Source organism: Plantibacter sp. Leaf314 (genome assembly GCF_001423185.1).
Lineage (GTDB): Bacteria > Actinomycetota > Actinomycetes > Actinomycetales > Microbacteriaceae > Plantibacter.
Map to the genome: position 1 here is coordinate 912,231 of NZ_LMOB01000001.1, position 56,959 is coordinate 969,189.

Genomic DNA, 56,959 nt, shown 5'->3' on the forward strand with positions numbered 1-56,959 from the left:
CGCGGACCCGGTCCTCGGTCGTGGACCGACCCTCGTCGCCGTCCACACGACGGCCCCGCTGCCGAGCCGGCTCGACGACTGGCGCGCGGAGCTCGCCGACCTCGCCGGACGTTGCGTCGCCGGCACCGACGTCATCATGGCGGGCGACTTCAACGCGACGCTCGACCACCTGGCCGGTCTGCGAGGCGACGGCGACCTGGGCGACTGCGACGACGCCGCGGCTGCGGACGCCGCCGCAGGGCTCGGCACCTGGCCGACGGAGCTGCCCGCCGTCCTCGGTGCGCCGATCGACCACGTCATGGCCAGCCCGACGTGGGTGTCCGTGTCGGCCCATGTGTTGACCGACGTCGACGGCACGGGCAGCGACCACCGACCGGTTGTCGCGACCCTGCTCCCCCGGACCCCACGCTGACCGTCGGGCCGGCGCATCGGTCCCGGTGCGACAATGGAACCATGGCGACTTCCGCAGACACATCCAGTTCGAACACCGTCCAGACCGAGGCGACCTCCAACCGGGCGGCCGCCTGGTCGGAAGGCTTCCGCGCGTTCATCGGCACCGGCTGGGCAGACCGCCCCGAGGTGCTCCCCGAGCCACGCGAGACGGCGAGCCTCGCCGCGGCCCGTCGCGACCGGCTGTCGGCGCTGTTCCCCGGCCAGCGCCTCGTCCTCCCCGCGGGTGGGATGAAGCAGCGCTCGAACGACACCGACTACCTCTACCGGGCGCACTCGGCCTTCTCGTACTACACCGGCTGGGCAGCGGATGCCGAGCCGGACAGCGTGCTCGTCCTCGACCCGGAGGAGTCCGGCCACACCGCGACGCTGTACTTCCGGGAGCGGGCAGGGCGCGACACCGACGAGTTCTACACGAACGCCGCCATCGGCGAGTTCTGGATCGGAGCCCGCCCGTCGCTGGCCCAGGTGGCCGCCGATCTCGCGATCGCGACCGCAGACCTCTCGGCGTTCCACGCGGACGCGACCGACCTGACGGTAGACGTCGACGCCGACCTCACCCGGGCGGTCTCCGAGATGCGCCTCGTGAAGGACCGATACGAGATCGCTCAGATGCGCCTCGCCGTCGATGCGACCGCGAGAGGGTTCGACGACGTCATCGCCGAGCTGCCCAAGGTGCTCGCGCACGAGCGTGGCGAGCGCATCGTCGAGGGCGTCTTCGCTGGTCGCGCCCGTGCCGACGGGAACGGCGTGGGCTACGAGACCATCGCTGCCGCCGGACCACACGCCTGCATCCTCCACTGGACGCGGAACGACGGACGGGTCCTCCCGGGCGACCTCATCCTGATCGACGCCGGCGTGGAACTCGACAGCTACTACACGGCGGACATCACGCGGACCATCCCGGTCTCGGGCACCTTCACGGAGGTGCAGCGTCGGGTGTACGAGGCGGTCCGTGAGGCCGCAGACGAAGCCTTCGCCATCGTCCGCCCCGGCATCCGGTTCCGCGAGGTGCACGCTGCGGCGATGGCCGTCATCGCCCGGAAGACCGCCGAGTGGGGGCTGCTCCCCGTGACCGCGGAGGAGGCGTTGCTCAAGGAGAACGAGCAGCACCGGCGGTACATGGTCCACGGCACGAGCCACCACCTCGGGACGGATGTGCACGACTGCGCCCAGGCGCGGCGCGAGATGTACGCCGACGCGGTCGTCGAACCGGGCATGGTGTTCACGATCGAGCCCGGGTTGTACTTCCAGGTCGACGACCTCACGGTCCCCGAGGAGTACCGCGGCATCGGCGTCCGGATCGAGGACGACATCCTCGTGACCGAGGACGGCGCGGAGAACCTGTCCGCCGGCATCCCGCGCACCGCCGACGAGGTCGAGGCCTGGCTCGCCCGCTGAGGCCCGCGCGCCGTTCCGCCGCTCGGCGTCCGACGCCGCGGGTCAGCCCGCGTCGGACGCCGGGCCGCGCTCGAGCAGGTTGCGCGCCCGGTTCGCGAGCTCGTCGCCCACGACGAGGTCGTACCGCGTGGCGATGACGAGCGTGGCCGAGGTGTACTCCTGACGCTTCCGCGTCACCGAGTAGGAGACGATGCCGAACAGCATGCCGAACGCGGCACCCATGAGCACCGCCGCGCCCAACAGCATGAGGTTCGTCTCCGGGTTGAAGATGACGAGGACGAGTCCGAGGAACAGACCGAGCCAGGCGCCGCTGACGGCACCGGCGCCCGCGGCACGCCCGTAACTGAGCCGCCCGGTCACGCGTTCGACGCTCTTCAGGTCACTGCCCACGATCGAGATCTCCTTCACCGGGAAGTCGGTGTGGGCGAGGGAGGAGATCGCGGCCTGCGCGGACTCGTAGCTGTCGTAGCTGGCCACCGTCTCGCCTCGCGGGATGACGCCGAGCGCCGGGGCGCACTTGCGGCCGAACTGTCGCGGATCACTCATGCCTCCATCCTCTCATCCCACCCCCAGGGGTCCGTCCTGGCAGGCCACCGGCGGGTAGGTTAGTAGGCGTGAGTGCAACCAGAGTGTTCGTCGCCAGGCTCGCCGGGTGCACCGTCTTCGACCCCGCGGGCGATCGTGTCGGCAAGGTCCGGGACGTGCTCGTCGTGTACCGCACCGGCAAATCCCCGCGCGTCGTCGGCCTGATCGTGGAGATCCCGGGCAAACGTCGCGTCTTCGTCTCCATCGGACGCGTCACGAGCATCGGTGCCGGGCAGATCATCACCACCGGCCTCATCAACGTCCGCAGGTTCGAACAGCGCGGCGGCGAGGTCCGCGTGATCGCCGAACTCTTCGGGCGGCGCGTCGTCTTCCGGGCGAACGGCGAGGAGGCGACGATCGAGGACGTCGCGATCGAGGAGCAGGGCCCTGGCGAGTGGCAGGTGTCGCAACTCTTCGTCCGACGCCCGAAGACCACCGCCTCGCCCTTCGTCAAGGGCCCGACGACCTTCGCCACCTGGAACGAACTGCGGGAGGAGCAGGAGCTCGGTGAGGCGCAGTCCGCCGAGCAGCTGATCGCGACGTACGCCGATCTGAAGCCGGCCGACCTCGCCAACACCCTCCTCGACCTCCCGCGCGATCGGATGATCGAGGTCGCCGAGGAGCTGTCCGACGACCGGCTCGCCGACGTGCTCGAGGAGATGCCCGAGACCGACCAGGTGCACATCCTCGCGCAGCTCGACGACGACCGCGCCGCCGACGTCCTCGACCAGATGCAACCCGACGACGCGGCCGACCTCATCGCCCAGCTCCCCGAGGATCGTGGTGAACACCTCCTCGAGCTCATGGAGCCGGAGGAGGCCGAAGACGTCCGCATGCTCCTCCGGTTCGATCCGGAGACCGCGGGTGGGCTCATGACGACCGAACCGATCATCCTCTCCGCCGACGCGACGGTCGCCGAGGCCCTCGCGTCGATCCGGCGCTCGGAGCTGGCCCCCGCACTGGCCGCCGGGGTCTGCATCACGCTTCCGCCGTACGAATCGCCCACGGGCCGGTTCCTCGGCATGGTGCACTTCCAGCGGATGCTCCGGTACCCGCCGCACGAGCGGCTCGGGACCCTGCTCGACCAGAGTCTCGATCCGGTGGGGGTCCGCACCTCGGCCGCCGAGGTCTCGCGTATCCTCGCGAGCTACAACCTCGTCCAGGTCCCCGTCGTGGACGAGCAGCATCGGCTGCTCGGGGTCGTGACGATCGACGACGTGCTCGACTACCTCCTCCCCGACGACTGGCGGAGCATCGACGAGAACGACGAACTCCCGGCTGCGGAACAGCGCATCGGATCGAACGGAAGGAGGGCAGGTCGTGGCACGAGCTCCCCGCAATGAAGTCCGACTCGACGCACCCAAGGGGCTGCGCAGCTCCGTCCGTTCCATCCGGCGCGCGCCCGCCTCGCGCGACCGCTTCGGACGGTTCACCGAGTGGATCGCCCGGGCGATGGGGACGCCCTGGTTCCTCGTCGGCCTGACCCTCTTCGTCATCCTCTGGATCGCCTGGAACACGTACGGCCCGATGTCCCTCCGGTTCGACTCCGTCGACATCGGCTTCGTCGCGCTGACCCTGGTGCTGTCGCTCCAGGCGTCCTACGCCGCGCCGCTCATCCTGCTGGCTCAGAACCGTCAGGACGACCGCGACCGCGTGCAGATCGAACAGGACCGTCAGCGGTCCGAGCGCAACCTCGCCGACACCGAGTACCTCGCCCGCGAGGTCGTCGCGCTCCGCCTGGCGCTCAAGGACATGGCGTCGAAGGACTTCATCCGCGCCGAGCTGCGTTCCCTGCTCGAGGAGCTGGACCGGGACCGCACCGATCAGCCCGAGCACGACGGGCCAGAGCGCCGGCGTGGCTGACGCGGAGCTCGCCGACCGGATCAGGACGGCGCTCGGACGGGTCATCGACCCCGAGATCCGCAAGCCGATCACCGAACTCGACATGGTCGGCCCGATCGACGTCGACGATCAGGGCGCGGCCGACATCACGATCAAGCTCACCATCGTCGGGTGCCCGGCGGCGACGAGCATCGAACGCGACGTACGGGAGGCCGCCGCATCCACGCCCGGGGTGACGCAGGTCGCGGTGGACGTCCAGGTGATGTCCACCGCGGAACGGCAGGCCCTGACCGACCGTCTCCGCGGGGGCCGCGGCGCGCGTGGCGTCCAGTTCGGTCCGGACTCGCTGACGCGGGTGTACACGGTCACGAGCGGCAAGGGTGGTGTCGGCAAGTCCACGGTGACCGCCAACCTGGCCGTCGCCCTCGCCGCCCGAGGCCTGCGGGTGGGGCTCGTCGACGCCGACGTCCACGGCTTCTCCATCCCAGGTCTGCTGGGCCTCGTCGAGAACGGCGTCGCCGTGAAACCGACCCAGGTCGGTGACATGATCCTGCCGCCCGTCGCGCACGGCGTGAAGGTCGTGTCGATCGGCATGTTCATCGACGCGCCGACCGACGGGACCACCGCCGTCGCCGTCGCCTGGCGCGGCCCGATGCTCCACCGCACGATCCAGCAGTTCCTCACGGACGTGTTCTTCGGCGATCTCGACGTCCTGCTGCTCGACCTCCCCCCGGGCACGGGTGACGTCGCGATCTCGATCGGTCAGTTGCTCCCGCACGCCGAGGTGCTCGTCGTCACGACGCCGCAGCCGGCCGCCGCCGAGGTCGCGGAGCGCAGCGGGGTGGTGGCACGGCAGACCGGCCAACGCGTGTACGGCGTCATCGAGAACATGGCGGGCCTTCCACAGCCCGACGGCAGCGTCCTGCCGTTGTTCGGCACCGGTGGCGGCGAGGCACTCGCGACGAGGCTCTCCGTCGGTCAGACCGAACCGGTACCGCTGCTCGCCTCCGTCCCGCTGAGCGTCACGCTCCGGCAGGGCGGCGACACCGGACGACCGGTCGTGCTCTCGGACCCGGCGGATCCTGCGGCCGCCGAGATCCTCCGTCTGGCGGGGCAGCTCGCGGGCCGTCCACGTGGCCTGGCCGGGAAGCGCCTGGGCGTCAGCACGAGCTGAAGCGGCCGGCGCGGAACGCGTCGCGCAGGACGCTCCGGACTCAGGTGGCTTCGAGGTCGAACGGCGGTGCCGCCGTCTCCCCGGCGGCCAGGCGGCGAAGACGCTCGTCGGTCGACGCCTGGATCGACTTCGGTTTCTCGAGGGACGGGGCGGTCGCTGCCGCCGCGGCTGCCGGCGCAGCAGCCAGGGGCGCGGTCGTCGGCGTCACCGGCGGCTCGTCGTCGAGCAAGGCTTCGCGGATGATGCGCCGGGGATCGTACTGTCGGGGATCGAGCTTCTTCCAGTCGACCTCGTCGAACTCCGGGCCCATCTCCTCGCGCATCCGGTCCTTCGCGCCGGAGGCCAGGTCGCGGAGGGTCCGGACGAGCCTCGCCAGCTGGGACGCGTAATACGGCAGACGCTCGGGACCGAGCAGGAACACGGCGATGACCCCGATGATGAGGAGTTTGTCGAACGTCAGACCGAACACGTGATCAGACTACCGCGCGAGCCTCAGCTCGCGGAGCCCTTGCAGGCCATACGCTGAGATCCGGAGGCAAGGTGTCAGAACACAATCTCAACTGGAAGTACGCGGGCGACGTGGTCGTCGAGAGTGCTGCGATGCACACCGCTCGTGCGCACGCGCACGAACTCGGCGTGGAGGCGATCTCCCCGGCGATCGGCGCACAGCTCGCAGTGGTCGCCGCGGCGACCCGCGCGGAGTCCATCGTCGAGGTGGGCACCGGGACGGGCGTCTCCGGACTCTGGCTCCTCCGCGGCGCCACGAACGCCGTGCTGACCTCCATCGACACGGAGATCGTCCACCAGCAGCAGGCTCGGGCGGCGTTCACGGAGGCCGGCATCACCACCAACCGCATCCGCCTCATCACCGGCAGCGCGCTCGACGTGCTGCCCCGCATGAACGAGAACTCCTACGACCTCGTCCTCGTCGACGGCGATCCGGGATCCGTGATCGAGTACGTCGAGCATGGCCTCCGACTCGTCCGGCCCGGCGGAACCGTCCTCGTGCCGCACGCACTCTGGCGCGGCAAGGTCGCCGACCCGACGCAGCGCGACGAGACCACCGGCCTCTTCCGATCGCTCGTCCAGGAGATCTCCGCGTCCGACGCGGTCGTCAGCGCTCTCTCCCCCGCCGGAGACGGTCTGCTCCAGATCACCAAGCCCGGCGTCTGAGTCCCGAGTACGACGAACCGGCCGCCACCCTCGCCCTGGGGCGATGATGACGGCCGGTCCTCAGCTCATGCGGCGTCGGTGACGGGGCTCAGCCCGCGCTCACCACACCCGCGAGTGCATCGTGCAGTTCTTGAGCCTCTGCGTCGTTGACCGACACGACGAGACGCCCTCCCCCTTCAAGAGGCACTCGCACGATGATGAGCCGACCCTCCTTCACGGCCTCCATTGGCCCGTCTCCGGTGCGTGGCTTCATTGCGGCCATGCGAGTCCCCTCTCGTTATTCGACTGACCCCTATTATCGCGTATCACGGGGGCTCGTGATAATCCTGAACGCGGCGAGGCGCGGGATGACGCCCGAACAGCGGCTACGGAATGGTCCAATAGGCGTTCGCGAGGCCGTACATGACGAAGATCCAGCACCACTGGAGCGCCAGGGAGAGGACGACGACGCCGCCGCGGTACCACCGGTTTCGCGGGACGGCGACGGCACCGAGGAACGGGAAGACCGGGACGAGCAGCCGGAAGACGCTCGTCTGCGGGAAGAAGACCGCGAAGAGGTACAGCAGGTACGACGCCACCCACAGCCGGAGGTCGACGCCGAGGCGACGGACCGCCGGGACGAACAGGAGGAGCGCGGAGCCCACGAAGACGGCGAGGACGACCACGAGGCCTGGCCCGTCCCCGAACCAGAACTGCCCGCCCTGGATCCACGCCGAGAACGGCACGAGCGGTTGCTCACCGATGAAGGCGGCGCGCCAGGCCAGCTCGGTCTGGAGGTATGCCTCGGGACGGCCCGTCACGAGGCCGGCGATGACCATCCAGGCGAAGCCCGCTACCGCCGCCAACGCTCCCCCGACGAGGATGAGGAGGACGTCGCGCCGGGCGAGCGGGTCGCGGCGTCGCGTGACCACCCGCACGACCAGGTGGAGTCCGAGCAGGAGCGCGAACGCCAGGACCCCGGGTCGGGTGAAGGCCATGACCGGGATGACCGCGAGCAACCACCCGTACCGGCGGGTCACGAGGAGCAAAAGCGCCAGCGTCAGCAGGAGGAGGAACATCGACTCCGCGTAGGCGAGCTGGAACACGGCGCTGAGCGGTGCGATGCAGAACAGGACGACGGCGAACATCGATTGGCCGGCGTCCAGACGCGTCCGCATCAGCCGGTGGAACAGCAGCGCACTGCCGAACCCGCAGCCCAGGGACACGAGCACCGCCATGACCGGCCACGGCAGGAACGTGACGACCGACAGCCCCTTCACCACACCGGGATAGACGGGCATGAAGGCCCAGGCGTTCTCGGCGACCCGTCCGGCGCTGTCGAGCGGCAGCTGGCTCGGGTAGCCGTACGTCGCGATCCACCAGTACCACTGGCCGTCCCACCCCGCGGCGAGGGTGCCGAGCGAGGGGAACGCACCGAACCGGGAGTCCGGAGCCGACAGGAGGCTCGCGAACGCGAACATCGCCGTCGTCACGAGCCGGGACAGCACGTAGACGATGCCGATGCGCCCCCACACGGGCAGGCGCACCCACCGCCGGAGCATCGAGGGCCGTTCGTCGACCGCTACCCGGACCTCCGCGTTAGCGGCCATCGGTACCCTGCAGCCAGGCTCGGAGGCCCCGCTCGCACTCCTCGATCTGGGCGAGCGGGACGCGTTCGTCGTCCGCGTGCGCGAGCAATGGGTCGCCAGGGCCGTAGTTGACCGCGGGCACACCCAACGCGGAGAAGCGGGCGACGTCGGTCCAGCCGTACTTCGGTGCCGGCGTCCCCCCGACCGCCGCCAGGAAGTCCTGGGCGATCGGCGCGTCGAGGCCGGGGCGGGCACCTTCCGCGACATCGGTCTGCACGACCTCGAAGCCGGAGAAGAGCTCCTCGAGGTGGGCGAGTGCCTCCGCTCCCGTCCGGCTGGGCGCGAACCGGTAGTTCACCTCGACGGTGACCAGATCCGGGATCACGTTCCCGGCGACGCCGCCGTGGATGGCGACGGCGTTGACGCCCTCCCGATAGACGAGCCCGTCGACCTCGACCTCGCGAGGGGTGTAGGCGGCGAGCGTCGCGAGGACCGGCGAGATCGCGTGGATGGCGTTGACGCCGACCCAGCTCCGCGCCGCGTGCGAGCGTTTGCCGAAGGCGCTGACCTCGACGCGGAGCGTTCCGTTGCACCCGCCCTCAACGCCCGCGTTGCTCGGCTCCCCGAGGATGGCGAAATCCCCGACGAACAGCTCCGGGTGGTGCTTCGCGAGCCGGCCCAGACCATTGCGGTCCGACGCGACCTCCTCGTTGTCGTACCACATCCAGGTGATGTCGACGATGGGGTCGGTGAGCTCGGCCGCGAGTTTCAACTGCACGGCGACACCCCCCTTCATGTCGACCGTTCCTCGCCCCCACAGCGTCGCCTCGCCCGCATGCTCCTCGAAGCGGGTCGGGACGTTGCCGTTGATCGGGACGGTGTCGAGGTGGCCGGCGATGATGACCCGCTGCGCGCGGCCGAGGGACGTCGACGCGACCACCGTGTCGCCGTCGCGCACGATCGTGAGGTGGTCGCACCCGCCGAGCGCCGCCTCCACCGCGTCGGCGATCCGCACCTCGTCCCCCGACACTGAGGCGATGTCACACAGCTGCCGGGTGAGTTCCACGGAGGAGACGGACAGGTCGAGTACGGGGACATCGGCTGGCATGGAACCAGTGTATTGGCCGCGACCCTGGGCGTCGGCCGTCTCTCCGGACGTTCGCCGCTACCCTGGAGCCATGACTGCCGCGACTGCCGAAACGCCCGTTCCGACCCACGCCTGGGGCTCCGGCCTCGCGACGATCGCCAGCGACGGAACCGTGCTCGACACCTGGTTCCCTGAGCCGACGCTCGGCCGGATCCCCGAGGGCCGCGACCGCTGGATCGCTCCGGCGGAGCTCGAGGCCCTCGCGACCGACGACGACCGGCGGGCCGTGCGGATCGACATCGTCACCGTCGAGATCGAGTTGCAGGCCGCCCCGGCGAACACGCCGGACGCCTACCTGCGCCTGCACCTGCTCAGCCACCTCCTCGTCCGTCCGAACACGATCTCGCTCGACGGCGTCTTCGCACACCTGCCCATCGTCGTGTGGACGAATGCAGGACCGGTGCACCCGGCCGACTTCGACCGACTCCGACCGTCGCTCCTCCGCGCGGGCATCCACGCGACCGGCATCGACAAGTTCCCGCGGCTCCTCGACTACGTGACTCCGGACAAGGTGCGGATCGCCGACGCCTCCCGTGTCCGGCTCGGTGCCCACCTCGCTCCGGGGACGACCGTCATGCACGAGGGCTTCGTCAACTTCAACGCGGGCACCCTCGGGTCGTCCATGGTCGAGGGCCGCATCTCCCAGGGAGTCGTCGTCGGTGACGGCAGCGACATCGGCGGCGGCGCGTCCATCATGGGCACCCTGTCCGGCGGGGGCACGCAGCGGGTGGCGATCGGCCAGCGCGCGCTCCTCGGGGCGAACTCCGGCATCGGCATCTCGATCGGCGACGACTCGGTCGTCGAGGCCGGCCTCTACGTGACGGCCGGCACCAAGGTCGTCCTCGCCGGAGCCGCCGCAACCACCGAGGGGGCTCCGCGCACCGTCAAGGCCGTCGAGCTCTCCGGGGTGCCGAACCTCCTGTTCCGGCGCAACTCACTCACGGGCGCTGTGGAGGTCCTCCCCCGCTCCGGCTCCGGCGTCGAGCTGAACGCGGCGTTGCACGCCTGAGCCCTTCGACAAGCTCAGGGACCGGACAACCGGCTCAGGGACCGGACGGCGGGCCCGGGTCCCCGATCACGGACACGGAACGGCCCCGCATCCTCGGATGCGGGGCCGTTCTCGTGATCGGCCGAGGCGCGACTACCGCGTCGGGAAGGACCGCTCGGGCGAACCCGTGTACAGCTGCTGCGGGCGACCGATCTTGGTCTGCGGGTCGAGGTTCATCTCACGCCAGTGCGCGATCCATCCGGGAAGTCGCCCGATGGCGAAGAGCACCGTGAACATCCGCGTCGGGAAGCCCATGGCCTTGTAGATGACGCCCGTGTAGAAGTCGACGTTCGGGTAGAGCTTCCGCTCCTTGAAGTAGTCGTCCTCGAGGGCGATCTGCTCGAGTTCCTGCGCCAGGTCGAGCAGCGGGTCGTTGATCCCGAGCGCACGGAGGACCTCGCCGGCGCTCTCCTTGACGAGCTTGGCCCGCGGGTCGTAGTTCTTGTAGACGCGGTGCCCGAAGCCCATGAGCTTCACGCCGTCTTCCTTGTTCTTGACCCGGTCGACGAAGCGCTGGACGCCCTCGCCGGACTCCTGGATGCGCCCGAGCATCTGCAGCACCGCCTCATTGGCACCGCCGTGCAGCGGCCCGGAGAGGGCGTTGATGCCAGCCGACACGGAGGCGTACAGGTTGGCGCCCGTCGACCCGACCAGACGGACCGTGGAGGTCGACGCGTTCTGCTCGTGGTCCTCGTGGAGGATCAGGAGCAGGTCGAGGGCCTTCGACAGGACCGGGTCGATCTCGTAGGGCTCGGCCAGGTTGCCGAAGTTCAACTTGAGGAAGTTGTCGACGAAACTCAAGGAGTTGTCCGGGTACAGGAACGCCTGGCCCACGGACTTCTTGTGCGCGTACGCCGCGATGACCGGGAGCTTCGCGAGCATACGGACCGTGGTGAGCTCGACGTGGTCGGGGTCGTGCGGGTTCGCGTCCGACTCGTAGTACGTGGACATCGCCTGCAGGGCACTGGACAGCACCGCCATGGGGTGCGCCGTGTGCGGGAGCGCCGAGAAGAACCGCTTGAGGTCCTCGTGCAGCAGCGTGTGACGACGGATCTTCTCGTCGAACCCGCCGAGCTCGTCGGCGGTCGGGAGCTCACCGTGGATCAGGAGCCAGGCGACCTCGAGGAACGTCGACTGCTTGGCGAGCTGCTCGATCGGGTACCCGCGGTAGCGGAGGATGCCCTGGTCGCCGTCGATGTACGTGATCGCCGACTTGGTGGCAGCCGTGTTGACGAACCCGTAGTCGAGCGTCGTCAGGCCGGTCTGCCGGGTGAGCGAGGAGACGTCGATACTCGACGCGCCTTGGGCTGACCGGTGGATCGGGAATTCGGCTGTTCCGCCGGGGTAGTTCAGGGTGACCTGCTGCGTCTCGGTGGAAGCCTGTTTCTCGACGTCGCCCACGGCGCCTCCTCGTATCTTCGTGCGATAGGGACTGGACATCGCCCTCCGATACGACGGCGTGTCACATACAGCCTAATCGGGTTCCGGGCCCACTGCTGTTTCCCACAGTGATCCGGCGACTTCCTTGGAGTTCACCCTGAAATCGGGCGCACGCCTCGGAGTCGCTCGGCGGCCGCGGCGATCCGCTCGTCGCTCGCCGTCAACGACAACCGCACGTGATCGGGGTGGGCGTCACCGTAGAACACGCCAGGGCCCCCGAGGATGCCGATGGACGCCAGGCGGTCGATGCTGGACCACGCGCCGCGACCCTCGGTGATCCACAGGTAGAGGCCGGCCTCGCTGTGGTCGACGCGGAAGCCCGCCTCGCGGACCGCCGGGAGCAGCACCTCGCGCCGGGCGCGATACCGCGCCTTCTGCTCGGCCACGTGCTCGTCGTCACCCAGGGCGGCGACCATGGCCGCCTGGAGCGGGGCCGGCAGCATGAGTCCCGCGTGCTTCCGCACGGTGACCAGGCGCTGCACGAGCCGTTCGTCTCCGGCGAGGAAGGCGGCACGGTACCCGGCCAGGTTCGACTGCTTGCTCAGCGAGTAGATCGCGAGGACGCCACTGTGGTCCCCATCGGTCACGCGCGGGTCGAGCACCGACGGGGTCGGGGTGTCGGACCACTCCCCCTCCCAGCCGAGTTCCGCGTAGCATTCGTCGCCCACGAGGACGGCACCGAGTTCGCGCGCCCGAGCAAACGCGGCGCGCAGTTCCTCGATCGAGAGCACCCGTCCGTCCGGGTTGCCCGGCGAGTTGAGCCAGACGAGGCGGGTGCTCTCGGGCCACTCGGCCGGATCGTCGGCCGCGACCGCGTCGGCACCGGCGATCGCCGCGCCGACGGCGTACGTCGGATAGGCGGCCACCGGGTGCACGACCGTGTCGCCTTCGCCGAGCCCGAGCAGGAAGGCGAGCAGTGCCACGAGCTCCTTGGAGCCGATCGTCGGCAGGACGGCGTCGGGTGACAGTCCGCCGACACCGCGGCGGCGGGCGAACCAGGCGGTGATCGCCTGACGGAGCTCGGGCGTACCGATCGTCGTCGGGTACGCGTGAGCGTCGGTGGCGTCACGCAGGGCGTCGCGGATGAGGTCCGGCGTCGCGTCGACCGGCGAGCCGATCGACAGGTCGACGATGCCGTCCGGGTGCCGACGCGCCCGTTCCGCGTACGGGGCCATGAGGTCCCAGGGGTAGTCGGGCAGCGGCTGCAGTGCCACGCGGCTACTCGTGGGCTTGCGGCGGCAGCGCGGCGATGAGCGGGTGATCCGATGGGATGACCCCGACCTTGGCGGCGCCGCCCGGCGACCCGACCTCGTCGAAGAACTCGACGTTGGCCTTGTAGTAGTCCGCCCACTCCTCGGGCAGGTCGTCCTCGTAATAGATGGCCTCCACCGGGCAGACCGGCTCGCACGCACCGCAGTCGACGCACTCGTCAGGGTGGATGTAGAGCGAGCGTTCACCCTCGTAGATGCAGTCGACGGGGCATTCGTCGATGCAGGCGCGGTCCTTCACATCGACGCACGGCAGGGCGATCACGTAGGTCACGGGCGGGTGGCTCCCTTCACGAGCACTGAGTGTCCAGTCTACGCCTGCGGCGAGCTGGCGAACGGCTCCGACGGCGGCCCGGCGGGACGTGCCATCGGGGTCTCGCGCTTGCGCTCGGGCAGCTTCGGCCAGGCCACGACCAGGACGGCGACGAGGCCGGGGGCGATGGTCCACACGAGGCCGGAGACACTCTGCGGGATGAGGACCGACCCGCCGGTGCTCTCGAGCAGCAGCACGCCGATCATGAGGATGACGCCGAAGGCGGCCGCAGCGGCCGCGAGCCGGTCGCCGAGGACGATGCGCAGGCCGAGCAGCAGCATGCCGACGCCGAGGATCCCGAGGATCAGCCCGACGGGGAGGGCGATGCCGAGCACCGACGGCGCCCAGGCGTGCGCGACCGTGCCGATGGCCCCGTAGGCGAGCCCCACGAGGAAGGCGAGGACGACCCCGATGACGCGGGACGCGGTGGTCTGCTCGCGCGGAGCGTCATCCGGTTCCGTCGGCGCCGGGAGCCAGCGGTCGGCAGCGGCGGGAGCGCTCGCGAAGCGGGGGTCGGAAGCCGGATCGGTCATCCGCCGATTGTATCTGGACAGTCTCGGCGTCTGCCGCTATGGTCGAGGGCGGATAAGGTTAGCCTTACCCAACCGCGTTCCGAAGTCGCAGCGCCCCGCCCGGACCACGGTCCTCGCCCGGCGCGCCCTCGGAAGCCTCCCACCCAGCAACGACGGCCTCCCCCGGGCGACCGCCTGCTCGACGCCCGAAAGTCCGGTCACGTGCTCGCGAACTACCTCATCGGCCTCCGCGAAGGCCTCGAAGCCGGCCTCATCGTCGGCATCCTCGTCGCCTACCTGAACAAGCTCGGCCGACGCGACGTCCTCCTCCGGCTCTGGCTCGGCGTCGCCGTCGCGATCGTCGTCTCGCTCGGCGTCGGCGCGATCCTCACCTGGGGGCCGTACGGGTTGAGCTTCCAGGCGCAGGAGATCCTCGGCGGCGGCCTCTCCATCCTGGCCGTCGGTCTCGTCACCTGGATGATCTTCTGGATGGGCCGCAACGCCCGAGAGCTGAAGCACGACCTCGAGTCCCGACTCGACGCGGCCGTCGCCGGTTCCGCCGTCGGCATCGTGGTCCTCGGCTTCATCAGCGTGGGACGCGAGGGGATCGAGACCGCGCTCTTCATCTGGGCCAGCGTCAACTCCGGCGAGAACGCCGTCGTCGGATCCATCGGGGCCCTCCTCGGCATCCTCACGGCCGTCGTCATCGCCTACCTCATCTACCGCGGCTTCGTCCGGATCAACCTCGGCACCTTCTTCACCTGGACCGGGCTCTTCCTCGTGGTCGTCGCCGCAGGCGTCCTGGCCTACGGGGTGGGCGACCTCCAGGAGGCCGGTGTCATCCCCGGCTGGGGCCAGGCCGCCTTCAACCTCAGCGCCGTCGTCCCGCCCACCAGTTGGTACGGCACCGTCCTCGGCGGCCTCTTCAACTTCACCCCCGCTCCGACCTGGGCACAGTTCATCGCGTGGCTGCTGTACCTGGTCGTCACACTCGTCTGCTTCGTCCGGGTCTCAGGGCTCGGGCGTCGCCGCCCGACCACGGTCACCAACCGCGTCGCGACGAGCGGCTGACGCGGCAGGGCCCACGTTCACACAGCACAGCACCAGCACCTTCCGACAGGAGTCTCCATGCAGCACCGCATCATGACCGGCCTCGCAGGCGCGGGCGTCCTCGCCCTCGCGCTCACGGGCTGCGTCCCGAACAACACGGGCACCGACGCGCTCACCGTCGACATCACGGACGACTCGTGCTCCGTGTCCGTCGCCAAGGCGACGGCGGGCGCCGTGACGTTCTCCATCACGAACAACGGCACCGACGTCAACGAGTTCGAGATCCTCGCCTCCGACAAGCTCCGCATCGTCGGCGAGAAGGAGAACGTCACCCCCGGGCAGACCGTCTCGTACGTGGCGCAGCTGAACCCGGGCACGTACTACACGGCCTGCAAGTTCCAGCTCGTCGGCGCTCCCGTCGGCCTCGCCGAGTTCACCGTCAGCGGTGAGAACGCCGCCGTGTCGAAGGACGAGCAGGAGCTCACCGACCAGGCTGTCACGAACTACGTCGCGTACATCAAGTCGCAGGTCGCCGAGCTCGTGCCGCAGGTCAAGGCGTTCACCGACGCCTACGCGGCCGGCGACGACGAGACCGCCCGCGCACTCTTCGCCTCGACCCGCGTCTCCTACGAGCGCATCGAGCCGACCGCCGAGGCCTTCGGCGACCTCGATCCGAAGATCGACTACCGCGAGGTCGACGCCGTCGCCGAGGGCCTCGACTGGACGGGCTTCCACCGGATCGAGAAGGACCTCTGGCCGCCGGCAGCAGACGCCCTCAACTCCGACGGGACGAGCGCCCTCATGGACTGGACCGCGTCCACGCCTGAGCAGCGTCAGCAGTTCGCCACCGGACTCGTCGACGACGTCCAGCAGCTCTTCGACCTCGTCTCCGAGAAGGACTTCACCGTGAGCCTCGGCGACATCTCGAACGGCGCCATCGGCCTCCTCGACGAGGTCGCCGTCGGCAAGATCTCCGGTGAGGAGGACTGGTGGTCGCACACCGACCTCTACGACTTCGCCGCGAACGTCCAGGGCGCCGAGGTGGCCTTCGGCAACGTGAAGGACATCGCCGCCGGCAAGGGCGACGCCGGCACGAAGCTCGTCGGCCAGATCGAGACGGAGTTCACGGCACTGCAGGACCTGCTCGCGAAGTACGGCAGCCTCGACAGCGGGTTCGTGAGCTACGACACCGTCACCGAGGACCAGCGCAAGGAACTCTCCGACCAGGTCAACGCCCTCTCCGAGCCGCTCTCGCAGCTCACCCACACGGTGCTCGGCGTCGCCGAGTAGACCGCACCGGGCCCGCCGCCGTCGCGGCACACCGGGCCGGAACGACTCAGAGCATTCTGGGGGTTCCGGCCCCGCGGTCTTCCAGCCACCCCTGAATAGCATGAGGTCCGATGACCGAGCAGACTCCCCCCACCAGTCCTGAACCCGAGGCACCGTCCTCTCCGACGGACGACACCCCACGGCGGGGTCTCTCGCGTCGGGCGCTCTTCGGCCTGGCCGGAGCCGGGGCCGCCGGACTCGCGGCAGGCGCCGGCGCGACGGTCGCGATCACCGCGGCCGCGACGGCCTCGGCGAGCAGCGCGGGCGTCACCACCGTGTACCCGTTCGCCGGAGCGCACCAGAGCGGGATCACGACGCCGGCTCAGGACCGGCTGCACTTCGCCGCCTACGACGTGTCGGCGGGCACCACCAGGGAGGAACTCATCGAGCTGCTCCAGGACTGGAGTGTCGCCGCGGCACGGATGACGCAGGGGCAGGAGGTCGCGGCGGGTGGCGCCGTCGACGGTTCCCCGCTCGCTCCCCCGGTCGACACCGGAGAGGCGCTCGGGCTCCCCGCGAGTGGACTCACGATCACCTTCGGGTTCGGTCCCACCCTCTTCGCCGCGGAGGACGGCACGGACCGCTTCGGCATCGCCGACCGTCGGCCACCCGAGCTGCAGAAACTGCCCCGGTTCACGGGCGACAACCTGCAGGCCGGCCTCACCGGCGGCGACCTCTGCATCCAGGCGTGCGCCGACGACCCACAGGTCGCCGTCCACGCGATCCGCAACCTGAGCCGCATCGCGTTCGGACGCGCCTCCATCCGCTGGTCGCAACTCGGCTTCGGTCGGACGTCCTCCACCTCCACGAGCCAGGTCACCCCGCGCAACCTGTTCGGCTTCAAGGACGGCACCGCCAACGTGAAGTCCGAGGAGACGAAGACGGTCGAAGCGCAGGTGTGGGTGCAGGACGGCGACACGGCCAGTTGGCTGAGCGGCGGCTCCTACCTCGTCGTCCGCAAGATCCGCATGATCATCGAGACCTGGGACCGCGCGCAGCTCCAGGAGCAGGAGCGCGTCATCGGCCGGAGCAAGGGCGAGGGCGCTCCGCTGTCGGGCGGCAAGGAGTTCACGGAACCCGACTTCGCCGCGGTCGGCGCGACGGACCAGCCGCTCATCGACAAGCACTCCCACGTGCGCCTGGCGCACCCGACCCAGCTCAAGGGCACGAAGCTCCTCCGGCGCGGGTACAACTTCGTCGACGGCAACGACGACCTCGGGCGGCTGAACGCCGGCCTGTTCTTCATGTCGTACCAGCGCTCACCGCAGCAGTTCATCGACGTGCAGCGTGCCCTCGCGACGGACGCGCTCAACGAGTACATCAAGCACGTCGGTTCCGCGATCTTCGCCGTGCCCCCGGGCGCGAGCACCGACGGCTGGGTGGGCGAGACGCTCTTCGCGTAGCGTCCGTCGGGCCAACCCCGGACACTGAGCCGGTCGACGTGCTACTTGACGGTCACGGTGTAGAGGATGCTGTCGGCCGAGGCCACGAGCTTCACGTCGTAGGCCGTCGTCGACAGGGTCACGATCGAACCGTCGCCGTTCGCGATCTCCCCGTCGATCGTGAAGCCGGCCGCGACGAGGGCGTCCTTCGCGGCCGTCGCGGCGTCCGTCGCCTGCACGGTGACGACGAAGGTGTCCTTGCCATCGACCGTGCCGCGACCGCCGTTGACCGTGCCCTCCACGACCGGGACGGCGTCCGTCGGATAGCCGTCCGGCAGGCCCTCATCGAGGTTGACGTCGAAGTCCCCGCCGGTCGCGTCTCGGATGCCCTGCTCGACCGAGTCCTTCACGGTCGATTCGATGACGCTGCACCCGGCGAGCGTGGGAGCGAGGACGAGGGCGGCCAGCAGGGCGAGGGAGGCGGGTCGGCGCATGCCATCAGCTTAACGAGCCGACGCCCGGTCTTCCTGGGAGGACCGGGCGTCGGCGATGCGAACGTGCTGCCTACTCGGACTGCTTCTTGAGACGCGAGTAGCTGCGCTGGCGGGCCTGAGCGTCGAGCTCGACCTTGCGGATGCGCACGTGCTCGGGCGTGACCTCGACGCACTCGTCCTCACGGGCGAACTCGAGGCTCTCCTCGAGGGTGAGGACGCGCGGCGGCGTCATCGACTCGAAGTTGTCCGCGGAGGACTGACGCATGTTGGTCAGCTTCTTCTCCTTGGTGATGTTCACGTCCATGTCGTCGTTGCGCGAGTTCTCGCCGATGACCATGCCCTCGTAGACCTCTTCGGTCGGCTGGACGAAGAACGACATGCGCTCCTGCAGGGCGATGATCGCGAACGGCGTGACCACACCGGAGCGGTCGGCGACGATCGAGCCGTTGTTGCGCGTCGTGATCGCACCGGCCCACTCGCCGTAGCCGTGTGCCAACGCGTTGGCGATACCCGTGCCGCGCGTGGCGGTGAGGAACTCGGAGCGGAAGCCGATGAGGCCGCGCGACGGGACGATGAACTCCATGCGCACCCAACCGGTGCCGTGGTTCGCCATGTTCTCCATGCGGCCCTTACGAGCGGCGAGGAGCTGGGTGATCGCGCCGAGGTGCTCCTCGGGTGCGTCGATGGTCAGGTGCTCGTACGGCTCGTGGACCTTGCCGTCGATGCGCTTGGTGACCACCTGCGGCTTGCCGACGGTGAGCTCGTAGCCCTCGCGACGCATCTGCTCGACGAGGATGGCGAGCGCGAGCTCTCCACGACCCTGGACCTCCCAGGCGTCGGGGCGGCCGATGTCGAGGACCTTGAGCGAGACGTTACCGATGAGCTCGCGGTCGAGGCGGTCCTTGACCATGCGTGCGGTGAGCTTGTGGCCCTTGACCTTGCCCATGAGCGGCGAGGTGTTGGTCCCGATGGTCATCGAGATGGCCGGGTCGTCGACCGTGATGGCCGGGAGGGCGCGGACGTCCTCGGGGTCGGCCAGCGTGTCGCCGATCATGATGTCGGCGAAACCGGCGACGGCGACGATGTCGCCGGGGCCGGCGCTCTCGGCCGGGTAGCGGTCGAGGGCCTTCGTGATCATGAGCTCGGTCACGCGCACGTTGTGGACGTCGCCGTCGTGGCGGACCCAGGCGACCGTCTGGCCCTTCTTCAGCGTGCCGTTGAAGATGCGCAGGAGCGCGAGGCGACCGAGGAACGGCGAGGCGTCGAGGTTGGTGACGTGCGCCTGCAGCGGGTGCTCGTCGTCGTACTGCGGAGCCGGGATGTGCTCGAGGATCGCTGCGAACAGCGGCTCGAGGTCTTCGCTGTCGGGCAGTTCGCCGTTGGCGGGCTTGTTGGACGACGCGCGGCCGGCCTTGCCCGAGGCGTAGACGACCGGGACGTCGAGGACGGCGTCGAGGTCGAGGTCGGGGACGTCGTCGACCATGTCGCTCGCGAGACCGATGAGGAGGTCCTGGCTCTCGACGACGACCTCGTCGATGCGGGCATCGGGACGGTCGGTCTTGTTGACGAGCAGGATGACGGGCAGCTTGGCCTCGAGCGCCTTGCGGAGCACGAAGCGGGTCTGCGGGAGGGGGCCCTCCGAGGCGTCGACCAGCAGCACGACGCCGTCGACCATGGAGAGGCCGCGCTCGACCTCACCACCGAAGTCGGCGTGGCCCGGGGTGTCGATGACGTTGATCGTGATCGGGCCGTCGGTGGCGTGTTCGCCCTTGTACGAGATCGCCGTGTTCTTGGCGAGGATGGTGATGCCCTTTTCGCGCTCGAGCTCATTCGAGTCCATGGCGCGTTCTTCGAGGTGGGCGTGTTCGGCGAAAGAGTTGGTCTGTCGCAGCATGGCGTCGACGAGGGTCGTCTTGCCGTGGTCAACGTGGGCCACGATCGCGACATTGCGCAGATCGGAACGAGTGGCGAGCGCCATAAAAGGGTGGCTTCCTTCAAGTGGATGGGATTCGGGCACGATGGTGCCGACGGACCATCATACCGCAGGCGACCTCTCCAGCGCCTGAACGCCGACGGGCACCGGCGGAGGACCGCCGATGCCCGTCGTTCCGAGGCTCAGGTGAGCCCCTTGTGTCGCCTAGTTCTTCCAGCCCACGTTCTTCCAGTCGATGGTCTCGAACTGGGTCGGGCCGTAGTTCACGAGACCGGTCTTGACGCCGTAGGTGTACGGCACCGGGAACAGCGGGATCGTCGTCGCAAGGGCGACGATCTTCTTGTCGATCTCCTTCGCGATCTCGAGACGCTTCTGCGGGTCGAGCTCGGCGTTCGCGCTCGCCCACAGCTCGCCGAGCGAGTCGTCGGTGACACCGGGGAAGTTCTGCCCGGAGTCAGCCGGGTAGAAGATCGACTCCGTGCTGGAGATCGGGAACGCGGTGCCCTGCCAGGCGAAGCTCACGGCGTCGAAGTCGCGGGTCTCGGTGGTGACGTACTTCGTGAAGAAGTCGTCGGCCGGGACCGTGTCGATCTGCAGGTCGAAACCGGCTTCCTTCACCTGGGCCTGCACCTGCTGCGAGGTCTCGGCCGAGACCGGGTTCTCGGAGTCGATGACGTAGCGGATGGTCAGCTTCTTGCCGTCCTTCTCACGGATGCCGTTGCTGCCCTCGGTCCAACCGGCGTCCTCGAGCTGCTTCTTGGCGGCGTCGATGTCGTAGCCGAGCACCTTCGAGGCGTCGTCCTCGTAGCCGTCCTGGCCGGGGAGGAAGATGAGGTTGTTCAGCAGGTCGGTCGGGGCGTCGATTGCCGCCAGGCGGGACTCGGCGATGGTCTTGCGGTTGATCGACTTCGCGAACGCCTGACGGACCTCGGGGTCACTCAGGACCTCGGACGTGCCGTTCAGCGTGATGTGGTTGTAGTTCGTGCCACGTGACCGCTGGATCTGGGCGTCGCTGCGCTTCTGAGCCGTCTGGTAGTTGTCGGCGTTCGAGCCGATGCTGAAGACGTCGATCTCGCTGTTCGAGAACGCCTGGGCGAGACCCGCACGGGAGACCTGCTTGAAGATGATGTTGTCGAGCTTCGGCTTGTCGCCCCACCACTTCGGGTTGGGCTCGAAGGTCACGACCGCACCGGTCTGGTCGATCTTGCTCACGATGTACGGACCGCCGGACACGTAGGTGGTGCCGTCGGCGGCGTAGGGACCGGTCGCCCAGAGGGTGTTGAAGGACTCGGGCGTCGCGCCGAGCCACTTCGGCCAGATGTTGCCGAGGATGGAGGGCCAGTCGGCGTTCTTGTTCTTGAACGTGATGAGGACGTCCTGCGGGCTGTCGCCGGCCGTGACGGACTCGATGTCCTTCCAGACGTTCGTCGCGGTGGGCGCGTACGCGGGGTCGACGCCGTTGAGCGACTTCCACGTCGCGGCGAAGTCGTCGACGCTCATCGCCGTACCGTCCGACCAGACGGCGTCGGGGTTGATCTTGACCTCGACGACCTGCGGGTCCTCGGTCTTCAACTCGACGGAGGTCGCGAAGTCGGGGTTCGCCTCCCAGGTGCCGTCTTCCTTGATGTTGATGAACGACGGCGTGTAGAGGTTGCTGAGGAACTGGTCGTCGACGGTGCCGCTGTCGAGGTTGTACAGGTTCCAGTTCGCGGGGATCGCGTCGACCGCGAGGTTGAGCGTGCCGCCCTGCGCGATCTGGTCGGCGTCCGCTCGCTCCCAACCGGTACCGGACAGCTCGATCGGCTTCGCGGTGGAGCCGCCTCCGCCTGAACCGCCGCCGGTGCAAGCCGTCAATGCGAGGGCGACGATCGAGACGCCGGCGAGGATCATCCCGCCGCGGCGCCGCGATCCCTGTGTTCTGGAACTCATCGAGATCCACCTTTCGTGACGTGTTACTGCACGAGCCCGCACCGATGCGGAGCGGAAGGCGCGCAGGCCAATGTGGACCATCTTGCACCCGCTCCGACGATCCCCCACAAGTGGGCACGAATTGTTACCGTTTCGATTTCTCGACGGCACGAGCCGGAAACATACGTTTCGTTTCCTGAGAACACGCGTCGTTTTCTGATTCCCCGCGGTTGGGGGTTACAGTGTCTCCACCCCACGAGGGGAGCACAGCTGACGGGACGACGCGGTCCCCGTCCACGACTTCGCAAGGCTGGTACATGATCGGGTTCATTGCACGGCGGTTGGTCAACTACCTGTTCCTCTCCGCGATCGCCACCATGCTCGGCTACGTCCTCGTGAGCATGACCCTCCAGCCCTCGGCCCGGTTCCTCGGCAAGAACCCGCCCATCCCCCAAGCCTCGATCGACGCCGCGCTGGACAAGATGGGCGTCAACCCGAAGGTGCCGTTGCTCGAGCGCCTCTGGGACTGGGTGACGCACCTCGTGACCACCGGCTCCCTCGGGGTGAGCACCCGCGGGACGCAAGTGACGGCGGACATCTTCGAGCGGTCGGGCACGAGCCTCCGGTTGCTCGTCATCGGCACGATCCTCGGCGCGGTCATCGGCGTCGCCCTCGGCGTCTGGGGCGCCGTCCGCCAGTACCGGGCCAGCGACCAGATCATCACCTACGCCTCGTTCACGATCCTGGCGATGCCGGTGTTCGTCATCGGCGTCGTGCTCATGATCCTGGCGACGACGCTCAACCAGACGGTTGGCACGAACATCATCAACTTCACCGGCGAGTACACCGCCGGCCTCCAAGGCGGCTTCTGGACCCAGCTCGGCGACCGGGCCATGCACCTGCTCCTCCCCACCATCACCCTGACCGTCGGCGCCGTCGCCTCCTACTCCCGGTACCAGCGGAGCGCGATGCTCGACGTGATGAGCGCCGACTACATCCGCACCGCCCGGTCGAAGGGTCGCACCCGCGGCTCGGCGATCATCCGACACGGCGTCCGCGTCGCCCTCATCCCGATGTCCACCTTCTTCGCCTACTCGTTCGGGCTCATCCTCACGGGTGCCAGCGTGACCGAGAACGTGTTCAGCTGGCACGGCATGGGCGAGTACCTCCTCACCAGCGTCTCGAACTCGGACATCAACGCCGCGGCCGGGACCATCCTCTTCACCTCCATCCTCGTCCTCATCGCCGGAACGCTCTCCGACGTGATCTATGCGGCGCTCGACCCGAGAGTGCGGGTGTAACGACATGGCACTGACCGACCCAACGACGCTGACCGTCGGTGAACCCGAGACGATGCGCGGCGCACCCAAGCGCCCGCAGTCACGTGGTCGCACGATCCTCCGGAAGGTGCTCGCCACGAAGCGCGCACGCATCGGTGGCGGCGTCCTGCTCTTCATCATCCTGTGGGCCTTCATCGGACCGCTGCTGTCCCCGTGGTCCTTCACCGACCAGGACGGCCTCGCCTTCAGCCAGCCGCCGTCGCTCGACCACTGGTTCGGCACGAACAACATCGGCCAGGACGTGTACGCGCAGACCCTCGTCGGGCTGCAGAAGTCGATCGTCATCGGACTCATCGTGGGACCGGGGGCGGCCATCATCGCCGGGCTCGTGGGCGCGATCGCCGGCTACGTCGGCGGCGTCTGGGACAAGGCGATCGTCTGGTTCATCGACCTCCTCCTCGTCATCCCCGGCTTCTTCCTCCTCGTCCTGCTGAGCCCCGCGTTCAAGTCGCTCTCCTGGCTCGCCCTCGTGGTGTTCCTCGTGCTCTTCGGATGGATGGTGCTCGCCCGGGTGATCCGCGGACAGACGATGTCCCTGCGGGAGCGCGAGTACGTCAAGGCTGCTCGGTTCATGGGCGTCCCCGGGTTCACCATCATCCGTCGGCACATCATCCCGAACGTCGCCAGCCTCCTCATCATCGACGCTACCCTCGGCATCGGAGCGGCGATCCTGTCCGAGACGACCCTGAGCTTCTTCGGCTTCGGCGTCCAGGCACCCGACGTCTCCCTCGGCACCCTGCTGGCCGCGGGCGCGAGTGCTGCCGTCACCCGCCCCTGGCTGTTCGTCTTCCCCGCAGCGATCCTCGTCATCACCGTGCTCGCGTCGAGCCTGCTCGGCGACGCCCTCCGCGATGCCATCGACCCGACCTCAGGAGCCAACCGTGACTGACCCCCAGGCGGCCGAGCCGCTCCTCCAGGTCCGCGACCTCAGCGTCACCTTCCCGAACGCCGGAACACCGGTGCACGCCGTCCGCGGCGTGTCCTACGACGTCCACCGGGGCGAGTTCCTCGGGATCGTCGGCGAGTCCGGCTCCGGCAAGAGCGTGTCGTCGATGGCCGTCATGGGCCTGTTGCCGACCAACGCGCAGGTCAGCGGCAGCATCCGGTACGACGGGGTCGAGCTGCTCGGGCAGTCCGACCGCGAACTGTCGCGGATCCGGGGCCGCGACATCGCGATGATCTTCCAGGACCCGCTCTCCGCGCTGACCCCGGTGTACACCATCGGCCAGCAGATCGCCGAGGGACTCCGACTGCACGACTCCGCACTCTCCCAGCGGGCCGCCGAGACGCGCGCGGTCGAACTCCTCAAGATCGTCGGGATCCCGAACGCCGAGCGCCGGGCGAAGTCCTTCCCCCACGAGTTCTCGGGCGGCATGCGGCAGCGGGCGATGATCGCGATCGCGATCGCGAACGACCCGCAGCTCATCATCGCCGACGAGCCCACCACCGCACTCGACGTGACCATCCAGGCGCAGATCCTCGAGGTGCTCCAGGAGGCGAAGGACATCACCGGCGCCGCCGTCGTCCTCATCACCCACGACCTCGGTGTCGTCGCCGGCAACGCCGACCGCGTCGCCGTCATGTACGCCGGCCGCATCGTCGAGACGGCACCGGTCGTGCCGCTGTTCCGCGAGCCACTCATGCCGTACACGATCGGCCTGCTCCGGTCGATGCCCAACATGGCGGCGAACCAGCAGGAGCGGCTCGTCCCCCTCGAGGGTCGTCCCCCGCTGCTGACGAAGGTCCCGACCGGTTGCCCGTTCGCCCCGCGCTGCCCGATCGCCGTGGCCGCGTGCCTCGAGGGCGAACCGGCACTCCTCCCCGTGCTCGACGGCCCGGCCACCGATCCAGCAACCTCCATCGAGCACACTGCCGCGTGCATCCGCGCCGGCGAGATCGCGGACGGATCGTTGCTCCGCCCCGACATCTTCCCCCGGCCGGACGAGGTGCCGGAGGAACTCGTCGCCGAGGTCGCCCCCGAGACCGTCCTCGACGTCAAGGACCTCACCCGCGCCTTCCCGCTCACGAAGGGCGTGGTCTTCCGTCGCAACATCGGCACCGTCCGCGCCGTCGACGGCGTCTCCTTCAGCGTCCAGCGCGGCCGCACGCTCGGCCTCGTCGGCGAGTCGGGTTGTGGGAAGACCACGACCATCATGGAGATCCTCGAGCTCGCCCGGACGCAGGGCGGCACCATCCACGTGAACGGCGTCGACACCGCCACCCTCTCGAAGCCCGACCGCAGGAAGTTGCGCAGCGACATCCAGGTGGTCTTCCAGGACCCGATGGCCTCGCTCGATCCGCGGATGACGATCGAGGACATCATCGGCGAACCGCTGACCGTGCACGGGGTCTCGTCCGCCGAGATCCGGAACCGGGTCGGTGCCATGCTCGAACTCGTCGGCCTCGAGCCGTCCTTCGCCGGCCGGTACCCGCACGAGTTCTCCGGTGGCCAACGGCAGCGCATCGGCATCGCCCGTGCGCTCGTCGTCGAGCCGAAGATCCTCGTCCTCGACGAGCCGGTGTCAGCACTCGACGTCTCCGTCCAGGCCGGCGTCATCAACCTCCTCGAGGACCTCAAGCAGCGACTCGGCCTGTCCTACCTCTTCGTCGCGCACGACCTCGCCGTCGTCCGCCACATCGCCGACGACGTCGCGGTCATGTACCTCGGCCGCATCGTCGAGTACGGGCCGAGTGCGACGATCTTCGCCGACCCCAAGCACCCGTACACCCAGGCGCTCCTCTCGGCCGTGCCGGTGCCCGACCCCGAGCTCGAACGCAGCCGGCAGCGGATCCTGCTGAACGGCGACCTCCCCTCCCCCAGCGACGACCGCGTGGGCTGCAGCTTCCGCAGCCGCTGCCCGCTGTACCAGCTCCTTCCGGCGGACAAGCAGTCGGTCTGTGAGCAGGATGATCCGCGTGAGCGTCCCGTCGACGGTCGCCTGGTCGCGTGCCACCACGCGGAGAGCGATCGACTCGTCACCGCCTGACGGACGCGGCCGACGACCACGGGTCGGCGGCCTGGAAGGATGGACGACGTGAACGACGCGACGAACGCCCGCAACCGGACCACCCTGAGGAGCACCAGCGGCTACTGGATCCTCGGGGTCACCGCCCTCCTCATGGTCTTCTTCATCATCGACGCCGTGGGCCGCGGCGCCTGGGGGTTCGCCCTCCTGGCGCTGCCCTGGGAGCTGCTCGTCGTCTGGCTGGTGTACCTGGTCCTCGTCCGCCCCTGCATCGTCATCGAGCCCGAGCGGCTGACGATCGTGAACGTCGGTCGGCTCCACGAGATCCCCTGGCCTCGCCTGGAGGAGGCGACGAGCCGGTACCAGCTCACCGTGCTCCTGCGCGACGGTCGGAAGATCACCAGCTGGGGTGCGCCGAGCGCCGGCCTCGACCGCCCCTCCCTGACCGGCGGTCGCGGACGACGGGACGTCGACCACCAGGAACGCGCCTCGGGCGTCCGCCGACCAGGACGGGCGGGCAACGAGGGCCCCTCGGCCGTCGACCTCATCGACCGGGCGCACGAGCGCTGGGGGAAGATCGACCCGGCCGACACGCGCCTGGCCGCCTCACGGTGGGACGTCGTCGCCCTCGGAGTCACCGCCGCGCTGGTGGTCTGGGGCGCCGCCTCGGCGCTCCTCGGCTGACCCTCCGGCCCATCCCGGGAACGACGAAGGGCGGTGCTGCGGATCGCTCCGCGGCACCGCCCTTCGGCGTGACGGCTCGTTACAGCGCGAGCTCGATCCCGGCGCCGGGGATGGCGTCGAGGAGTTCACGCGTGTACTGCTGCTTCGGGTTCTCGAAGACGTCGTCCGTGGTCGACGCCTCGACGATCTTCCCCTTCTGCATGACCGCCACGTTGTCGGCGATCACCCGCACGACCGCGAGGTCGTGGGTGATGAAGAGGTACGTCAGCTGCAGTTCCGACTGGAGGTCGGCGAGCAACTGCAGGATCTGCGCCTGCACGAGCACGTCGAGCGCGGACACGGCCTCGTCGAGGACCACGATCTCCGGCTTCAACGCGAGCGCCCGGGCGATCGCGATGCGCTGACGCTGACCACCCGAGAGCTCGTTCGGGTAGCGCGTCGCGACCGACTGCGGCAGCGACACCTGGTCGAGGAGCTCCAGGACGCGTGCGCGCCTGGAGGCCTTGTCGCCGACCTTGTGGGTCTGCAGCGGCTCCGAGATGGTGTTACCGATGTTGCGCAGGGGGTCGAGCGAACCGTAGGGGTCCTGGAAGACCGGCTGCATCGTCCGGCGCAGCGCGAGGAGACCCTTGCGGTCGAGTCCCTCCATCGCCTTCCCGCCGATGCGGATGCTGCCCGAGGTCGGTGTCTCGAGCTGCAGGAGGAGCTTCGCGACGGTGGACTTCCCCGAACCGGACTCCCCGACGAGCGCCATGGTGGTGCCCTTCGGGATCTGGAACGAGACGCCGTCCACGGCCTTCAGCTCACTCGCCTGGCCCTTCTGACCACGGATCTTGTAGACCTTCTCGAGGTCGTCCACGACGATCGCCGGCTCCACCTTCGCGAGGTCGAGCTGTGCCGCCGCACGATGCTCGGCGGCGACGATCAGGTCGATCCCCTCCGAGCCGACCGGAGCCTCGTGCTCGAGCGTCTCGAGTGGCCCGGTCGCGGACTGGATCCGCCGCGAGGCGAGGCTCGGCGCTGCGGCCACCAGGCGCTGCGTGTACGGGTGCACCGGGTTCTGCAGGATCTCGACCGAGGGACCGGCCTCGACGATCTGCCCCTTGTACATGACGATGAGCTTCTCGGCGCGTTCGGCCGCGAGGCCGAGGTCGTGCGTGATGAAGAGCAACGCCGTGCCGCTGTCGCGCGTCAGGCTCTCGAGGTGGTCGAGGATCTTCCGCTGCACGGTCACGTCGAGCGCCGAGGTGGGCTCGTCCGCGATCAGCAGCTTCGGGCTCGAGGAGAGACCGATGCCGATGAGCACGCGCTGCCGCATGCCGCCGGAGAACTGGTGCGGGAACTGCTTCAGGCGACGGTCGGCGTCGGAGAGACCGGCCTGCTGGAGGACCTCGATCGCCTTCGCCCGCACGGCCTGCTTGCCCTCGGCGATGCCGTTGGCGCGGATGGCCTCCTCGACCTGGAACCCGATGTTCCAGACCGGGTTGAGGTTCGACATCGGGTCCTGCGGCACGAAGCCGATCAGGCGACCGCGGACGTCCTCGATCTCCTTGCGCGGGAGCTTCGAGAGGTCGCGACCCTCGAAGAGGATCTCACCGCCCGTGATCTTGCCGGTCCCGGGGAGGAGGTTGATGATGGCGTGCGCCGTCGTCGACTTCCCGGATCCCGATTCGCCGACGATCGCGACCGTCTCGCCGGGCATCATCGTGAAGCTGGTCTTGCGGATGGCCTGCACGGTGCCGCTCTGCGTGCGGAACCCGACCTCGAGGTCCTTGACCTCGAGGAGCGGCTGCCCGGTGCGTGCACCGGCCTGGGGTGTGGGGGTGCTCAACGGAGTGCCCTCGCCTTCGGGTCGAGTGCATCACGCAGGACCTCGCCGAGCATGATGAAGCTGAGCACGGTGAGCGAGAGCGCGATGGACGGGTAGATGAGCACCTGCGGAGCGGTCCGCAGGTCGCGCTGCGCCTGGGAGATGTCCGCGCCCCACGAGATCGACTCGGATCCGAGTCCGACGCCGAGGAACGACAGGGTCGCCTCCGCGACGATCGCCGAAGCGAGCGACAGCGTGATGACGACGATCACCGGGGCGATCGAGTTCGGTAGGACGTGACGCACGAGGATGCGGAACCGCGAGACGCCGAGGGCGATCGAGGCCTGCACGTAGTCGGCGTTCTTGACCCGCAGGATCTCGGCACGCAGGACTCTCGCGACACTCGGCCAGACGAACAGACCGACCGCGAGCGAGATGGTCCAGACGCTCCGGTAGGCGGCGAGGGCCGACATGACGACGACGGCGGCGAGGATGTACGGGATCGAGAAGAAGATGTCGCCGATGCGGGAGAGCACCGAGTCGACCCAACCGCCGTAGAAGCCCGACAGCGCGCCGAAGCTGATACCGAGCACGCAGACGATCGCCGTGACGATGAGGCCGACCGCGAGCGACGTGTTCGCGCCGAAGATGACCCGCGAGTAGATGTCGCAGCCCTGCTTCGTGAACCCGAGCGGGTGCGCGAGCGACGGGTCGCCGAGGCTGTTGTCGAGGTTGCAGCTGCGCGGGTCGACCTGCGAGAACAGGCCGGGCAGGAGCGACACCACGACGACGAGGACGATGAGCACCGCCGAGATCCAGAACATCGGCTGACGGCGCATGTACGCCCAGGCGTCGGTCCAGAGGTTGCTCGGCTTCTCGTCGACCTTGACGGCGTCGATCACCGCGAGCGGCGTCTCCTCCAGCGGGGCGACGAAGTGCGTGGATGAACGCTTCATCTGTGGTTCCTGATCATGACTTGACATAGCGGATCCTCGGGTCGAGCACGGCGTACAGCAGGTCGACCAGCAGGTTGACGAGCAGGTAGACGAGCACCATCACGGTCACGAAGGACACGACGGTGGGTCCTTCGCCACGGATGATCGCCTGGTAGAGCGTCCGGCCGACGCCGGGCACGTTGAAGATGCCCTCCGTGACCGTCGCTCCGACGATGAGCACACCGAAGTCGACCGCCAGGTAGGTGACGACCGGGATCAGCGAGTTGCGGAGGATGTGCACCGGGATGATCCGGCGGCGGCTGAGGCCCTTCGAGGCCGCGGTGCGCACGAAGTCGAGCGACTGGGTCTCGATCACGGCACCGCGGGTCAGGCGGGTGATCTGCGCGAAGCTGATCGTCGCCAACACGAGTGCCGGGAGTAACAGGTCTTGTATCGGCGCACCGGCACCGACCGTGACCCGGAACCAGCCGAGCTGGATGCCGAAGACGAACTGGGCGATGAACGCGACCACGAAGACCGGCAGGGAGATGAGGATGAGGCTCACGACGAGGAACGACGCGTCGAAGATGCCGCCCTTGCGGAGGCCGGAGACGAGGCCGATCGTGATGCCGGCGACCATCTCGAAGAAGACGGCGAGGACGGCGAGACGCAGCGTGACCGGGAAGGTCTGCGCGAGGATCTCGGCGACCGGCTGACCGGAGAACGAGGTGCCGAGGTCGCCCGTGAGGATGCCGCCGAGGTACAGCAGATACTGCACGATGAACGGCTTGTCGAGGTTGTACTCCGCGCGGAGCTGCTCGAGGACGGCCGGGCTCGGCGTCCGGTCGCCGAAGAGCGCGAGGATGGGGTCGCCCGGGAGCGCGAACACCATGAAATAGATGAGGAACGTCGTACCGAGCAGGACCGGGATGGCCTGCAGGATGCGGCGGAGGATGTAATTGCCCAAAGCGGGACTCCTGAACTCGTGAAAACTGGGTGGGCCCGGAAGAACCGGACCCACCCAGTTGTGCCGTCTACAAGATTACTTGGTGATCTCGTAGTAGAGAGGCACGGAGTTCCAACCGAACTGGACGTTCTGGACGCCCTCGCCGAATCCACCGCTCACGTTCTGGTACCAAAGCGGGATGGCGGGCAGGTCCTTGAACAGGACCTCCTGAGCTTCCTGGAACTTCTTGTTCGCGGCGTCGAGGTCGGACTCGGCAGCACCCTCGGAGAGGAGCTTGTCGAACTCGGGGCTCGAGTAGTCACCGTCGTTCGAGGAGGCGCCGGTCGCGTACAGCGGGCCGAGGAAGTTGTACAGACCCGGGTAGTCGGCCTGCCAACCGCTGCGGAACGCGGTCTGGATCTGACGGCTCGTGATGCTCTCACGGAAGTCACCGAAGACCGCGACCGGAACACCGGAGGACTCGATGCCGAGGGTGTTCTTGATGTTGTTCGTCACGGCGTCGACCCAAGCCTGGTGCGGGCCGTCGGCGTTGTAGGCGATCTGGAAGGAGCCGTCCCACGGGGAGATGGCGTCAGCCTTGGCCCAGAGTTCCTTGGCCTTCTTGTCGTCGTTGGTCAGCACCTCGTTGCCGGGGATGTCCTTCGAGTAGCCGTCGATGACGGGCGAGGTGAAGTCGGTCGCCGGGGTGCGGGTGCCCTCGAAGATGACGTCGGTGATCTGCTTGCGGTTGATCGCGTAGGAGATCGCCTGACGACGCAGCTCGCCTTCCTCGCCGCTGAAGTGCGGGAGGCGGGACGGGATGGTGAAGGACTGGAACACGGCGGCGGGCTGGTTCACAGCGCGGTCGCCCAGGTCGTCCTGGAAGGTGGAGATCGCGGAGTCCGGGATCTGGTCCAGGACGTCGAGGTTGCCACCGAGGAGGTCGGCGTACGCTGCGTCGAAGCTGGCGTAGAAGTTGATCGTCACGCCACCGTTCTGCGGCTTACGACCACCGTTGTACTCGTCGTTGGTGACGAGGGCGATGGACTCGTTGTGCTTCCACGCCTTCTCACCGTCGAGCTTGTACGGGCCGTTGCCGACCGGGTTCTGACCGAAGTCGGCCGTGACCTTGCCGGCCTCGTCGAACGCCGACTTGGGCAGCGGGTAGAACGAGGAGTAGCCGAGGCGCAGCGGGAAGTCCGAGCGAGCCTCGTTGAGCTCGACCGTGAAGGTCGTGTCGTCGACGACGTTGAGGCCGGTGAGGGGCTGGTCGGCGTCGTAGCTGAAGCCCTTGATGTCCTCGAAGAAGTAGCTGTTCTTGCGCGCGTTCGAGAGGAGCGCGGCGTCCTGCCAGGCGTTCACGAACGACTCGGCGTCGACCGGGTCACCGTTGGTGAACTTCTGGTCGGGCTTGATCTTGATCGTGAAGGTGATCGAGTCGTCGGTCTCGATGGACTCGGCGAGGTCGTTGACCGGCTTGCCCTTGGCGTCGTAGTAGACGAGGCCCGCGAAGATCTCGTCGAGGATCTTGCCGCCACCCACCTCGTTGGTGTCGCTGGGGATGAGACCCGACTCCGGCTCGGAGCCGTTGGTCGTGATGATGGCGGATGTGTTGCCGCTGGTGCTCTCGCTGCTGGAACCGCCACCGGAACATCCGGTGAGGACGAGAGCCCCTGCTGCGATGATGGCGGCGGCAGAGCCGAACCGACTGAACTTCACAGTTCCTCCTTGGGGAAAGGGCAAGCGAAACCGGCGCATCGTGTGCGCTGGACCGCTCTTTGAATACTCTGACGATAAGTTGAAGCAGGACGACGAGCAAACTGGGACGCCAAACGTTACACAGCGGTAACCGAATCGGAGGATTGTTGCTCGCGGACGAGTTTCCGTGCACGTATCCCGCCCGCGACGCAAGAGAACGACGCTGATCGCAAAACTCGTGCGAGCGGACTCCGGCCGCGGATACGAATCGTAAGCCCGCCCGCCGATGGCGTCCGAGACGCGGGCGTTCAGATGCTATGCGGTGCGCACGAAGCGAGGAGCCCGCACAATGGACCGGTGAACGAGCAGAACGCGACCGTGCAACAGCCGGACCTCCCCGAACGGTCGCCGGTCGCGCGCCGCTGGTGGGAGATCGGGATCGTCCTCGCGCTGAGCCTCGGCGCGTCTGCGGTGTACTCCGTCATCTCGCTCATCGCGAAGCTCACCGCGGGGCCGCCGCTCGCCGACCAGTCGGCGGCCATCAACACGACGCAGGCGACCCGGGAGTGGCTCGACTTCAGCTACCAGTTTCTCGGGCTGTTCTTCCAGCTCGCGCCCGTCGCGCTCGTCATCTATCTGCTCTGGCAACCGGGGCGAAGCGGTTTCACCCGCATGGGACTCGACCTCCGCGCACCAGGACGCGACCTCGGACGTGGCGCGCTGCTCGTCGCCGCGATCGGCATCCCCGGTATCGGGGTGTACGCGCTCGGCCGGGCGCTCGGGGTCACGGTCGCGGTGTCGACCTTCCCCGACACCATGTACTGGTGGACGATCCCGATGCTCGTCTTCTCCGCGCTCCGCGCCGGGCTGCAGGAGGAGGTCATCATCATCGGGTACCTGTACACCCGGCTGCGCGAGATCGGATGGGGGTGGTGGACGATCATCCTCTCGACCGCCGTCCTGCGCGGGAGCTACCACCTGTACCAGGGCATCGGACCGTTCTTCGGCAACGTCGCCATGGGGATCGCGTTCGGCTGGTGCTACAAGCGCTGGGGCCGGGTGATGCCGCTCGTCGTCGCGCACACGATCATCGACGTGATCTCCTTCGCCGGATTCCCCCTGGCGGTCGCCTGGTGGCCGGGCATCTTCGCCCCGACCTCGTCCTGACCGACGACCTGCCTGTCCTCGGACGAACGGGGACTCCCCCGCCCACGACGGGGCGAGGGAGTCCTCGTTCGACGGTGCGCTCCGCCTAGGCGAACGCCTCGGGCGGCGGGCAGGCGCACACGAGGTTGCGGTCGCCGTACGCCTGGTCGATCCGGCGGACCGGCGGCCAGTACTTCGTCCGCACCAGCGTGTGCACGGGGTACACGGCGAGCTCACGCGAGTACGCGTGGGTCCACTCCCCCTCGATCACCGACTGCGCCGTGTGCGGCGCCCCGACGAGCGGGTTGTCGTCGGCCGGCCACTCGCCAGCTGCGACGGCGTCCGCCTCGGCCTTGATCGCGATCATCGCGTCCACGAAGCGGTCGACCTCGGTGAGGTCCTCGCTCTCGGTCGGCTCGACCATGAGCGTCCCCGCGACGGGGAACGACATCGTCGGCGCGTGGAAGCCGTAGTCGACGAGGCGCTTGGCCACGTCGTCCACCGTGATCCCGGTCGTCTCCTTGAGCGGGCGGAGGTCCAGGATGCACTCGTGCGCGACCAGGTCGCTGTCGCCCGTGTAGAGGACCGGGTAGTGGTCGCGGAGCCGTGCGGCGATGTAGTTCGCGGCGAGCACTGCGGCACCCGTCGCCTCACGGAGGCCCTCCGAGCCCATCATCCGGACGTAGGCCCACGAGATCGGCAGGATGCTCGGGCTGCCGTAGGGCGCCGCCGAGATCGGGCCGCCCGCGTGCACGACGGTGCCACCGCCGAGCAGCGGGTGCTCGTCGCGCTGGGCGAGCGGGTGCCCGGGGAGGAACGGAGCGAGGTGCGCCTTCGCGGCGACCGGGCCGACGCCCGGACCACCGCCGCCGTGCGGGATGCAGAACGTCTTGTGCAGGTTCAGGTGCGAGACGTCGCCACCGAACTCGCCGAAGCGCGCGTACCCGAGCAGGGCGTTGAGGTTCGCACCGTCGACGTAGACCTGGCCGCCGGCGTCGTGGACCGCCTGCGTGATCGTCTTCACCTCGTGCTCGTATACGCCGTGGGTCGACGGGTAGGTGATCATGAGGGCTGCGAGGGACTCGGCGTTCGACGCGATCTTCGCGCGGAGGTCGTCGAGGTCGACGTTGCCCTGCTCGTCACAGGCGACGACGACGACGCGCATGCCGGCGAGGACCGCGGAGGCCGCGTTCGTGCCGTGCGCGCTCGACGGGATCAGGCAGACCGTGCGCTGCTCGTCGCCGTTCGCGCGGTGGTAGCCACGGATCGCGAGCAGACCCGCGAGCTCCCCCTGGCTGCCAGCGTTGGGCTGCAGCGAGACGGAGTCGTAGCCGGTGACCTCGGCGAGCCACGTCTCGAGCTGGTCGACGAGTTCGAGGGAACCGGCCACGTCCTCCCGCGGCGCGAACGGGTGGAGTCCGGCGAACTCCGGCCAGGTGACCGCTTCCATCTCCGTCGCCGCGTTGAGCTTCATCGTGCACGAACCGAGCGGGATCATCCCCCGGTCGAGCGCGTAGTCGCGGTCCGCGAGCTGCTTGAGGTACCGCATCATGGCGGTCTCGGAGTGGTGCGTGTTGAACACCGGGTGCGTCAGGTACCCGGTCTCGCGGGCGAGCGCGGCCGGGTACGCCGACACGGCTCCCGGTCCGAAGGCCGAGGCGGACGAGGCCTCGTCGAAGACGTACGCGGACGGCTCGCCGGCCGTGGCCGCCCCGGCGGTCGTGAGGACCTCGACGAGGGTCGGGACGACGCTCTCCTGGGCACTCACCTCGTCGAAGCTCATCGAGACGGTCGTCTCGTCGACGGCCCACAGCAGGAGGCCGCGGTCGTGCGCTCCGGCCACCACCGCCGCGCTGTCGTCGACGCGGACCTGCAGCGTGTCGAAGTACTGCTCGGTGAGCACCTCCACCCCCGCGGACTGCAGGAGGTGTGCCGCGGTCGCGGTCGCCGCGTGGACCGACTGCGCGATCCGCTTGAGCCCGGCGGGGCCGTGGTAGACGGCGTACATCGCGGCCATGACGGCCAGCAGGACCTGCGCGGTGCAGATGTTGCTCGTCGCCTTCTCGCGGCGGATGTGCTGCTCGCGGGTCTGCAACGTGAGCCGGTAGGCGGGGTGACCCGCCGCGTCCTGGCTGACGCCGACGAGCCGTCCTGGCATCTGTCGCTCGAGTCCCTTGCGGACCGCGAGGTACCCGGCGTGCGGGCCGCCGAAGCCCATGGGGACCCCGAAGCGCTGCGTCGTGCCCACGGCGATGTCCGCACCGAGGGAACCGGGCGAGGAGATCAGCGTCAGGGCGAGGAGGTCCGCCGCCACGACGGAGACACCGCCACCGGCCTTCACCGCCGCGAGGACCGCGGACGGGTCCCAGACGAGTCCGGAGGCTGCGGGGTACTGCACGAAGACGCCGAACGCGGCCGGCAGGTCGGTCGGTGCGGTGCTCGAGAGCGGCAGCTCGACGAGGTCGATGCCGACCGCTTCGGCACGGCTGTGGAGGAGCGCCTTGGTCTGCGGGTAGGCGTCGGCGTCGACGATGAAGGTCGTCTCGGCGAGCTTCGAGGCGCGACGGGCGAGCAGCATCCCTTCGACGACGGCCGTGCTCTCGTCGAGCATCGAGGCGTTCGCCGTGTAGAGGCCCGTGAGGTCGGACACCATCGTCTGGAAGTTGATGAGCGCCTCGAGGCGCCCCTGCGAGATCTCCGGCTGGTACGGCGTGTAGGCGGTGTACCACGAGGGGTTCTCGAGCACGTTCCGCTTGATGACCGCGGGCGTGATCGTGTCGAAGTACCCGAGGCCGATGAGGCTCCGGTTCACCGTGTTGCGGCCCGCGAGTTCACGGAGTTCCGCCAGCGCGGCGCGCTCGCTCGCGGCGGCGGGGATGCTCGACGACGCCAGTTCCGCTGCCGTGATGGCCGACGGGACGGCTGCCGACAGCAGCTCGTCGACGCTCGCGTACCCGACCGCTGCGAGCATGGTCGCCTGGGCGTCGGTGTCGGTCCCGATGTGCCGATCTGCGAACCGGTCCGCCATCACTCGCCCACCAGCTTGCTGTAGTCGTCCCAGCTGAGCAGCGTGTCGGGCAGTGCGTCGTAGCGCACCGAGACGAGCCAACCGGCGCCGAACGGGTCGCTGTTCACGAGCGACGGGTCGTCGACGACGGCGTCGTTCGCCTCGACGACCTCTCCGTCGAGCGGTGCGAACAGCTCACCGACGGACTTCGTGGACTCGATCTCGCCGACGACGGTGCTCGCGGAGAGCGCCGCACCGACGGCCGGCAGGTCGACGAACACGACGTCGCCGAGCTTCTCTGCGGCGTAGTCGGTGATGCCGATGACGGCGAGATCGCCCTCGACGCGGATCCACTCGTGCTCGGCGGTGTACTTGAGGGTGGTCTTGTCGGCCATGGGTTACTTCTCTCTCGAATAGAAGGGGAGCGTGGTGACGGTCGCGGGGATCCGCGTGCCGCGGACGTCGAGGTCGAGCACGGTGCCCGGCTCGGTGTGGTCGGGGTGCACGTAGGCCATCGCGATCGGGTGCCCGAGGGTCGGCGACAGCGCGCCGCTCGTGACCTCGCCGACGACGTCGTCGCCGGCCAGGACGGCGTAGCCGGCGCGACCCGCGCGACGGCCCTCGGAGACGAGCCCGACGAGCACGCGTGCGTCGGCGGGCGGGCCGGCCTCGATCGCGTCGCGCCCGACGAAGGAGCCGTGCTTGGCGAGCGCGACCACGCGGCCGAGCCCGGCCTGCACCGGCAGCATGTCCGGGCCGAGTTCGTGACCGTAGAGCGGCATGCCGGCCTCGAGGCGGAGCGTGTCGCGGCTGGCGAGTCCGGCAGGAACGAGGCCGAGCGGCGTTCCGGCGGCGACGATCGCGTTCCACAGCTCCACGGCGTCAGCGGCGTCGACGTACAGTTCGAAGCCGTCCTCGCCCGTGTACCCGGTGCGTCCGATGAAGACGGTGCCGTTCTCGAAGGAGGCACCGGTCGCGCGGTAGTACTTGACCTCGTCGAGCGAGGGCAGTTCGTCGAGGACGTGCAGTCCCTCGGTCGCCTGCAGGATGGCGCGCGAGGCGGGGCCCTGGACCGCGATGAGTGCGATCTCATCGCTGCGGTCGACCACGGCGAGGTGTTCGAAGGCGGCTGCGCGCTCCGTGAGCGCGGCGACGGCCGCCTCCCGGTTGCCGGCGTTCGCCACGACGAGGTATTCGTGCCCACCATTGCGGTAGACGACGAGGTCGTCGATGATGCCGCCCGCCTCGTTCAGCAGCAGCGAGTACTTGGCCTGCAGCAGCTCGATCGCCGAGAGCCGACCGGCGAGCGCCTGGTCGAGGAAGGCGGCGGCGTCCTCGCCGACGACCTGGATCTCGGCCATGTGCGAGATGTCGAAGATCCCGGCCGCCGTGCGGACGGCGTGGTGCTCGGCGAGGTCGCTCGAGTAGCGCACGGGCATCTGCCAGCCCGCGAAATCGGTGAAACTCGCGCCGGCGGCTTCGTGGACGGCGTACAGCGGGCTGGTTCGTTCGGGGTCGGTCACGAGTTCTCCGGGGTCGCGTGGTGCGCTGCGGACGCCTACCGGCGTCCGTTGGGAACTCCCCCTCTGTCATTGGCCTGAGAGCTTCGCGGGGCCGATGGCGCGGGCCCTGCTTTCACCGTCGGCGAGCGCGCCAGGAACGTGCGCTGCTTTCCAGAGTGGCCAGTCCGATGCGGTACAGGACCTGAGAGATTGGCGGGGAGGCTTGCTCCTTCGGTGCCGGCGTACCGGCTCTCCCGCATCGTGTTTGCGGCCCGATGTTCGATTAGAGCGCCAGCATATCGCGAGTCGCCGACGAAGCGGGGGCATCTGTTCAGGTACGGTATACACTAAGTCCCAGGCGAGTAAGTGTCAGGTGAACCATAAGACGCTGCAGCCCCGATCCAGGAGCCACCATGCAGCGCACCACGACGCCCGCGGAGCACGACGCGACGCCCGTCGAGCTGGCCGTCTCGACGGTGATCTTCACCCTGCGGGCCGACGACGGCTTCGGGGCCGGCGACGCGACGCCCGCCATCTGGCTCCCGCTCGTGCGCCGGATTCGGGAACCGTACGACGGACGCTGGGCGCTGCCCGGCGGACCACTCGGGGCGGCGCAGTCCCTCGCCGACGCCGCGGCGTCCACCCTTGAGGCGACCACGTCACTCCGCCCGCGGTACCTCGAACAGCTCTACGCCTTCGGCGACCTCGACCGCTCCCCCGCTGAACGCGTCGTCTCGATCGTCTACTGGGCCCTCGTCGGATCCGAGGAGGCGAAGCGCACCCACCTCGGGCAGAACGTGCGCTGGTTCCCCGCCGACGCGCTGCCGCCACTCGCGTTCGACCACCGGGAGATCGTGGAGTACGCGCTCTGGCGCCTCCGCAACAAACTCGAGTACAGCCACATCGCCCACGCCTTCCTCGGCGACACCTTCACCCTCACGGAACTCCGCGAGGTGCACGAGGCCGTGCTGCAGAAGCAACTCGATCCGGCCAACTTCCGTCGCCAGGTGGAGGCGTCCGGCCTGGTGCTCGCGACGGACGCGCTCCGGACGGGTGGCCGGCACCGCCCGGCACGGCTGTACCGCTGGACCCAGCCGATCGCCCGACCGGACACGCCGGCAGCGTCCCGTCCGGCGAGCGCCCGCACCTCGAACACCCCCACCACCCCCCGAGCGACGTCCCAGGAGCCAGCATGACGATCACCGCATCCGTCGACGACACCATCCAGCAGATCACGGAGGGCACGTCGGACGGCGCGACCTGCGCACCGGAGCTCGCGGCGGGTCCGTGGGTCTTCGACCTGCAGCCGCCGAGCTACGGCCCGGGAGCGTCCATGGGCGACGTCATCCCGACCGGCTCACCGCGTCAGGGGCAGTTGCCGGTCGCCTACCGCGACGCCGCCCCCGAGGACCTCCACCGACGCATCGTCGCCGCGAAGGAGACCCTCGGCGACCGCGTCGTCATCCTCGGGCACTTCTACCAGCGCGACGAGGTCGTGCAGCACGCGGACTACATCGGCGACTCCTTCCAGCTGGCGAACGCCGCCAAGGCCCGCACCGAGGCAGAGGCGATCGTCTTCTGCGGCGTGCACTTCATGGCCGAGACGGCCGACCTCCTGTCGGGGCCGGATCAGGCGGTGATCCTGCCGAACCTCGCTGCCGGGTGTTCCATGGCCGACATGGCGGACATCGACCAGGTCGAGGAGGCCTGGGAGGCGCTCGAGGCGCTGTACGGGACCGAGCCGGACGCCGACGGCCGCGTGCCGGTCATCCCGGTCACCTACATGAACTCCTCCGCCGCGCTGAAGGGGTTCTGCGGAAGGCACGGCGGGATCGTCTGCACCTCGAGCAACGCGGAGACCGTGCTGCGGTGGGCGTTCGAGCGCGGCCAGCGGGTGCTGTTCTTCCCCGACCAGCACCTCGGGAGGAACACCGCCAAGAAGCTCGGTGTGCCGTTGGAGCGGATGCCGATGTGGAACCCGAACCGTCCGCTCGGCGGCAACGAGGCACCGGCGCTGACCGAGGCCCAGGTCATCCTGTGGCACGGGTTCTGCTCCGTCCACAAGCGGTTCACCGTGGACCAGATCGACCGGGCGCGCGCCCAGCACCCCGGAGTGCGGGTCATCGTGCACCCCGAGTGCCCGATGCCGGTGGTCGACGCGGCCGACGAGGCGGGCTCGACGGACTACATCCAGAAGGCGATCGCGGCGGCACCGGACGGCACGACCTTCGCCGTCGGCACGGAGATCAACATGGTGCAGCGTCTGGCGGCGCAGTTCCCGCAGCACACGATCTTCTGCCTCGACGACGTGATCTGCCCGTGTTCGACGATGTACCGCATCCACCCCGGCTACCTCGCCTGGGTGCTCGAGGGACTCGTCAGCGGTGAGGTCCTCAACCGCATCACGGTCTCCGACGACGTCGCCGTGCCCGCGAGGCTGTCGCTCGAGCGCATGCTCGCCGCGAAGCCGCCGGCGACCACCGTGCCGCAGGTCGGCTGACATGGCCAGGGTGCTCGTCGTCGGGAGCGGGATCGCGGGGCTCGTGGCCGCGATCCGTGCGAGCGAGCGTCACGAGGTCGTCGTCGTCACGAAGGACGTCCTCGGCCAGAGCAACACGCGGTACGCCCAGGGCGGGATCGCGGGCGTCATGTTCGACGACGACCGAGTCGAGGACCACGTCCGCGACACCCTGCTGGCGGGAGCGGGGCTCTGTGACGAGGCCGCGGTGCGCGTGCTCTGCTCCGAGGGTCCGGAGCGGATCCGGGAGCTCATCGCGTTCGGGGTGGCGTTCGACCGCGACGGCGAGCAGTTCGCGAAGGGGCTCGAGGCGGCGCACTCCTATCCCCGTGTCCTGCACGCGGGTGGAGATGCGACGGGTGCGGCGATCGAGACGGCACTCGTCCGGACGCTCGAGGCCCGCGGGGTCCCGGTCCTCGAGCACACCGTGCTCCTCGACCTCGACCTCCGAGACGGCGTCGCCGTCGGCGCCCACCTGTGGTCCGCCGAGCGTGGGCGCGTCACGCTCCCCGCGGAGCACGTCGTCCTCGCGACGGGCGGGGTCGGCCAGCTCTACCCATTCACCACCAACCCGTCCGTCGCGACCGGCGACGGCGCGGCTGTGGCGCTGCGGGCCGGGGCGGTCCTGGCAGACGTCGAGTTCGTCCAGTTCCACCCCACGGCCCTGACCACCCCGGAGCGCTTCCTCGTCTCGGAGGCGGTCCGTGGTGAGGGTGCGGTCCTCCGGGACGCCACGGGCCACCGGTTCATGCACCTGCTCCATCCCGACGCCGAGCTCGCACCGCGGGACGTCGTCGCGCGCGGGATCGCGCAGGCCATGGCGGCGCAGGGTGGCCGCCCGGTCACCCTGGATGCGACCGCGCTCGGGGCCGAACGGCTGGCCGAACGCTTCCCCGGCATCGACGCGCACGTCCGAGCGTCCGGGGTCGACTGGTCGACCACGCCCGTCGAGGTCGCTCCGGCCGCCCACTACTGGATGGGCGGCGTGGCCACCGATCTCGACGGCAGGACGACGGTCGCCGGGTTGTACGCGATCGGTGAGGTGGCTCGGACGGGCGTCCACGGGGCGAACCGACTCGCCTCGAACTCACTCCTCGAGGGTGCCGTCTTCGCCGCGCGAGCCGTCGCGGCGATCGACGCGTCCGGAAGCGGCGGTCCGATCGCCGGCCGTCCCGCACTCGGCTCCGTCACGATCGACCTCGAATCCACCGCCACCGCCTTCGACGGCACGACATCGGCCGCGCCGCCGTTCAGCCGCCGGGCCCTGCACGACCTCATGTGGCGGCATGCCGGGCTCGTCCGGAACGCGTCCGGCCTCGCCGAGGCGTCACAGACACTCGCGCGGTGGGCGTCCGGCTCGCCGAGCCACCCGACCCACGACGACGCGTCGGCGACCGCCGAGGATCGCAACCTCCTGCTGCTCGCGCGCGCCGTCGTCGCCGCGGCGTTGCAGCGCACCGAGTCGCGCGGCGCCCACGCACGGGACGACCACCCGGCGATCGACGTCGCCGAGGCCCGGCCGATCTCCGTCATCCTCGCTCCGGTGCCTGCACCGTCATCCTCCAGCCCGTCTCCCCTCCCGCTCCTGAACGGATCCGTGCTCTCGCCATGCTGACCCCTCGACTCATCGACACCGTCGTCTCCGCCGCTCTCGACGAGGACGCTCCCTGGGGCGACCTCACGGCCGACGCCCTCATCCCCGCAGCGGCCCAGGCGTCAGCGTCACTGAACGCCCGGGAGGCCGGCGTGTTCAGTGGCGCCGCGGTGTTCGAGGCCGCGTTCCGACTCACCGACCCGGGGATCAGCGTCGCGTTCCTCGTCGCCGACGGTGAGTCGTTCTCCGCCGGCGACACCATCGCGATGGTCTCCGGCCCGGCTCGGGCGGTGCTCACCGCCGAGCGGGTCGCCCTCAACTTCGTGCAACGGATGAGCGGGATCGCGACGATGACGGCGGCCTACGTCAGCGCCGTATCCGACACCCGGGCGCGCATCGTCGACACCCGGAAGACCACGCCAGGCCTCCGCGCCTTCGAACGGCACGCGGTCCGGTCGGGTGGCGGGCGCAACCATCGGCACTCGCTGTCGGACGCCGTCATGGTGAAGGACAACCATCTCGCGGTGCTGCTCGAGCGCGGCCTCACGGTCACCGAGGCGTTGCTGCGGGCGCGCGAGGAGCTCCCCCACACGACGAGCATCGAGGTCGAGGTCGACCGGCTCGACCAGATCGAGGCCGTGCTGGCCGCCGGTGTCGACACGATCATGCTCGACAACTTCACCCTCGACGAGCTCCGCGAGGGGGTCGCGCTCATCGCCGGCCGGGCGGTCGTCGAGGCGAGCGGCAACGTGACCCTGGCGACGGTCCGCGACATCGCCGCGACCGGGGTCGACGTGATCTCGTCGGGGGCGCTCACCCACAGCGTGCGGTCGCTGGACCTCGGCCTCGACGTGTCGGTGGACTGAGGTGCTGTACCTCGACAACGCCGCGACGACACCTGTCCGGCGGGAGGTGATCGAGGCCATGTGGCCGTACCTGACGACCACCTTCGGCAACCCGTCGAGCCACCACACCGTCGGTGAGGCGGCCGCCGCCGGACTCGACGACGCCCGCCGCCGCATCGCGACGGTGCTCGGCACCCGCCCCGGCGACATCGTCTTCACCGCCGGCGGGACGGAGGCGGACAACCTGGCCGTGAAGGGCCTCACGCTCGGCTCGATCACGCGCGGCCGGCACGTCGTCACCTCGGCCGTCGAGCACGAGGCCGTCGCAGAGTCCTTCGCCTACCTGCGGCGCTTCCACGACGTCGAGGTCACGACGCTGCCGGTGGACCACACGGGCCGCGTCGATCCGGAGGAGTTCGGGGCTGCGCTCCGGCCGGACACCGTCCTCGCGAGCATCATGGCCGCGAACAACGAGATCGGCACGATCCAGGACCTCGCCGCCCTCGGCACGATCGCGCGAGCCGCACGGGTACCCCTGCACACCGACGCCGTCCAGGCGGCGGGATGGCTCCCGCTCGGGCTCGATCGGCTGGGCGTCGACGCCCTCAGCCTGTCCGGACACAAGCTCGGCGCTCCCAAGGGGGTCGGGCTGCTGGCCGTCCGCGGCGCGCTCCCCCTCGAGCCGCTCGTCCATGGCGGCGGGCAGGAGCGCGGGCGACGGAGCGGGACGGAGAACGTCGCCGCAGCCGTCGGCCTCGCCACCGCCGTCGAACTCGCCGAACAGGAACGACTCGGTGCCACCGAACGCGTCACCCTCCTGCGCGACGCCTTCATCGCGCGGGTCCTGCAGGAGGTCCCCGGTGCGCGACTCACCGGTCATCCCGAGCACCGCCTGCCCGGCATCGCCTCGTTCGTCTTCCCGGGGACGAGCGGCGAGGCGGTCCTCCTCGAACTCGAACGCCGAGGCGTCGTGTCGTCGAGTGGCTCCGCGTGTGCCGCCGGCAGTGACGAACCGTCCGCCGTCCTGCTCGCCATCGGCGTCGAACCGACGGTCGCGCAGACGGCCGTACGTCTCAGCTGCACGACATCCGTCACTGCGCGGGAACTCGACGATGCGGCGAGCGCCGTGGTCGCCGCCGTCGCCGCCGTGGCCGCACTCGGTTGACGAGGGTCTAGCCCCGTTCAGCTGGGAACACAACCGGTTGTCGCCGTCCGGGCGGTTCGGCAGGGTGGATCCTGTGACCGAGACTCGGGAGCAGAGACGGAGCTGACATGGGATTCCTGGACAACGCCAAGGACGCGGCTGAGGCGACCGGTCGGAAGATCGGCGAAGCCGTCGAGGACACGAAGGAACGTCTCGGCGACAAGGTCGACGAGGCCAAGGCCGACGCGAAGGTGAAGCAGGCGGAGGCCGACGTCAAGAAGGCCGAGGCCGAACGCGACTCCACCGAGGCGAAGAACGACTACAAGGAGCAGCTGCGCGACTGACGCGCTCTCCCCCTGAACGACGAGGACCCCGCCTGGCGAACGCCGCGGGGTCCTCGCTCATGCGTGGGGTGTGGGTCTCCCGGCGACAGACGGGCCTGGTGAGGTCGACGTGATCGCCGACGTCCGGCGGAAGGCGTGCTGACAGCGCCTGTGTCGAGTGCCATCATGAGAGGTAGCCGCGGACGCCCGGCCCGCGACCCGTTCCGGCGAGGTGGCCGACATGTCGATCCTGCGAACCATTCCCGAAGCCGATGCCGATGCGACGACGGCCGCGCTGTACGACGACGACATCGCCGACCAGGGCTTCGTCGCTGCGCACACGAAGGTGATGGCGTTGAACCCCGAGGCGTACGCCGCTTGGGAGGCGCTGATCGGGACGATCGCCCGGCCGCTCGGCAAGCGACGCTACGAGCTCGTGACGCTCGCCGCGGCGCGAGGGACACGGTCACGACATTGCCGTCTCGCTCACGGCAGGAAGTCGCTTTCCCTGTTCAGCGAAGACCAGCTCGTGCGCATCGCAACCGACTATCGTGACGCCGGCCTGAGCCCCGCTGAGGTTGCGATGATGGCCTTCGCGGAACGGGTGGGTCGCGACTCGGACCGGATGACCGACGCCGACAGCCTGACCCTGCGCGAGCACGGCTTCTCCGATCGGGAGATCCTCGACATCGCCCTCGCCGCTGCCGCCCGCAACTATTACAGCCGGGCGCTCCAGGCACTTGCGGTCGACGTCGACGTTCCTCACGACATCGGACCCGAACTGCGCGACGCACTCGTGCAGGGCCTCTGAGCCCCGCCGAGCACTAGTGCTCCGTGACCTGCCCCGCCTCGACGACCCAACGGCGCTCGATGCGGACGGTGTCGAGCATGCGTCGGTCGTGGGTCACGAGCAGGAGCGTCCCCTCGTAGCTCTCGAGCGCCTCCTCGAGCTGTTCGATGGCGGCGAGGTCGAGGTGGTTCGTCGGTTCGTCGAGGACGAGCAGGTTCACGCCGGTGGCCTGCAGCACGGCGAGCCCGGCTCTGGTGCGCTCTCCCGGCGACAGCTCGTCGACCGGGCGGTTGACGTGGTCGGCCTTCAACCCGAACTTGGCCAGCAACGTCCGGACCTCCCCCGGCGACAGTTCGGGCACGATCGCCTCGAACCGGTCCGCGAGCGGCTCCGAGCCGACGAGCAGTGAGCGAGCCTGGTCGATCTCGCCGATGCGCACACTCGATCCGAGGCTCGCCGTGCCCTCGTCGGGCGTCCGGCGGCCGAGCAGCGTCGCGAGCAGCGTCGACTTCCCCGCACCGTTCGGACCGGTGATGCCGATCCGGTCGCCGACGTTCACCTGGAGCGACAGCGGACCGAGCCGGAAGTCGCCCTGCTGCACCACGGCCTGCGACAGGGTCGCGACCACCGTGCTCGAGCGCGGTGCGCTCCCGATGGTGAACTGCAGCTGCCACTCCTTGCGAGGTTCCTCCACCTCGTCGAGGCGGGCGATGCGGCTCTCCATCTGGCGGACCTTCTGCGCCTGCTTCTCGGAGGACTCCGCTGAGGCCTTCCGGCGGATCTTGTCGTTGTCCGGTGCCTTCTTCATGGCGTTGCGGACGCCCTGGCTGGACCACTCCCGCTGCACCCGAGCACGGCCGACGAGGTCCGCCTTCTTGTCCGCGAACTCGTCGTACGCGTCGCGGGCATGCCGTCTGGCGACCTCGCGTTCCTCGAGGTAGGCCTCGTACCCACCGCCGAAGACGCGGTTGCTCTGCTGCGCGAGGTCGAGCTCGAGCACGCGGGTGACGCAGCGGGCGAGGAACTCGCGGTCATGGCTGACGAGCACGACGCCGCCGCGGAGCCCCTGCACGAAGCGTTCGAGTCGTTCCAGACCGTCGAGGTCGAGGTCGTTCGTCGGTTCGTCGAGCAGCACGATGTCGAAGCGCGACAGCAGGAGCGCGGCGAGTCCGACCCGGGCGGCCTGACCTCCGGACAGCGACGTCATCATGGTGGACGACACGTCGGCGTCGAGGTCCAGTCCGAGGTCGGCGAGCACCGCCGGGATCCGTTCCTCGAGGTCGGCTGCGCCGCTCGCCAGCCAACGGTCGAGGGCGGCGGAGTAGACGTCGGCCGGGTCCTCGCCGGCCTGGGGCGGTTCGGCGAGCGCCGCCGCCGCCGCGTCCATCGCCTCGGTCGCTGCGGCACACCCGGTGCGTCGGGCGATGTACGCGGCGACGCTTTCACCGACGACGCGCTCGTGTTCCTGCGGGAGGGATCCGACGAAGGCGTCCGACGGCGACAGGGTGATCGTGCCGGCCTGCGGTTCGAGGGAGCCGCCGAGCATCTGGAGCAGCGTGGACTTACCGGCCCCGTTCATCCCGACGACGCCGATGACGTCACCCGGCGCGACCGTCAGATCCAGGCTGTCGAACAGGGTGCGGTGGCCATGTCCGCCGGCGAGGCCTTGGGCGACGAGCGTTGCAGTCATCCTGCAATCGTCTCATTCCGGCGGACGAACCCTGACCGTTCATTCCGCGCCAGGCGCGCGCGTGCGCCCGCATAGCACAACATCACGATTGAGTACAATCCACCCCGCTACGGGTCGCGGCACCCCCCATTGGTGTTACACAGGGAGCAGTTGCGGTTGATGTCGCCATCCTCTTGGCTTCGCGCCCCTCCCACACGGAAGGGGCACGCATGCGCCTCGAATTCTCTCCACCCACCCGATGCGCCAGACCCGGTCGCCTGCGCACTCGCCTCTTCGGTGCAGCGGCAATCGTCACCGTCGGGCTCCTGGCCATCGGTACCGCACCCGCGAACGCCGCGACCACGATCGACGGCCCGATCTTCCTCGGCACGGCTGCCGATTACGGCGTCCTCGCATCCTCGGCCATCACCAACACCGGCGCGACCACGATCAACGGAGACCTCGGGCTGAGCCCGGACAGCTCCGTGACGGGCTTCCCGCCGGGCATCGTCAACGGCACCCAGAACGTGACGAACGAGCCCGCCGCCCTCGCGAAGGACGACCTCCTCACCGCGATGGGCGTCGCCTCCAGCCTCACGCCAGACCCCCAGCAGGTCGGCGATCTCACCGGCCTCGACCTCGACCCCGGCGTCTACGCCGGCGGAGAGATCTCCCTCACCGGGAACGTGACGCTCACCGGCACTGCTGAGTCGGTCTGGGTCTTCCAGGCGGCCAGCACCCTGAAGACCGGCACCAGCTCCTCGGTCACCCTCGTCGGCGGCGCGAGCGCCTGCAACGTGTTCTGGCGCGTCGGCAGCTCGGCCACCCTCGACGGCGGCGGGCCCTTCGTCGGTACGATCCTCGCGGACGCGTCGATCTCCACGGGATCCGGCACGGTCGTCGAAGGACGCCTGCTCGCGTCCACCGGCGCGGTCACGCTCATCAACACCGTGATCACCCGTCCTGTCGGCTGTGACGACGGCAGCGGATCTGAAGTGACGACGAGCCCCGAGATCACCTCGGCTCCTCTGCCCGGAGGGACGGTCGGCACGACGTACGACAGCACGGTCACCTCGACCGGTAGCCCGGACGCCACCTACACCGTCACCTCGGGTGCCCTTCCCCCGGGTCTCGTCCTCGACAGTGTGACCGGCACCGTGAGCGGCACCCCGACGACTCCCGGCAGCTACCCCGTCACCGTCACCGCCAGTAACGGCACCGCACCCGACGACACGATCGAATCGACGATCGTGATCCAGCCCTTGGTGCCGCCGGTCGTCGTCCCTCCGGTCGTCACCCCGCCCGTGGTCACCCCGGTGATCCCGCCGGTCTCCCCGCCGGTGAACGCCCAGCCGAACACCCCGACGGTCCCGGTCAGCGACATCGACCGCCTGGCTGAAACGGGTGTGAACGGGACGCTCATCGTGGCCGTCGGTGCATCTCTGCTGCTGCTCGGCATCCTCGTCGCCGTCGGCTCGGTGTTCCTCCGCCGCCGTCGCGCAATGGACAACTGATCCACGCTGGTCTGTGGTCCGACGCCGCCCCCGTAGGCTGAGGGCATGGACCACAAGCAGCTGCGCTCCTTCGTCGCCTCCGCGGAAACGCTCCACTTCGCGAAGGCGGCGAAGGAGCTTGGTGTGCCACGCAGCACCGTCGTCGCCGATGTCCGGAAGCTCGAGGAGATCCTCGGCGCGGAGCTGTTCGCCCGCGACGTCGAATCCACCCAGCTGACCGATGCCGGCTCCGCGTTCCTCATCGACGCCCGGCGCCAGCTCGACGCCTCGGCTGCGGCCGCCGCCAAGTCGGCTCCGGCCCCGGGCGGCAAGGCCAAGGCGAACAAGGGCAAGGGCCGCGCTCCGAAGGTCAAGGGCGAGCCGCTGCCGTACAAGAAGCGCCAGGGTCGCTGAGCCCGAGGCCGTTCGGCAAGCCCCGGCTGCAAGGGAGCTCGGTCAGCGATCGAGCGACTCGGACTCGGTGTGCGCGAGCCGCAGGAGTTCACCACGCCGCTCCGCCTCGCCCCTCGCCGACCGTGCCGCGGCCGTGAGCCTGGCGACGGGAAGCGGCGGTTCAGGATCGATCGCGGCGCCGAGTTTCGCGGCGCCGGCAAACCCGTCGAGGTGCACGACGACCGCCTCCCGGTACCCGGCTGCGATACCGGTGGAGAGGTCACGCAGGCCCGCCACACCGACGGGCCCGTCCTCGACCGCCATCGCGACGAGCACGATCCCCCCGCGCACGCGGGTGCAGACGGCGCCCGACGGGAGCTCACGGAACACGGCCTCGGCGAGCAGCGCCTCGAGTTCTCCGGCCGAAGCCAGACCGTAGGCACGCCGCAGGTCCCCGTACCCGTCGATGGCCACCTCGACGACGGCGAGCCGTTCGCCCGGCTCGAGCGTCGTCCGGAGCGCGGTCGCCTCGACTTCGAAGGCCCGGCGACCCACGGTGCGGATGCCCTCGCGTTCGGAGGCGAGCCGCTCCTTGCGCTCCCATGAGCGGAGCAGGACGAGGCCGACGGCGACCAGGACCACGAAGACGAGGTTCAGGTAGGTCACGAAGGCGGTGCCGAAGATCCGCTCGAACGCCTCCGAATGCGGACCCGCAGCGATATACACCACCAGGCGGACCGCGGTGAACGCCGCGTGCAGGCTGAGGACGATCACGAGCACGAGCGACGCCGAGGCCGTTCGCATCCGACCGCGTCGGGCCTCGAACACCACCAGCAGCGACAGGACGATCAGCGAGCCGAGCCGGGCGATCGTGCCGGCCCACTCGGGATCGTCGGTGGGGTCCAGGACGGCCGAGAGCGCCGTCACGCCGACGACGAGCGTTCCGAGGAGCACCAGGCTGCGTCGTCCGTTGAACAGCCGACAGCCCACCCACAGGGCGGCGATCGCGGCGACCATCGAGGCGTTGGCGATGGCGACGATCCACACGGAGTCACCGTTGAGGGTGGCGGCGAGGTAGCTGACCGCCGAGAGGAGCGTCGTGGCAAACCCGGACATCCAGGCGGCCATGTGGCGGCCGGCGAGGGTGCGCGCGCTGTCGAGCGCGTAGAAGATCCCGCACGCGGCGCAGACGATCACTGCGACGACCAGCATGCTCGCCAGATCGATCGTCACCGCTTGCCTCCTGGAGGCGCCGGTTCGCGTGACGCCTTATCGAGCGTACCGCCCGTTTCGGCCCGCGGCGCGGCAGTGCGCGGCCGTCGCGGTGTGCACGTGTGACGTGCCACCATCGATCCATGCGTGCATCGCCTGTCCGACCGGTCGCCGTCCGTGCGACCGCGTTCCGCGGCACGTCCCGATGGCGGCGACGGCCGGTACGGTTCGTCGGCTACGACGCGCTCCTGCCGAACGGATCCGTCCAGTTCGACGTGGATCTCGCCTGGGGCATGCCCGCGCATCCGGCGGATGCCTCCACCCGCGACGTGAACGTCCATGACCGCTGCCCCGAGGTCGGAGCCGGGCCGTGGGTCGACGGGTTCGGGCGAGCCGTCGACGGGCCCGTCGACGCCGGACCACCGCTCAGCGCGCGGCGCCGAGCGCGCCCGCGACCCACCGACCTGCCCCGTCGCCGCGCGTCGGCGAAGTCCGGGCGCCGCTGGCGCGCCGGGCTCGGCGTGGCCGCGATCGGCCTCGGCATCCTGATCGTCGTCGGGCCGCTCCGCGACACCCCCGCGGGCTTTGTCGGGGTGGTCTGCGCCCTCGCCGGGCTCGCAGCCCTCCTGGACTTGATCCCCCGCGCCGGACGCTGGTGGTGACCGAGGAGCCAACGCCTCCGGCCGTCGGCGGTTGCCGGGAAGATAGAGCTATGACAGATCCGAGCGAGGAGTTCCGTTTCTTCGAGGACGCCCTTCGACTCCTCGGCAACGACGTGCAGTCCGATCTCGCCTCTCGAGGATGGGCGGTCACCGACCTCAGGGTCCCCGACGGCCAGCCTCTCGAGTGGTTCTGGCCTCCGACGGCACCGGTCGGTTACGGCGGTCTGCCGGACTGGAGCGACGAGGTCATGCGGCGCCGGCCACAGATGCACGGACCGCGACACACCCCGTGGCGGGTACCGACCAGAATCACGAACACCATGAACGGGTGGCGAGTCGAGTACGGCGAGGCGATCGCCCAGGAACCGGATGCGGTGGCGGGATACGCGGACGACGCGTCGCTCCTCGCAGACCTCGAACGCATCGAGTGCTGGCCGATGAACCTCGACGAGGCTCGCCTGATCCGGAGGGAACGCCTCTTCGCCGTCACCACGGCGCTCGCGCAGGATGCCCACTACCAGGGCTTCACGGTGACCGAGCCGTACAGCAGCCGCATCAGCGCCATCCGACCTCACCTGATGTTCGAACGGAGTCGCGCTGTCGGACTCGCTGACACCGCCCCTCCTTCAACTCCTCGCCCGCGAGGTGACCTTGCCGCGCACATGAATCTGATCGACGCCGAGGCGTGGGCGTCCGCAGTGCGCACGGCGCGCGCCGGCGGCGAGGGGTGGGGCGTCAGCGGTCCCGAAAGGCCGCGCGTGTAGATCTCATCTGCCGACCTGCATGCGGGACGCATCCAGAACGGTGACCGGCTTGCGGGTCGACCCAGTCATGATCGTCCAGCCGCTCCACCTCGTGCTTCGCCTGCTCGGCTGTGACACGGAGCGGTTCCGGCTCAAGGCTCCTGACCGACGAGGGACGCTTCTTGCAGCCCTCACCTACACGTTGAAGCGGAACTCCACGACGTCGCCGTCCTGCATGACGTAGTCCTTGCCCTCCATGCGGGCCTTGCCCTTGGAGCGGGCCTCGGCGACGGAGCCGGTCTCGACCAGGTCGTCGAAGGAGATGACCTCCGCCTTGATGAAGCCCTTCTCGAAGTCCGTGTGGATCACCCCGGCAGCCTGCGGTGCCTTCGCACCCTGCGGGATCGTCCACGCGCGCGACTCCTTCGGACCTGCGGTGAGGTAGGTCTGCAGGCCGAGCGTCGAGAAGCCGATGCGGGCGAGCTGGTCGAGACCGGACTCGGTCTGGCCGGTCGACTCGAGCATCTCGCGGGCGTCGTCCTCATCGAGGTCGACGAGCTCCGACTCGAGCTTCGCGTCGAGAAACACGGCCTTCGCCGGCGCGACGAGCGCGGCGAGCTCGTCGAGCTTGCCCTGGTCCTGGAGGACGTCCTCGTCGACGTTGAACACGTAGATGAACGGCTTGGCCGTGAGGAGGCCGAGCTCCTTGATGGGCGCGAGGTCGATCTTCGTCGCCGAGAGCGGGGTGCCGGCGTTCAGCGCGTCCTGCGCCTCCTTGGCGGCCGTGAGCACGGAGGGGTCGAGCTTCTTGCCCTTGACCTCCTTCTCGAACCGGGTGACGGCCTTCTCGAGGGTCTCGAGGTCGGCGAGGATCAGCTCCGTGTTGATCGTCTCCATGTCGGAGGCCGGGTTCACGTCGCCGTCGACGTGCACGACGTCGGGGTCGGCGAAACCGCGGACGACCTGCGCGATGGCGTCGGCCTCACGGATGTTGGCGAGGAACTTGTTTCCGAGCCCCTCCCCCTCGCTCGCGCCCTTGACGATGCCGGCGATGTCGACGAAGGACACCGCGGCGGGCAGGATGCGCTCGCTACCGAAGATCTCGGCGAGCTTGCCGAGTCGGGCGTCGGGCAGTTCGACCACGCCGACGTTCGGCTCGATCGTCGCGAACGGATAGTTCGCTGCGAGCACGTTGTTGCGCGTGAGCGCATTGAACAGGGTGGACTTGCCGACGTTGGGCAGGCCGACGATGCCGAGAGTAAGAGCCACGAGGGTCTATCGTACGCGGCCGAGACGGCCCGTGCGTCGCCGCTCGGATCGGGCGACGGATCGGGCCGGTCGATCGGGCGTGACGCGGCGAGCCGACCGGGCGGTGTCGGACCCTGGTGCGAGGGTGAGGACGTGCCACTGGATTTCACCGCCATCGACTTCGAGACCGCGAACTCGTCATCCGCCTCCGCCTGCAGCGTGGGCCTCGTCCGCGTGCGGGACGGCATCGTCGTCGACCGCGCGGGCTGGCTCATCCGGCCCCCGGCCGGACACGACGCATTCCTCGAGTGGAACACCCGCATCCACGGCATCGTCGCGAGCGACGTCCTCGGAGCAGCGGGGTGGGCCGAGCAACTCGACGCGCTCCTCGACTTCGCGCAGGACGACGCGCTCGTCGCGCACAATGCCGGCTTCGACATGGGCGTGATCCGCGGCGGATGCGCGGCGACCGGGCTCGACTGCCCCGAGCTCAGCTACCTCTGCAGCCTCAACGTGGCCCGCAAGACCTACCAGCTCGACTCCTACCGGCTCCCCGTCGCGGCCCTCGCCGCCGGGTTCGACGACTTCCAGCACCACGACGCCACGGGCGACGCCGAGGCCTCCGCACACATCATCATCCACGCCGCCGCCCGCCACGGTGCCTCCTCCATCGCCGAACTCGCCCAGCTCACGAGCGTGAAGATCGGGCGGATCGGCACGGCCGTCGCCGCCTGACGGTCCGGCCGCCGCGCGGCCTCCGATCGATGTCGGCGGCCCACGACACACTGAGGACATGGACAGCGCACTCGCCCTCGGGATCGGCCTCCTCATCGGACTCGTCATCGGCGCGGCCGTCATGGTGATCCTGCTGCAACGCCGGAACGGCGGAGCGACGATCGACCCCGCGCTCCTGGAGGCGAGACACGCCGCCCAGCTGGCCGACGTCCGTGGTCAGCAGGCCCAGCTCCTCGCCGAGTCCTCGGCGCAAGAGGCCGACATCCGGGCCGCCCTCCGCGCCGAGCTGGCCGCGCTCGACGCCACGGCCGACGGACTCGGGCGCGAACTGCAGACCCAGCGCGAGCAGTACCGCGAACTCCTCGAACGCCAACGCGCGGATGCCGAGCGACGCTCGCAGCAGGAGCACGAGGAGAGCCAGGTCCTCCAGGCCCTCGCCCCCGTCCAGCACAGCCTCGAACACATGCAGGCGAAGGTCGCAGAACTCGAACAGCAGCGCAGCCGCCAGCACGGCGAACTCGCCCAGCAGCTGAAGACGGCCTCCGAGTCGGAGGAACGACTGCGCTCGACGACGGAGTCGCTCGCCTCAGCGCTCCGCAACAACGCGACCCGTGGCGTCTGGGGCGAGACCCAGCTCCGGAACGTCGTGGAGGCGGCCGGGCTCACCCAGCGCGTCGACTTCGACCTCCAGTCGAGCATCACCTCCGACAACGGCACTGGCCGACCCGACATGGTCGTGCGCCTCCCCGGCGGTAAGTCCATCGCCGTGGACGCGAAGGTCCCGTTCGCGCAGTACCTCGAAGCCAGCACCATCCCGGTGACGGCGACGGGCGAGGAGGCCGCTCGACGCACAGCGCTCCTCGCGCAGCACGTGAAGGCGGTGCGGTCGCACGTCGACGCGCTGTCCGCCAAGGGGTACTGGCGCGGTCTCGAGTCGAGCCCGGAGTTCGTCATCTGCTTCATCCCGAGCGAGTCACTCCTCGCGGCCGCCCTCGAGGCCGACGCGAGTCTGCTCGACTACGCCTTCGGCAAGCGGGTGGCGCTCGCCTCCCCCGTCAACCTCTGGGCGGTGCTCAAGACGGTCGCGTTCACCTGGCAGCAGGACGTCCTCACGGAGGACGCCAAGCGGCTGTTCGATCTCGGCAAGGAGCTCTACCAGCGGTTGTCCACGCTGTCGGACCACGCCGACCGCCTGCGCCGTTCCATCGAGAGCACCGTCACGAACTACAACCAGTTCGCGTCCTCGTTCGAGACCCGGGTGCTCGTCACGGCCCGCAAGCTCGACGCCCTCGACGAGGCCACGGTCATCGGGCAGGTGAGCCAGAGCGACGCGTCGCCGAAACGCCTCACCGCACCGGAGGCACAGCCGGCACCTGAAGCACAATCGTCACCCGAGCCGTCGCCCCCGGAACCGAGCGAGCTCGAGGCGCGCCTGGCCCACCGGCTGCAGGACTGACCACGCCTGCCCCGAACGACGAAGCGCCCGGCCCCACCGAGAGGAGGGACCGGGCGCTTCACGCTGGACGAGGAGCGGCTAGAGCCACTTCGCCGCGAGGTGGTCGGCCTCGACGCGGCGGATGGTGCCGGAGCGCGACCGCAGGACGAGGCTCTCCGTGCGGATGATCGGGCCCTTACGCTGGACGCCGTCGACGAGCTCACCGTGGGTGACGCCCGTCGCGACGAAGTAGGTGTTGTCGCCACGGACGAGGTCGTTCGCCCCGAGGACGCGATCGAGGTCGTGACCGGCCGCGATGGCGCGCTCGCGCTCCGCGTCGTCCTTCGGCATGAGCTTGCCCTGGATGAGCCCGCCGAGCGCCTTCACGGCACACGCCGTGATGATGCCCTCTGGGGTGCCGCCGATACCGACGCACATGTCGATGCGCGAGTCGTACCGTGCGGCGTTGATGCCGCCCGCGACGTCGCCGTCGAGGAGGAGACGCGTCCCGGCGCCGGCGGCCCGGATCTCCTCGATGAGCTCCGCGTGACGCGGCCGGTCGAGGACGGCGACACGGATGTCCTCGGGCTGCTTGCCCTTGGCCTTGGCGAGCTCACGGATGTTGTCGCCGATGGACTGGCTGATGTCGACGACGCCGATGCCGTCGGAACCCGTGACGATCTTGTCCATGTAGAACACGGCCGAGGGGTCGAACATGCTGCCGCGGTCGGACACCGCGATGACCGAGAGCGCGTTCTGACGTCCGGCAGCTGTGAGGCTCGTCCCGTCGATCGGGTCGACCGCGATGTCGCAGGACGGGCCGCGACCATTGCCGACGTGTTCGCCGTTGAACAGCATGGGCGCTTCGTCCTTCTCGCCCTCACCGATCACGACCACGCCGTCGAAGTTGACGGTGCCGAGGAAGGCACGCATCGCGTCGACGGCGGCACCGTCGGCGGCGTTCTTGTCGCCGCGACCGATGAACGGCGCCGCACGGATGGCGGCCGCCTCCGTCGCTCGGACGAGCTCCATGGCGAGGTTGCGGTCGGGCTGCAGATAGTGGGAGCCGGTTTCAGGCTGGGTCACTGGATCCTCCATGGATCGCTCGCCTCGTGGGACACGACGCTTCGGTGGATGAGGGTTTCAGCCTAGCGAACAGGGCTGGGAAGGCCTCGGGGCGTGTCGGGATCGAGGCGCTTCCGTGACCTCGTGAGCGGGCTGCCCGGTCCGACGACGACCGACTCCACCGTGACACCACCGTCCGCGTCGAGGCTCACCCCGGCGAGTTCGGCCCCGGCGGCGAGCGCCGTCGAGGTGACGGCGCTGAGGAGCAACCACGCGTCAGCGGTGCAGAGTTCGTCGAGCGGCACCTCGCGGGCGAGGTCGACGCCGACCTCGACGAGTCGCGTGTGTTCCGAGGGCGACTGAGGAGCGAACCGCGCCGTCATCCAGCCACCGAGCGCTCGCACCGCGGCGGCCGTCAGGATGCCTTCGGGGGCTCCGCCGATCCCGAGGAGCAGGTCGAGGTCGCCGTCGGCCGCCGCGGCGCGGAGCGACAGCGCGACGTCGCCGTCCGCGAAACCGACCAGCTCGGCCCCGGCGGCGCGCACGGCCTGCGCGGTCGCGGCGTTCCGCGGACGGTCCTGGACGGCGACCCGCAGGGTCGAGACCGGGCGACCGAGGCTGGTGGCGAGCCGGTCGAGCGTCACCGCGACGGGGTCCGCGAGGGACAGCCCTCGACCCGCGTCCGCCGCGACGAGCTTCTCGAGGTAGTAGGCCGGTCCGATGTCGAACATGGCGCCGCGCGGGGCGACCGCGATGACGGCGACGGAGTCAGGCCTGCCGGTGGCCGCGAGCTTCGTGCCGTCCACCGGGTCGACGGCGAGGTCGATCGCGGGGCCGACACCGGTCCCGAACCGCTCGCCCACGAAGAGCATGGGCGCCTGGTCCTTCTCGCCCTCCCCCACCACGACGCGGCCGTCGACGGCCAACGGTTCGAGTGCCCGACGAAGCGCGTCGACGGCCACCCCGTCGATCCGCATGCCGTCGCCGCCACCCACGAGACCCGCGACCGCGACCGCCGCCGCCCTTGTCGCATCGAGGA

At 69.4% G+C, this 56,959-nt stretch carries 52 protein-coding genes and 1 riboswitch (2 of these 53 only partly in view); of the genes, 28 read left to right on the plus strand and 24 right to left on the minus strand.

Annotated elements, in window-relative coordinates:
• On the plus strand, nt 1–412 hold the 3' portion of the coding sequence (locus ASF68_RS04260) for an endonuclease/exonuclease/phosphatase family protein (RefSeq protein ID WP_056007247.1). It extends 626 nt beyond the left edge of the window; the window shows 412 of its 1,038 coding nt (coding positions 627–1,038); its start codon lies off the left edge, out of view; the stop codon is at nt 410–412.
• A 41-nt stretch (nt 413–453) separates the two neighbouring features.
• Nucleotides 454–1,851: an aminopeptidase P family protein gene (locus ASF68_RS04265; RefSeq protein WP_056007250.1), complete on the plus strand. Its 1,398-nt coding sequence runs from the start codon at nt 454–456 to the stop codon at nt 1,849–1,851.
• A gap of 42 nt (nt 1,852–1,893) precedes the next feature.
• Here the strand turns inward: ASF68_RS04265 and ASF68_RS04270 are convergent, their stop codons facing one another.
• Nucleotides 1,894–2,397 carry a general stress protein gene (locus ASF68_RS04270; RefSeq protein WP_056007252.1) on the minus strand — a complete coding sequence of 168 codons (504 nt, stop codon included), beginning with the start codon at nt 2,395–2,397 and terminating at the stop codon, nt 1,894–1,896.
• Between the two features lie 68 nt (nt 2,398–2,465).
• On the opposite strand from ASF68_RS04270, the gene ASF68_RS04275 reads away from it, so the two are divergent.
• From ASF68_RS04275 to ASF68_RS04285, 3 genes are read left to right on the plus strand one after another with little or no spacing between them, the layout of a single operon-like run.
• Nucleotides 2,466–3,779: a magnesium transporter MgtE N-terminal domain-containing protein gene (locus tag ASF68_RS04275; protein ID WP_056007255.1), complete on the plus strand. Its 1,314-nt coding sequence runs from the start codon at nt 2,466–2,468 to the stop codon at nt 3,777–3,779.
• Nucleotides 3,757–4,299: a DUF1003 domain-containing protein gene (locus tag ASF68_RS04280; RefSeq protein WP_056007258.1), complete on the plus strand. Its 543-nt coding sequence runs from the start codon at nt 3,757–3,759 to the stop codon at nt 4,297–4,299. Before ASF68_RS04275 ends, ASF68_RS04280 begins: the two co-directional genes overlap by 23 nt.
• Nucleotides 4,292–5,452, plus strand: coding sequence for an Mrp/NBP35 family ATP-binding protein (locus ASF68_RS04285; RefSeq protein WP_235526751.1), 1,161 nt, complete (start codon nt 4,292–4,294; stop codon nt 5,450–5,452). The genes ASF68_RS04280 and ASF68_RS04285 overlap by 8 nt, the downstream gene beginning before the upstream one ends.
• Nucleotides 5,453–5,492: 40 nt before the next feature.
• Here the strand turns inward: ASF68_RS04285 and ASF68_RS04290 are convergent, their stop codons facing one another.
• Nucleotides 5,493–5,921: a hypothetical protein gene (locus ASF68_RS04290; protein WP_056007264.1), complete on the minus strand. Its 429-nt coding sequence runs from the start codon at nt 5,919–5,921 to the stop codon at nt 5,493–5,495.
• Between the two features lie 71 nt (nt 5,922–5,992).
• Between ASF68_RS04290 and ASF68_RS04295 the strand changes: the two genes are divergently transcribed.
• Complete coding sequence (locus ASF68_RS04295) at nt 5,993–6,625, plus strand: O-methyltransferase (RefSeq protein ID WP_056007266.1); 633 nt, start codon at nt 5,993–5,995, stop codon at nt 6,623–6,625.
• A gap of 88 nt (nt 6,626–6,713) precedes the next feature.
• Here the strand turns inward: ASF68_RS04295 and ASF68_RS18450 are convergent, their stop codons facing one another.
• The 3 genes from ASF68_RS18450 to dapE all read right to left on the minus strand — a co-directional run bounded on the left by ASF68_RS18450 (nt 6,714) and on the right by dapE (nt 9,301).
• Nucleotides 6,714–6,887, minus strand: coding sequence for a DUF3117 domain-containing protein (locus ASF68_RS18450; protein ID WP_079002123.1), 174 nt, complete (start codon nt 6,885–6,887; stop codon nt 6,714–6,716).
• Nucleotides 6,888–6,990: 103 nt separating this feature from the next.
• Nucleotides 6,991–8,214 carry a hypothetical protein gene (locus ASF68_RS04300; RefSeq protein WP_235526752.1) on the minus strand — a complete coding sequence of 408 codons (1,224 nt, stop codon included), beginning with the start codon at nt 8,212–8,214 and terminating at the stop codon, nt 6,991–6,993.
• Nucleotides 8,204–9,301, minus strand: coding sequence for a succinyl-diaminopimelate desuccinylase (gene dapE / locus ASF68_RS04305; protein ID WP_056007272.1), 1,098 nt, complete (start codon nt 9,299–9,301; stop codon nt 8,204–8,206). Before dapE ends, ASF68_RS04300 begins: the two co-directional genes overlap by 11 nt.
• A gap of 70 nt (nt 9,302–9,371) precedes the next feature.
• Here dapE and dapD point away from each other — a divergent pair, with 70 nt between their 5' ends.
• Nucleotides 9,372–10,349, plus strand: coding sequence for a 2,3,4,5-tetrahydropyridine-2,6-dicarboxylate N-succinyltransferase (gene dapD / locus ASF68_RS04310; protein WP_056007275.1), 978 nt, complete (start codon nt 9,372–9,374; stop codon nt 10,347–10,349).
• 132 nt (nt 10,350–10,481) lie between these two features.
• Here the strand turns inward: dapD and ASF68_RS04315 are convergent, their stop codons facing one another.
• The 4 genes from ASF68_RS04315 to ASF68_RS04330 all read right to left on the minus strand — a co-directional run bounded on the left by ASF68_RS04315 (nt 10,482) and on the right by ASF68_RS04330 (nt 13,942).
• Nucleotides 10,482–11,741, minus strand: coding sequence for a citrate synthase (locus ASF68_RS04315; protein WP_056011358.1), 1,260 nt, complete (start codon nt 11,739–11,741; stop codon nt 10,482–10,484).
• A 179-nt stretch (nt 11,742–11,920) separates the two neighbouring features.
• A complete protein-coding gene (dapC, locus tag ASF68_RS04320; RefSeq protein ID WP_056007278.1) occupies nt 11,921–13,042 on the minus strand; it encodes a succinyldiaminopimelate transaminase in 1,122 nt (373 codons plus the stop codon).
• Between the two features lie 4 nt (nt 13,043–13,046).
• A complete protein-coding gene (fdxA, locus tag ASF68_RS04325; protein WP_056007281.1) occupies nt 13,047–13,370 on the minus strand; it encodes a ferredoxin in 324 nt (107 codons plus the stop codon).
• Between the two features lie 38 nt (nt 13,371–13,408).
• Nucleotides 13,409–13,942: a hypothetical protein gene (locus ASF68_RS04330; RefSeq protein ID WP_056007284.1), complete on the minus strand. Its 534-nt coding sequence runs from the start codon at nt 13,940–13,942 to the stop codon at nt 13,409–13,411.
• Between the two features lie 201 nt (nt 13,943–14,143).
• Between ASF68_RS04330 and efeU the strand changes: the two genes are divergently transcribed.
• The 3 genes from efeU to efeB all read left to right on the plus strand — a co-directional run bounded on the left by efeU (nt 14,144) and on the right by efeB (nt 17,703).
• Nucleotides 14,144–14,992, plus strand: coding sequence for an iron uptake transporter permease EfeU (gene efeU / locus ASF68_RS04335; protein WP_056007287.1), 849 nt, complete (start codon nt 14,144–14,146; stop codon nt 14,990–14,992).
• A gap of 57 nt (nt 14,993–15,049) precedes the next feature.
• A complete protein-coding gene (gene efeO, locus ASF68_RS04340) occupies nt 15,050–16,261 on the plus strand; it encodes an iron uptake system protein EfeO (protein ID WP_056007290.1) in 1,212 nt (403 codons plus the stop codon).
• 110 nt (nt 16,262–16,371) lie between these two features.
• A complete protein-coding gene (efeB, locus tag ASF68_RS04345) occupies nt 16,372–17,703 on the plus strand; it encodes an iron uptake transporter deferrochelatase/peroxidase subunit (protein WP_056007292.1) in 1,332 nt (443 codons plus the stop codon).
• A 41-nt stretch (nt 17,704–17,744) separates the two neighbouring features.
• On the opposite strand, the gene ASF68_RS04350 is transcribed toward efeB, so the two are convergent.
• The 3 genes from ASF68_RS04350 to ASF68_RS04360 all read right to left on the minus strand — a co-directional run bounded on the left by ASF68_RS04350 (nt 17,745) and on the right by ASF68_RS04360 (nt 22,038).
• Complete coding sequence (locus tag ASF68_RS04350; protein ID WP_056007294.1) at nt 17,745–18,176, minus strand: hypothetical protein; 432 nt, start codon at nt 18,174–18,176, stop codon at nt 17,745–17,747.
• A 70-nt stretch (nt 18,177–18,246) separates the two neighbouring features.
• Nucleotides 18,247–20,154, minus strand: coding sequence for a translational GTPase TypA (gene typA / locus ASF68_RS04355; protein WP_056007297.1), 1,908 nt, complete (start codon nt 20,152–20,154; stop codon nt 18,247–18,249).
• A 159-nt stretch (nt 20,155–20,313) separates the two neighbouring features.
• Nucleotides 20,314–22,038 (minus strand): ABC transporter family substrate-binding protein, encoded by a 1,725-nt coding sequence (locus ASF68_RS04360; protein WP_162239338.1) that lies wholly within the window; start codon nt 22,036–22,038, stop codon nt 20,314–20,316.
• A 296-nt stretch (nt 22,039–22,334) separates the two neighbouring features.
• Here ASF68_RS04360 and ASF68_RS04365 point away from each other — a divergent pair, with 296 nt between their 5' ends.
• Genes ASF68_RS04365 through ASF68_RS04380 form a run of 4 tightly spaced genes read left to right on the plus strand, consistent with a single transcriptional unit; the run spans nt 22,335 to nt 27,007 of the window.
• Complete coding sequence (locus ASF68_RS04365) at nt 22,335–23,318, plus strand: ABC transporter permease (RefSeq protein WP_056007303.1); 984 nt, start codon at nt 22,335–22,337, stop codon at nt 23,316–23,318.
• Nucleotides 23,319–23,322: 4 nt separating this feature from the next.
• The gene (locus ASF68_RS04370) at nt 23,323–24,246 is read left to right on the plus strand and encodes an ABC transporter permease (protein ID WP_082498644.1); all 924 of its coding nucleotides are present in this window, start codon (nt 23,323–23,325) and stop codon (nt 24,244–24,246) included.
• Nucleotides 24,209–26,344: an ABC transporter ATP-binding protein gene (locus tag ASF68_RS04375; RefSeq protein ID WP_056007306.1), complete on the plus strand. Its 2,136-nt coding sequence runs from the start codon at nt 24,209–24,211 to the stop codon at nt 26,342–26,344. The genes ASF68_RS04370 and ASF68_RS04375 overlap by 38 nt, the downstream gene beginning before the upstream one ends.
• A 48-nt stretch (nt 26,345–26,392) precedes the next feature.
• Entirely contained in the window at nt 26,393–27,007 is a 615-nt protein-coding gene (locus ASF68_RS04380) for a hypothetical protein (protein ID WP_157580199.1), read from the plus strand.
• A gap of 79 nt (nt 27,008–27,086) precedes the next feature.
• Here ASF68_RS04380 and ASF68_RS04385 read toward each other — a convergent pair whose 3' ends face one another.
• The 4 genes from ASF68_RS04385 to ASF68_RS04400 form a co-directional block, all read right to left on the minus strand.
• The gene (locus ASF68_RS04385; protein ID WP_056007312.1) at nt 27,087–28,838 is read right to left on the minus strand and encodes an ABC transporter ATP-binding protein; all 1,752 of its coding nucleotides are present in this window, start codon (nt 28,836–28,838) and stop codon (nt 27,087–27,089) included.
• Nucleotides 28,835–29,773: an ABC transporter permease gene (locus tag ASF68_RS04390; protein ID WP_082455862.1), complete on the minus strand. Its 939-nt coding sequence runs from the start codon at nt 29,771–29,773 to the stop codon at nt 28,835–28,837. Before ASF68_RS04390 ends, ASF68_RS04385 begins: the two co-directional genes overlap by 4 nt.
• Before the next feature lie 13 nt (nt 29,774–29,786).
• Nucleotides 29,787–30,719: an ABC transporter permease gene (locus ASF68_RS04395; protein ID WP_056007318.1), complete on the minus strand. Its 933-nt coding sequence runs from the start codon at nt 30,717–30,719 to the stop codon at nt 29,787–29,789.
• A 75-nt stretch (nt 30,720–30,794) separates the two neighbouring features.
• A complete protein-coding gene (locus ASF68_RS04400) occupies nt 30,795–32,417 on the minus strand; it encodes an ABC transporter substrate-binding protein (protein ID WP_056007321.1) in 1,623 nt (540 codons plus the stop codon).
• A 336-nt stretch (nt 32,418–32,753) separates the two neighbouring features.
• Between ASF68_RS04400 and ASF68_RS04405 the strand changes: the two genes are divergently transcribed.
• On the plus strand, nt 32,754–33,563 hold the full coding sequence (locus ASF68_RS04405; protein WP_369796416.1) for a CPBP family intramembrane glutamic endopeptidase: 810 nt from the start codon (nt 32,754–32,756) through the stop codon (nt 33,561–33,563).
• Nucleotides 33,564–33,648: 85 nt separating this feature from the next.
• Here ASF68_RS04405 and gcvP read toward each other — a convergent pair whose 3' ends face one another.
• From gcvP to gcvT, 3 genes are read right to left on the minus strand one after another with little or no spacing between them, the layout of a single operon-like run.
• Entirely contained in the window at nt 33,649–36,570 is a 2,922-nt protein-coding gene (gene gcvP / locus ASF68_RS04410; RefSeq protein WP_056007326.1) for an aminomethyl-transferring glycine dehydrogenase, read from the minus strand.
• Entirely contained in the window at nt 36,570–36,944 is a 375-nt protein-coding gene (gene gcvH / locus ASF68_RS04415) for a glycine cleavage system protein GcvH (protein ID WP_056007329.1), read from the minus strand. The genes gcvP and gcvH overlap by 1 nt, the downstream gene beginning before the upstream one ends.
• 3 nt (nt 36,945–36,947) lie before the next feature.
• A complete protein-coding gene (gene gcvT, locus ASF68_RS04420; protein WP_056007331.1) occupies nt 36,948–38,072 on the minus strand; it encodes a glycine cleavage system aminomethyltransferase GcvT in 1,125 nt (374 codons plus the stop codon).
• Between the two features lie 160 nt (nt 38,073–38,232).
• Nucleotides 38,233–38,318, minus strand: a riboswitch (glycine riboswitch).
• 146 nt (nt 38,319–38,464) lie between these two features.
• Between gcvT and ASF68_RS04425 the strand changes: the two genes are divergently transcribed.
• The 7 genes from ASF68_RS04425 to ASF68_RS04455 all read left to right on the plus strand — a co-directional run bounded on the left by ASF68_RS04425 (nt 38,465) and on the right by ASF68_RS04455 (nt 45,286).
• Nucleotides 38,465–39,247 (plus strand): NrtR DNA-binding winged helix domain-containing protein, encoded by a 783-nt coding sequence (locus ASF68_RS04425; RefSeq protein ID WP_056007334.1) that lies wholly within the window; start codon nt 38,465–38,467, stop codon nt 39,245–39,247.
• Nucleotides 39,244–40,551 carry a quinolinate synthase NadA gene (gene nadA, locus ASF68_RS04430; RefSeq protein WP_056007337.1) on the plus strand — a complete coding sequence of 436 codons (1,308 nt, stop codon included), beginning with the start codon at nt 39,244–39,246 and terminating at the stop codon, nt 40,549–40,551. Before ASF68_RS04425 ends, nadA begins: the two co-directional genes overlap by 4 nt.
• 1 nt (nt 40,552) lies before the next feature.
• On the plus strand, nt 40,553–42,184 hold the full coding sequence (gene nadB / locus ASF68_RS04435) for an L-aspartate oxidase (RefSeq protein ID WP_082498482.1): 1,632 nt from the start codon (nt 40,553–40,555) through the stop codon (nt 42,182–42,184).
• The gene (nadC, locus tag ASF68_RS04440) at nt 42,178–43,029 is read left to right on the plus strand and encodes a carboxylating nicotinate-nucleotide diphosphorylase (protein ID WP_056007340.1); all 852 of its coding nucleotides are present in this window, start codon (nt 42,178–42,180) and stop codon (nt 43,027–43,029) included. The genes nadB and nadC overlap by 7 nt, the downstream gene beginning before the upstream one ends.
• Before the next feature lies 1 nt (nt 43,030).
• Nucleotides 43,031–44,173, plus strand: a complete 1,143-nt coding sequence (locus ASF68_RS04445) for a cysteine desulfurase family protein (protein WP_056007343.1) — start codon at nt 43,031–43,033, stop codon at nt 44,171–44,173.
• Nucleotides 44,174–44,280: 107 nt separating this feature from the next.
• Nucleotides 44,281–44,496 carry a hypothetical protein gene (locus ASF68_RS04450; RefSeq protein ID WP_056007346.1) on the plus strand — a complete coding sequence of 72 codons (216 nt, stop codon included), beginning with the start codon at nt 44,281–44,283 and terminating at the stop codon, nt 44,494–44,496.
• A gap of 220 nt (nt 44,497–44,716) precedes the next feature.
• Nucleotides 44,717–45,286: a carboxymuconolactone decarboxylase family protein gene (locus ASF68_RS04455; RefSeq protein ID WP_056007349.1), complete on the plus strand. Its 570-nt coding sequence runs from the start codon at nt 44,717–44,719 to the stop codon at nt 45,284–45,286.
• A 13-nt stretch (nt 45,287–45,299) separates the two neighbouring features.
• Here the strand turns inward: ASF68_RS04455 and ASF68_RS04460 are convergent, their stop codons facing one another.
• Complete coding sequence (locus ASF68_RS04460) at nt 45,300–46,955, minus strand: ABC-F family ATP-binding cassette domain-containing protein (RefSeq protein WP_056007351.1); 1,656 nt, start codon at nt 46,953–46,955, stop codon at nt 45,300–45,302.
• A 209-nt stretch (nt 46,956–47,164) separates the two neighbouring features.
• Between ASF68_RS04460 and ASF68_RS04465 the strand changes: the two genes are divergently transcribed.
• Both ASF68_RS04465 and ASF68_RS04470 read left to right on the plus strand, forming a co-directional pair.
• The gene (locus ASF68_RS04465) at nt 47,165–48,448 is read left to right on the plus strand and encodes an ice-binding family protein (protein ID WP_056007354.1); all 1,284 of its coding nucleotides are present in this window, start codon (nt 47,165–47,167) and stop codon (nt 48,446–48,448) included.
• 45 nt (nt 48,449–48,493) lie between these two features.
• Nucleotides 48,494–48,841, plus strand: a complete 348-nt coding sequence (locus tag ASF68_RS04470; protein WP_056007356.1) for a LysR family transcriptional regulator — start codon at nt 48,494–48,496, stop codon at nt 48,839–48,841.
• A 42-nt stretch (nt 48,842–48,883) separates the two neighbouring features.
• On the opposite strand, the gene ASF68_RS04475 is transcribed toward ASF68_RS04470, so the two are convergent.
• On the minus strand, nt 48,884–50,053 hold the full coding sequence (locus ASF68_RS04475) for a hypothetical protein (RefSeq protein ID WP_056007359.1): 1,170 nt from the start codon (nt 50,051–50,053) through the stop codon (nt 48,884–48,886).
• A gap of 122 nt (nt 50,054–50,175) precedes the next feature.
• Here ASF68_RS04475 and ASF68_RS04480 point away from each other — a divergent pair, with 122 nt between their 5' ends.
• Nucleotides 50,176–50,694: a hypothetical protein gene (locus ASF68_RS04480; RefSeq protein WP_056007361.1), complete on the plus strand. Its 519-nt coding sequence runs from the start codon at nt 50,176–50,178 to the stop codon at nt 50,692–50,694.
• A 50-nt stretch (nt 50,695–50,744) separates the two neighbouring features.
• Nucleotides 50,745–51,458 (plus strand): hypothetical protein, encoded by a 714-nt coding sequence (locus tag ASF68_RS04485; protein ID WP_056007365.1) that lies wholly within the window; start codon nt 50,745–50,747, stop codon nt 51,456–51,458.
• 174 nt (nt 51,459–51,632) lie between these two features.
• Here ASF68_RS04485 and ychF read toward each other — a convergent pair whose 3' ends face one another.
• Nucleotides 51,633–52,706: a redox-regulated ATPase YchF gene (gene ychF / locus ASF68_RS04490; protein WP_056007368.1), complete on the minus strand. Its 1,074-nt coding sequence runs from the start codon at nt 52,704–52,706 to the stop codon at nt 51,633–51,635.
• A 132-nt stretch (nt 52,707–52,838) separates the two neighbouring features.
• On the opposite strand from ychF, the gene ASF68_RS04495 reads away from it, so the two are divergent.
• Both ASF68_RS04495 and rmuC read left to right on the plus strand, forming a co-directional pair.
• The gene (locus tag ASF68_RS04495; RefSeq protein WP_056007371.1) at nt 52,839–53,420 is read left to right on the plus strand and encodes an exonuclease domain-containing protein; all 582 of its coding nucleotides are present in this window, start codon (nt 52,839–52,841) and stop codon (nt 53,418–53,420) included.
• 58 nt (nt 53,421–53,478) lie between these two features.
• The gene (rmuC, locus tag ASF68_RS04500; RefSeq protein ID WP_082498483.1) at nt 53,479–54,876 is read left to right on the plus strand and encodes a DNA recombination protein RmuC; all 1,398 of its coding nucleotides are present in this window, start codon (nt 53,479–53,481) and stop codon (nt 54,874–54,876) included.
• A 78-nt stretch (nt 54,877–54,954) separates the two neighbouring features.
• Here the strand turns inward: rmuC and glpX are convergent, their stop codons facing one another.
• A complete protein-coding gene (gene glpX / locus ASF68_RS04505; protein ID WP_056007374.1) occupies nt 54,955–55,953 on the minus strand; it encodes a class II fructose-bisphosphatase in 999 nt (332 codons plus the stop codon).
• A 50-nt stretch (nt 55,954–56,003) separates the two neighbouring features.
• Nucleotides 56,004–56,959 carry the 3' portion of a fructose-bisphosphatase class II gene (locus ASF68_RS04510; protein WP_056007376.1) on the minus strand. Its footprint extends 40 nt past the window's final position, so only the last 956 of its 996 coding nucleotides appear in the window; its start codon lies off the right edge, out of view; its stop codon occupies nt 56,004–56,006.

Bases quoted from the DNA above. Each gene is read 5' to 3' on its own strand.
- ASF68_RS04265 (WP_056007250.1), top strand. From the start codon at position 454: ATGGCGACTTCCGCAGACACATCCAGTTCGAACACCGTCCAGACCGAG.
- ASF68_RS04270 (WP_056007252.1), bottom strand. From the start codon at position 2,397: ATGAGTGATCCGCGACAGTTCGGCCGCAAGTGCGCCCCGGCGCTCGGC.
- ASF68_RS18450 (WP_079002123.1), bottom strand. From the start codon at position 6,887: ATGGCCGCAATGAAGCCACGCACCGGAGACGGGCCAATGGAGGCCGTG.
- ASF68_RS04300 (WP_235526752.1), bottom strand. From the start codon at position 8,214: ATGGCCGCTAACGCGGAGGTCCGGGTAGCGGTCGACGAACGGCCCTCG.
- dapE (WP_056007272.1), bottom strand. From the start codon at position 9,301: ATGCCAGCCGATGTCCCCGTACTCGACCTGTCCGTCTCCTCCGTGGAA.
- dapD (WP_056007275.1), top strand. From the start codon at position 9,372: ATGACTGCCGCGACTGCCGAAACGCCCGTTCCGACCCACGCCTGGGGC.
- ASF68_RS04330 (WP_056007284.1), bottom strand. From the start codon at position 13,942: ATGACCGATCCGGCTTCCGACCCCCGCTTCGCGAGCGCTCCCGCCGCT.
- efeO (WP_056007290.1), top strand. From the start codon at position 15,050: ATGCAGCACCGCATCATGACCGGCCTCGCAGGCGCGGGCGTCCTCGCC.
- efeB (WP_056007292.1), top strand. From the start codon at position 16,372: ATGACCGAGCAGACTCCCCCCACCAGTCCTGAACCCGAGGCACCGTCC.
- ASF68_RS04350 (WP_056007294.1), bottom strand. From the start codon at position 18,176: ATGCGCCGACCCGCCTCCCTCGCCCTGCTGGCCGCCCTCGTCCTCGCT.
- typA (WP_056007297.1), bottom strand. From the start codon at position 20,154: ATGGCGCTCGCCACTCGTTCCGATCTGCGCAATGTCGCGATCGTGGCC.
- ASF68_RS04360 (WP_162239338.1), bottom strand. From the start codon at position 22,038: ATGAGTTCCAGAACACAGGGATCGCGGCGCCGCGGCGGGATGATCCTC.
- ASF68_RS04365 (WP_056007303.1), top strand. From the start codon at position 22,335: ATGATCGGGTTCATTGCACGGCGGTTGGTCAACTACCTGTTCCTCTCC.
- ASF68_RS04370 (WP_082498644.1), top strand. From the start codon at position 23,323: ATGGCACTGACCGACCCAACGACGCTGACCGTCGGTGAACCCGAGACG.
- ASF68_RS04375 (WP_056007306.1), top strand. From the start codon at position 24,209: ATGCCATCGACCCGACCTCAGGAGCCAACCGTGACTGACCCCCAGGCG.
- ASF68_RS04390 (WP_082455862.1), bottom strand. From the start codon at position 29,773: ATGAAGCGTTCATCCACGCACTTCGTCGCCCCGCTGGAGGAGACGCCG.
- gcvP (WP_056007326.1), bottom strand. From the start codon at position 36,570: ATGGCGGACCGGTTCGCAGATCGGCACATCGGGACCGACACCGACGCC.
- gcvH (WP_056007329.1), bottom strand. From the start codon at position 36,944: ATGGCCGACAAGACCACCCTCAAGTACACCGCCGAGCACGAGTGGATC.
- ASF68_RS04425 (WP_056007334.1), top strand. From the start codon at position 38,465: ATGCAGCGCACCACGACGCCCGCGGAGCACGACGCGACGCCCGTCGAG.
- nadA (WP_056007337.1), top strand. From the start codon at position 39,244: ATGACGATCACCGCATCCGTCGACGACACCATCCAGCAGATCACGGAG.
- nadB (WP_082498482.1), top strand. From the start codon at position 40,553: ATGGCCAGGGTGCTCGTCGTCGGGAGCGGGATCGCGGGGCTCGTGGCC.
- nadC (WP_056007340.1), top strand. From the start codon at position 42,178: ATGCTGACCCCTCGACTCATCGACACCGTCGTCTCCGCCGCTCTCGAC.
- ASF68_RS04450 (WP_056007346.1), top strand. From the start codon at position 44,281: ATGGGATTCCTGGACAACGCCAAGGACGCGGCTGAGGCGACCGGTCGG.
- ASF68_RS04455 (WP_056007349.1), top strand. From the start codon at position 44,717: ATGTCGATCCTGCGAACCATTCCCGAAGCCGATGCCGATGCGACGACG.
- ASF68_RS04460 (WP_056007351.1), bottom strand. From the start codon at position 46,955: ATGACTGCAACGCTCGTCGCCCAAGGCCTCGCCGGCGGACATGGCCAC.
- ASF68_RS04465 (WP_056007354.1), top strand. From the start codon at position 47,165: ATGCGCCTCGAATTCTCTCCACCCACCCGATGCGCCAGACCCGGTCGC.
- ASF68_RS04470 (WP_056007356.1), top strand. From the start codon at position 48,494: ATGGACCACAAGCAGCTGCGCTCCTTCGTCGCCTCCGCGGAAACGCTC.
- ASF68_RS04480 (WP_056007361.1), top strand. From the start codon at position 50,176: ATGCGTGCATCGCCTGTCCGACCGGTCGCCGTCCGTGCGACCGCGTTC.
- ASF68_RS04485 (WP_056007365.1), top strand. From the start codon at position 50,745: ATGACAGATCCGAGCGAGGAGTTCCGTTTCTTCGAGGACGCCCTTCGA.
- rmuC (WP_082498483.1), top strand. From the start codon at position 53,479: ATGGACAGCGCACTCGCCCTCGGGATCGGCCTCCTCATCGGACTCGTC.
- glpX (WP_056007374.1), bottom strand. From the start codon at position 55,953: ATGGAGGATCCAGTGACCCAGCCTGAAACCGGCTCCCACTATCTGCAG.